Annotated in this window: 39 protein-coding genes; 18 read left to right on the forward strand and 21 right to left on the reverse strand. The window is 44.4% G+C overall.

The window, feature by feature from the left end; all coding sequences use genetic code 11:
- Both AC5JM2_RS06315 and AC5JM2_RS06320 read right to left on the reverse strand, forming a co-directional pair.
- Nucleotides 1-1,190 (reverse strand): caspase family protein (locus tag AC5JM2_RS06315; RefSeq protein ID WP_495834051.1); only part of this gene is annotated, 1,190 nt, incomplete at its 3' end.
- Between the two features lie 193 nt (nucleotides 1,191-1,383).
- Entirely contained in the window at nucleotides 1,384-2,169 is a 786-nt protein-coding gene (locus AC5JM2_RS06320; RefSeq protein WP_495834052.1) for an ABC transporter permease, read from the reverse strand.
- Nucleotides 2,170-2,921: 752 nt separating this feature from the next.
- On the opposite strand from AC5JM2_RS06320, the gene AC5JM2_RS06325 reads away from it, so the two are divergent.
- Entirely contained in the window at nucleotides 2,922-3,359 is a 438-nt protein-coding gene (locus AC5JM2_RS06325) for a peroxiredoxin (RefSeq protein ID WP_495834053.1), read from the forward strand.
- An 80-nt stretch (nucleotides 3,360-3,439) separates the two neighbouring features.
- Here the strand turns inward: AC5JM2_RS06325 and AC5JM2_RS06330 are convergent, their stop codons facing one another.
- The 6 genes from AC5JM2_RS06330 to hemC form a co-directional block, all read right to left on the reverse strand.
- Nucleotides 3,440-3,826, reverse strand: a complete 387-nt coding sequence (locus tag AC5JM2_RS06330) for a hypothetical protein (RefSeq protein WP_495834054.1) — start codon at nucleotides 3,824-3,826, stop codon at nucleotides 3,440-3,442.
- Between the two features lie 185 nt (nucleotides 3,827-4,011).
- The gene (locus tag AC5JM2_RS06335; RefSeq protein WP_495834055.1) at nucleotides 4,012-4,911 is read right to left on the reverse strand and encodes an ABC transporter permease; all 900 of its coding nucleotides are present in this window, start codon (nucleotides 4,909-4,911) and stop codon (nucleotides 4,012-4,014) included.
- A 72-nt stretch (nucleotides 4,912-4,983) separates the two neighbouring features.
- Nucleotides 4,984-6,003 carry an ABC transporter ATP-binding protein gene (locus AC5JM2_RS06340; protein ID WP_495834056.1) on the reverse strand — a complete coding sequence of 340 codons (1,020 nt, stop codon included), beginning with the start codon at nucleotides 6,001-6,003 and terminating at the stop codon, nucleotides 4,984-4,986.
- A gap of 873 nt (nucleotides 6,004-6,876) precedes the next feature.
- Nucleotides 6,877-7,146, reverse strand: coding sequence for a hypothetical protein (locus AC5JM2_RS06345; RefSeq protein ID WP_495834057.1), 270 nt, complete (start codon nucleotides 7,144-7,146; stop codon nucleotides 6,877-6,879).
- Between the two features lie 897 nt (nucleotides 7,147-8,043).
- Complete coding sequence (glgA, locus tag AC5JM2_RS06350; protein ID WP_495834058.1) at nucleotides 8,044-9,492, reverse strand: glycogen synthase GlgA; 1,449 nt, start codon at nucleotides 9,490-9,492, stop codon at nucleotides 8,044-8,046.
- A gap of 308 nt (nucleotides 9,493-9,800) precedes the next feature.
- Nucleotides 9,801-10,772: a hydroxymethylbilane synthase gene (gene hemC, locus AC5JM2_RS06355; protein WP_495834059.1), complete on the reverse strand. Its 972-nt coding sequence runs from the start codon at nucleotides 10,770-10,772 to the stop codon at nucleotides 9,801-9,803.
- A 388-nt stretch (nucleotides 10,773-11,160) separates the two neighbouring features.
- Between hemC and AC5JM2_RS06360 the strand changes: the two genes are divergently transcribed.
- The 4 genes from AC5JM2_RS06360 to AC5JM2_RS06375 all read left to right on the forward strand — a co-directional run bounded on the left by AC5JM2_RS06360 (nucleotide 11,161) and on the right by AC5JM2_RS06375 (nucleotide 16,593).
- A complete protein-coding gene (locus tag AC5JM2_RS06360; protein WP_495834060.1) occupies nucleotides 11,161-12,969 on the forward strand; it encodes a sensor histidine kinase in 1,809 nt (602 codons plus the stop codon).
- A gap of 13 nt (nucleotides 12,970-12,982) precedes the next feature.
- Nucleotides 12,983-13,648, forward strand: coding sequence for a response regulator (locus AC5JM2_RS06365; protein ID WP_495834061.1), 666 nt, complete (start codon nucleotides 12,983-12,985; stop codon nucleotides 13,646-13,648).
- Between the two features lie 811 nt (nucleotides 13,649-14,459).
- Entirely contained in the window at nucleotides 14,460-15,734 is a 1,275-nt protein-coding gene (locus tag AC5JM2_RS06370; RefSeq protein WP_495834062.1) for a PAS domain-containing sensor histidine kinase, read from the forward strand.
- Nucleotides 15,735-15,756: 22 nt separating this feature from the next.
- The gene (locus AC5JM2_RS06375; protein WP_495834063.1) at nucleotides 15,757-16,593 is read left to right on the forward strand and encodes a response regulator transcription factor; all 837 of its coding nucleotides are present in this window, start codon (nucleotides 15,757-15,759) and stop codon (nucleotides 16,591-16,593) included.
- Here AC5JM2_RS06375 and AC5JM2_RS06380 read toward each other — a convergent pair.
- From AC5JM2_RS06380 to AC5JM2_RS06400, 5 genes are all read right to left on the reverse strand, one after another.
- Nucleotides 16,577-17,830, reverse strand: coding sequence for a S8 family peptidase (locus AC5JM2_RS06380; protein WP_495834064.1), 1,254 nt, complete (start codon nucleotides 17,828-17,830; stop codon nucleotides 16,577-16,579). The two genes, AC5JM2_RS06375 and AC5JM2_RS06380, sit on opposite strands and share 17 nt — an antisense overlap.
- Before the next feature lie 291 nt (nucleotides 17,831-18,121).
- A complete protein-coding gene (locus AC5JM2_RS06385) occupies nucleotides 18,122-18,334 on the reverse strand; it encodes a hypothetical protein (RefSeq protein WP_495834065.1) in 213 nt (70 codons plus the stop codon).
- A 145-nt stretch (nucleotides 18,335-18,479) separates the two neighbouring features.
- Complete coding sequence (locus AC5JM2_RS06390) at nucleotides 18,480-18,683, reverse strand: hypothetical protein (protein ID WP_495834066.1); 204 nt, start codon at nucleotides 18,681-18,683, stop codon at nucleotides 18,480-18,482.
- 146 nt (nucleotides 18,684-18,829) lie between these two features.
- Nucleotides 18,830-19,033, reverse strand: coding sequence for a hypothetical protein (locus AC5JM2_RS06395; RefSeq protein WP_495834066.1), 204 nt, complete (start codon nucleotides 19,031-19,033; stop codon nucleotides 18,830-18,832).
- A gap of 146 nt (nucleotides 19,034-19,179) precedes the next feature.
- Nucleotides 19,180-19,383 (reverse strand): hypothetical protein, encoded by a 204-nt coding sequence (locus tag AC5JM2_RS06400; RefSeq protein WP_495834066.1) that lies wholly within the window; start codon nucleotides 19,381-19,383, stop codon nucleotides 19,180-19,182.
- Nucleotides 19,384-19,659: 276 nt separating this feature from the next.
- On the opposite strand from AC5JM2_RS06400, the gene AC5JM2_RS06405 reads away from it, so the two are divergent.
- The 4 genes from AC5JM2_RS06405 to AC5JM2_RS06420 all read left to right on the forward strand — a co-directional run bounded on the left by AC5JM2_RS06405 (nucleotide 19,660) and on the right by AC5JM2_RS06420 (nucleotide 26,734).
- A complete protein-coding gene (locus AC5JM2_RS06405; RefSeq protein WP_495834067.1) occupies nucleotides 19,660-22,944 on the forward strand; it encodes a type 2 lanthipeptide synthetase LanM family protein in 3,285 nt (1,094 codons plus the stop codon).
- A gap of 38 nt (nucleotides 22,945-22,982) precedes the next feature.
- On the forward strand, nucleotides 22,983-24,059 hold the full coding sequence (locus tag AC5JM2_RS06410) for a histidine kinase (protein ID WP_495834068.1): 1,077 nt from the start codon (nucleotides 22,983-22,985) through the stop codon (nucleotides 24,057-24,059).
- 737 nt (nucleotides 24,060-24,796) lie between these two features.
- Nucleotides 24,797-25,861 carry a c-type heme family protein gene (locus AC5JM2_RS06415; RefSeq protein WP_495834069.1) on the forward strand — a complete coding sequence of 355 codons (1,065 nt, stop codon included), beginning with the start codon at nucleotides 24,797-24,799 and terminating at the stop codon, nucleotides 25,859-25,861.
- Between the two features lie 57 nt (nucleotides 25,862-25,918).
- Nucleotides 25,919-26,734 carry a MinD/ParA family ATP-binding protein gene (locus tag AC5JM2_RS06420; RefSeq protein WP_495834070.1) on the forward strand — a complete coding sequence of 272 codons (816 nt, stop codon included), beginning with the start codon at nucleotides 25,919-25,921 and terminating at the stop codon, nucleotides 26,732-26,734.
- A 141-nt stretch (nucleotides 26,735-26,875) separates the two neighbouring features.
- Here the strand turns inward: AC5JM2_RS06420 and AC5JM2_RS06425 are convergent, their stop codons facing one another.
- From AC5JM2_RS06425 to AC5JM2_RS06450, 6 genes are all read right to left on the reverse strand, one after another.
- A complete protein-coding gene (locus tag AC5JM2_RS06425; protein ID WP_495834071.1) occupies nucleotides 26,876-28,405 on the reverse strand; it encodes a glycosyltransferase in 1,530 nt (509 codons plus the stop codon).
- 423 nt (nucleotides 28,406-28,828) lie between these two features.
- Nucleotides 28,829-30,328: a S10 family peptidase gene (locus tag AC5JM2_RS06430; RefSeq protein ID WP_495834072.1), complete on the reverse strand. Its 1,500-nt coding sequence runs from the start codon at nucleotides 30,326-30,328 to the stop codon at nucleotides 28,829-28,831.
- Between the two features lie 535 nt (nucleotides 30,329-30,863).
- On the reverse strand, nucleotides 30,864-33,857 hold the full coding sequence (locus tag AC5JM2_RS06435; protein ID WP_495834073.1) for an NHLP bacteriocin export ABC transporter permease/ATPase subunit: 2,994 nt from the start codon (nucleotides 33,855-33,857) through the stop codon (nucleotides 30,864-30,866).
- A 107-nt stretch (nucleotides 33,858-33,964) separates the two neighbouring features.
- The gene (locus AC5JM2_RS06440; RefSeq protein ID WP_495834074.1) at nucleotides 33,965-36,178 is read right to left on the reverse strand and encodes an NHLP family bacteriocin export ABC transporter peptidase/permease/ATPase subunit; all 2,214 of its coding nucleotides are present in this window, start codon (nucleotides 36,176-36,178) and stop codon (nucleotides 33,965-33,967) included.
- A gap of 168 nt (nucleotides 36,179-36,346) precedes the next feature.
- Nucleotides 36,347-37,786 carry an NHLP bacteriocin system secretion protein gene (locus AC5JM2_RS06445; protein WP_495834075.1) on the reverse strand — a complete coding sequence of 480 codons (1,440 nt, stop codon included), beginning with the start codon at nucleotides 37,784-37,786 and terminating at the stop codon, nucleotides 36,347-36,349.
- A gap of 58 nt (nucleotides 37,787-37,844) precedes the next feature.
- Nucleotides 37,845-38,942, reverse strand: a complete 1,098-nt coding sequence (locus AC5JM2_RS06450) for a cyclic nucleotide-binding domain-containing protein (protein WP_495834076.1) — start codon at nucleotides 38,940-38,942, stop codon at nucleotides 37,845-37,847.
- 600 nt (nucleotides 38,943-39,542) lie between these two features.
- Here AC5JM2_RS06450 and AC5JM2_RS06455 point away from each other — a divergent pair.
- The 9 genes from AC5JM2_RS06455 (at nucleotide 39,543) to AC5JM2_RS06495 (ending at nucleotide 50,100) form a co-directional block, all read left to right on the forward strand.
- Nucleotides 39,543-40,406 (forward strand): STAS domain-containing protein, encoded by an 864-nt coding sequence (locus AC5JM2_RS06455; RefSeq protein WP_495834077.1) that lies wholly within the window; start codon nucleotides 39,543-39,545, stop codon nucleotides 40,404-40,406.
- A gap of 19 nt (nucleotides 40,407-40,425) precedes the next feature.
- Nucleotides 40,426-40,821 carry an STAS domain-containing protein gene (locus tag AC5JM2_RS06460; RefSeq protein ID WP_495834078.1) on the forward strand — a complete coding sequence of 132 codons (396 nt, stop codon included), beginning with the start codon at nucleotides 40,426-40,428 and terminating at the stop codon, nucleotides 40,819-40,821.
- Between the two features lie 4 nt (nucleotides 40,822-40,825).
- Nucleotides 40,826-41,206, forward strand: a complete 381-nt coding sequence (locus AC5JM2_RS06465; protein WP_495834079.1) for an anti-sigma regulatory factor — start codon at nucleotides 40,826-40,828, stop codon at nucleotides 41,204-41,206.
- Nucleotides 41,207-41,210: 4 nt separating this feature from the next.
- Complete coding sequence (locus tag AC5JM2_RS06470) at nucleotides 41,211-42,227, forward strand: SpoIIE family protein phosphatase (protein ID WP_495834080.1); 1,017 nt, start codon at nucleotides 41,211-41,213, stop codon at nucleotides 42,225-42,227.
- Nucleotides 42,224-44,362 carry an ATP-binding protein gene (locus AC5JM2_RS06475; protein WP_495834081.1) on the forward strand — a complete coding sequence of 713 codons (2,139 nt, stop codon included), beginning with the start codon at nucleotides 42,224-42,226 and terminating at the stop codon, nucleotides 44,360-44,362. The genes AC5JM2_RS06470 and AC5JM2_RS06475 overlap by 4 nt, the downstream gene beginning before the upstream one ends.
- A 7-nt stretch (nucleotides 44,363-44,369) precedes the next feature.
- Complete coding sequence (locus tag AC5JM2_RS06480) at nucleotides 44,370-46,721, forward strand: hybrid sensor histidine kinase/response regulator (protein ID WP_495834082.1); 2,352 nt, start codon at nucleotides 44,370-44,372, stop codon at nucleotides 46,719-46,721.
- A 43-nt stretch (nucleotides 46,722-46,764) separates the two neighbouring features.
- Nucleotides 46,765-47,349, forward strand: coding sequence for a DUF411 domain-containing protein (locus AC5JM2_RS06485; protein ID WP_495834083.1), 585 nt, complete (start codon nucleotides 46,765-46,767; stop codon nucleotides 47,347-47,349).
- A gap of 174 nt (nucleotides 47,350-47,523) precedes the next feature.
- Nucleotides 47,524-48,495 (forward strand): YegS/Rv2252/BmrU family lipid kinase, encoded by a 972-nt coding sequence (locus tag AC5JM2_RS06490; protein WP_495834084.1) that lies wholly within the window; start codon nucleotides 47,524-47,526, stop codon nucleotides 48,493-48,495.
- Nucleotides 48,496-48,525: 30 nt separating this feature from the next.
- Nucleotides 48,526-50,100 carry a metallophosphoesterase family protein gene (locus tag AC5JM2_RS06495; protein ID WP_495834085.1) on the forward strand — a complete coding sequence of 525 codons (1,575 nt, stop codon included), beginning with the start codon at nucleotides 48,526-48,528 and terminating at the stop codon, nucleotides 50,098-50,100.
- Between the two features lie 139 nt (nucleotides 50,101-50,239).
- Here AC5JM2_RS06495 and AC5JM2_RS06500 read toward each other — a convergent pair whose 3' ends face one another.
- Together AC5JM2_RS06500 and AC5JM2_RS06505 are read right to left on the reverse strand one after the other, a co-directional pair.
- Entirely contained in the window at nucleotides 50,240-52,309 is a 2,070-nt protein-coding gene (locus AC5JM2_RS06500) for a DNA/RNA non-specific endonuclease (RefSeq protein WP_495834086.1), read from the reverse strand.
- 388 nt (nucleotides 52,310-52,697) lie between these two features.
- The coding region (locus AC5JM2_RS06505) for a hypothetical protein (protein ID WP_495834087.1) at nucleotides 52,698-52,934 on the reverse strand (237 nt) is incomplete at its 5' end.

The raw sequence follows: 52,934 nt of genomic DNA on the forward strand, positions 1-52,934 counted from the left end.
CCTGGTGTTGAAGGTTGTTGTTCTGCAATTATAGGAGCTTCAACTAGGGCTATATATTCATCTGTTAGTCCTAACGTTTGCTGAACAGGAGTTGGATTCCCTGGTGTTGAAGGTTGTTGTTCTGCAATTATAGGAGCTTCAACTAGGGCTATATGTTCATCTCTTAGTCCTAAGACTTGCTGAAGACGTGTCAAATCAGCACGAGTTCTCTGGCTGAGAGGAAACCCATGTTCAATTTCCGTACGTAACGCCTGCTCATATCGCTCCAATTTTTGCTTGTAGACTTTGATAGGTTCTAAAACTTGAGCCTCAATTGTGGCAGTCTTTTGAGATGATAGTCCCAACGTATTTCGTATCTCGTCCAATGTAGTGCGACCAGTAAAAGAAATCTCGCCGTCGCCGCCCTTCACCCAATATTCAACTTCTCGACGATATATGAGCCTCGGGTCACCAATGGGTGCTTTGGCAAGCTTGATTTTATAGCCTTCTTTGATGGCATATATCTCCGGGTTCATTGCAGGAGCAACTTCTTGGACTTTTTGTTTGGCATATTCATGCAATTCATCAACAGAAATCCAACCATCTTGATCCCGATCTGCTACACCAGTTCCCAGCCCCTCAACTATGTAGCGGGTATAAGTTGAAATATCAGCTCCTTGCTGTTCAAAAGAGTATTGAGTCGAAGTCGAAGATGTGAGAACAGCTCGCCCTTCTCCACCCAATTGGTTTTTTACATCTACAAAACCATCATCTTTAGCTGACAAGCCCTCGGCAAACGCACCACTAAAGCAACAATCAAGAATCACAACTTGGTGCTTAGAGCGACTCTTCCTCATGATTTCATGCACAAAGCTAGCTGGCACTGCTGTTGCTCTGACGAGTTCTCCTTTATCAGTTTTGCGGGTGTTGTGAGTGGCGAAGTAAAGCCTGCCGCTCTCGTCTTTTATTCCGTGACCTGAGAAAAATAACAGTACAAGGTCATCTTTTTGACGACTTGAAAACAAAGTTTCAATTGCTTCCTCCATCTTGTGTCGTTCCAGATTGAGGAGCGGTTTTACCTCATCAAAACCTCCTATTTCTGGGTTTTGCAAAACTTGCTGCATTGCTTCCACATCTTTTGCAGCTGCAGGTAAGGGGGTAAGACCTTGTTCGTACTCACTCACCCCAATCAGCAAGGCAAACTTAGCCATTTGCAAGCTCCTTGCCTGGTACAAATTGCTCTGCTATCTGAGCAATGGTAAGTCTAATGTTGGATTGTCCTGCCATCTTGAACCTCAAAGCGATGGTGTCATGCAGTTATTATAAAAATAACCGTATTTTCTCGCTTGATATCAGGACAAAATTATAATTTGATGCTAGTGATCGATTCGTACCCTGATGTCTCTAACTTGAAGCACTTGTATAAAACCGCAACGCAAACCGCCAAAACCTAGTAGAAACAAAAAACAGCGCCAACGCTAACACTCCCGCCCCTACGATCCAAGTGATTTGACTTCGACCTAACATTGCTTCTGCTGGTATCGTTGTTAAAAATGCGACTGGAACAACAAACGTGAAGAAGAAACGGTATGCTGTAGGATACGCAACCATCGGATATCGTCCAGCTTCCAACAGACCCCTCAGCACTTCGGTAACATTGGATATTTTGACAAACCAGATGCTAGTAGATCCTAGCATGAACCACAAACTGTAAAGAATGACAAAGCTAAAACATAAGGGAATTGTACTGATGAGGTAGTCGTCTATTCCTAAACCAAGTTTTGTACCTGCGTAGCCAATGATGATGCTACCAAAAATTATATCTGGAAGTCCCCAAGGTGATATCGTACGGGTAGAAAGCCAAAACTGGCTGCGGATGGGTTTGAGTAGGACAAAGTCCAATGTCCCTTCTTGTACTTGGCGGACAATGCTATTCAAATTTGGAGCAAGGAAAGTCGCGGAAAAGCCTTGCATCAGCGTGAAAATTCCTAGGACGACTAAAGCTGCTTCCCATCTCCACCCAGCAAAGGTGTAGCCGTTACCGTAAAACAAGAATAGTCCAAAAAGACTACCCGCAAGATTGCCCAAGCTGCTCAAGGTTGCTAAGAGGAAATTGATCCGATACTCCAACTCAGCTTCTATGGCAGCGCTCCAAAATAATGTTAGTACTTTTAGGTATCTGTTTCTCAAGGTGAAGAACTATAAGGGCAATACACCTCATTATCTCATTTGCATCAAGCTTTTTGCTCGCGTCCACCCATTCTCCAGAAGAAAGCAATAGTGCTACTGAAATATTTCCAACCTAATGCCAAAAGTGAAATACTGAGAACTTGCACCATTACGAGTCAAGAATCACAATAGTATTAAATGCTATTTAAATATCTCAAATAACAGTTCCAGGTTTAGTCCCTTTTAACTGAGATCTTGCACTTGTGCCAACAACCGCCTAGGGTTTAAACCCCAGTCTCATAGTAAAAGTCGTCTAAAGACGACTGTATAAGCTTTTGAGTCTACTAAAGTAGACTTTAACTGTGAGCCTGGGAATTGATTCCCAGGCGGACGAGGTTATGTTCTTGAGAATGGTGCAAGATCTCAGTTTTAATGGACTTTGCCTATTAGCCTGGGACTTACAGTCTTAGGCGGATGACAGCGGAGTGAAATCAAATGTAATTATTTTGACATTGAATCACTGGATTCAAGATATAAAAATACACATATTGTGTAGGGTGGGCATTGCAATGCCCACCCTACTTAATTCTCAAACCTAAGAAACCACAAATTCACAAAAATATATAAAGTTTGATACAATACCGCCATCAGGGAAAACAGTAACAGGTATTCGTAACTTTCACCAAACAAAGTCTCAAAACTTGAAAGGTCGAACCGGTTACTGACCACAAAGTGCCCTGAAGCAAACCCTGTATAGTGGAGATACTAAAACTATGCCCTTAGCAGTTGGTAGCGATGCACCTGCATTTACCGCCAAAGACACCAACGGCAATACTGTTTCGTTGTCTGATTTCAAAGGTAAGACAGTGGTTTTGTATTTCTACCCCAAAGACGACACCCCAGGCTGTACCAAACAAGCCTGTAGTTTTCGGGATGCTAGTGAGGACTACAAGAGCAAAGATGTAGTTGTGCTGGGAGTCAGCGCAGATGATGAAGCTTCCCACCAAGCATTCACTCAAAAATATAGTCTCAATTTTCCGCTACTGGCTGACACTGATAAAACCTTAATCAAGGCATACGATGTCGATGGTGGTGGATATGCTAAACGCGTTACCTACGTCATTGATGGTAACGGCAAAATCACCAACGTTGACTCTAATGTCAACACATCAAGTCACGCTGGCGATGTTTTAGCAGGATTGGGGTTGTAAAAAGCTATTAGCAATCATTTAAAAGAACTCAGAACACAGACCTTTTTTGGTACTGCGTTCTGTGTTCTTTTTTTGTTGCTTTACTGTCCGGATTTGGGTTGAATGATTCCAGGTGTATTTACCCGAAAGCCTGATTGATTTGGTTGCTGTTGATTTTGTTGATACAATTGTTGTTGCTTTTGCTTGAATGCAGCTGCTGCATCATTGAGTTGTTGGTTCTGTTCATTTGGATTCCAAGTTGCATTTCCTTGTTGAAGGCGATGCATTAAACCAAACATGCCCATATTATTCACCTCATCGCTGCGAGGAGATAATGGATCGTTATCCTGTTGTGAATTGAGGTCTTGCAGAATGTTTCTTGAGCTAGGTTCAGCTAAACTAGGTTTAGGCAATAGCAAGGAAGCAAAGCTGAGTCCTGCCACAGTAAGTACAAATAGTTGTTTAAACGGTAAAAATGGTTTTTTCATAAAAGCCTCCAAGAAATTTGTTAACCCACGCTTTCTGGGCGTGGGAGGACTGTTAAAGGATTTTGATTAAGAATCATACAGAACACACCAACTCACTAACTCAGAATAATTCTTTTTTGTGGTACGTAGGTAATTGGTGAGTTCTTTTCATGCCAAAATCACTAAAATCCAATAATGCTTCTATCTTAAGCAAGAGTCCGTCGCAGTTGAGGTTGAATGCTAAGTAATGCTACAACAGCAAAGCCAAGCAATACCACCAAAGCGCCACCAAACGTTACATCACCCCAAAAAGCATGCATGACTACGCTATTTAATCCCCAATCTTTGTGAAGATACAAATAGCGAATTGGTTCGATCGCATAGCTGAGGGGATTGAGGGTAGCGACAACCTGTAGCCATTGAGGCATGAAGGATAATGGAGCTAAAGCAGTACTAGCAAACAACAATGGCAAGTTGCTGACAAAAATGACTGCAATAAGTTCAATATGTCCCGGTAAGGTAAAAGCCAAACCAAGACTGATCGCAGTCACACCTAATGCAAGCAGGAAGACAATCAAAACTATTGCTCCTAAACCCGCTGCATTTGGTAACCCAGCCCCCAAAAATGCGGCTGCTGTCACAATCACCGCAGCTTGCAGTAAACTTTGGCTGATAATAAAGATAGCCGAAGCCAGAACTATCGAAAACCGTGAAACAAGAGGAGCCACGAGCAAACGGTTCAAAAAGCCGAATTCCCGATCAAACATCACTGGTAAACCAGCATTCAACGCCCCAGCAAATGCAGTGAAAACAATAACGCCAGCGCCCAGAAATTGTCCATAATTTGTGGTATTGCCAAAGATACCTTTTGGTGCATTTTGAAATAAAGCACCGAACAGCACCAACCACATCACAGGTTGAATAATTCCTGCAATTAATGTTGAGGGACGCCGCTGCAACTGAATAAACAAGCGACGCGTCAAAGCAAGTGTCTCTTGTACAAATTCACCGAAGACATTGGGAGTCGCATCTACCTCGTAAACTTGAGGTGATGCCGCTTGTTGCCAATTTAAATCGGATTTTGGAGGTAAAACGGTACCGCTCATAAAAATTCACACATTCAAAATTCAAAGTTCAAAATAGTAGGATCGGTGTTAATCATTACCAATTCACAAAACCTAACGCATACTCTGCTTGCGTTCAGCCTTTTGATCGCGATTTCCAGCGGCTGCGAGTTCCGCATCCATCAAAGTTCGTCCTGTGGCTGCAAGATAAACATCATCCAAACTCGGTCGAGATTGGGCAATACTAAAAATTGGTAATCCAGCCGAATTGAGCGTTTGTTGGATGCTAATCAAAGCATCGTTTTGCTGTGTCACGACTAAGTTCAGGGAGTTCCCTTGAGCGCTATTAATGATCACTTCTTGAACAAACGACAAAGATTTCAGCAAATCTTTGGCTTTGTGCACCTCTTCGTTGGGTGAAAATTCGCGGATTCGTAAGGTAATGCGATCGCCCCCAACTTTATCTTTCAACTCTGAAGGCGTTCCTGTGGCAATCACAACTCCACGGTCAATAATTGCCACTTTATCAGCCAAAGCGTCAACTTCTTCTAAGTAATGGCTGGTAATCAGTACCGTTGTTCCTGCTTCTCGCAACTTACGCAGGAAATCCCATACCACGAAACGACTTTCTATGTCAAGTCCTACTGTTGGTTCATCTAAAACCAAGACATCTGGTGCATGGAGTAATCCTGCTGCTAAGTCTAGGCGCTTGCGTAACCCACCAGAGTAAGTGCCAGTCTTTTTGTCTGCATATTCCTGCAAACCGAGTAACTGCAGCACGGTGTTAACTCGTTGCTTTGCCACTGCGCCAGGTAAGTGATACAGTGCAGCTTGCAGTTGTAGTAATTCGCGTCCAGTCAACACCTTATCTAAGGCAACTTCTTGAGCTACGTAGCCTAGCCTTCTCCTTGCTGCTCTTGGATTATCCACCACAGATATTCCAGATACTTCTATTTTACCTGCATCTGGTGTTGTGAGAGTACACAAAGTTCTCAATGTGGTCGTTTTGCCTGCTCCGTTAGGACCGAGTAAGCCAAAGATTTCCCCTGGTTCCACCTGAAAGGAAACATCCTTCACGGCTTCAACCATGCCGTAGCGTTTTTTGAAATTTTCAATGAAAACGGCGGGAGCCATGATAGTTTATCCTAAACTATACAAATCTCAACAAAGTCTATTCCTATTGTAGTTGAGTGATGTTCGGTGGGGTGATTAAGTGGGTACGGCTTCCTTTATCTTATGAGTTGGGTTGCAGTTTTGTCTCACCCAAAGGCGATCGCCCATTCAATCACTACACTTGCACTTCATTTAAGTCCGCTTAATCACAACTGGATCTTAGTCGCACACTTTTGCATAGTAATCTGTAGACAGAAAAATAATTTGTATGTACCAAGGTTACTGGGGTTTAGACTAACCAATACAAAACGATCCAGTACCTCTGAGTTAATAACAGACTTGCTGAAAGTATAAAAAATCTTTGATATTAAACCGCAATAGATGGTTCTTTACGGGGTGATGTTGCTCTTTTTTTAACGATTGGATAGCAAATTCTACGTATACGGTTCTTTCCGGGAGTCCACCCGGGAGATTTTCCGCGAGGTTTGGGTGCATCAGCAGGAGTAGCAATCACCCTTCGCGGAGAACCTCCGGTTCCGCTGCGCTTTAGACCTCTGGGCGTGCGCTTTGCGCATACGCAGTCGCTACAACGGGGGGAACCCCAACGCCAGATCCCTACGGAGGGAAACCCTCCTGCAGGACTGGCTCCGCAACGCGCTGCTCACCGCTAAAATTCCTCCCATCGCTTGGGCAACTCTTCCAGGGGTTAATTTATCGATTGACTTTTGCCAAGGTAAAGGATTGTCTGCAACCCAAGCTAGCCATAGTGGTTTTGTTATACGTGGCGAACCCTCTTCCTTGAGACGAAAAGTATGGTGCAAGATGTAGCGTGATGTACGCCTGAATCGACAGTCACGAAACACCTAGAATGTGATCATCCCCAACGCCGCGTTATTAAACGAATGTACCTAGCATCACCCCCAAAATTGCGATTATGGGCAAGGAATAGCGGAAGATGTACTCACCTTGAGTGGAGTCGTTATTCATATAATCAATTAGCCATCTGTACCACAGACAAAGCGTCAACCCCAAAATCAAGAAAATGAACAGAAGCTTGTACAAAGGTGAAGCAATGAGTAAAGCAGTACTATACCCAAAAAGCTGACTGGCATTGTACAAACCTGTTGTGACGCCAATCCTACGTAGAAATTGATTTAATGTCATATTTGTTGATATATCCGGAAGTAAGCCGGTCTTTTGGTTATCTTTGTTCTAAGCTTGTTTTTAGTTCGCTTGATTCATTATTGTCTGGAATATTTGCATATAAATACCAGGGGTAATTGATACCAAGTTGCGGGTCAGTGACCTCAGCTTTCTCGCTGAGCGCTGCTAGGTACACGCCGCACCCCTTTTGACGTACGCTTTGCGCTTACGCTCAAATTCACGCATCGGGTTGAGTCGATCATTCAAAAAAAGATTTTTATTGTTCATTTTGAACGAGCGAATTTTGATAGCATAGCCTGGCACGAAGTGCCATACTTTGAACTATTCAGAGGAGATGGAATGAGAGCATTTACTCACCACATCTACGTAATTCAAGAGAAACCCTCCTGCAGCACGCTTACTCACCGCATGGCGCTGGATTCAGGGCAAAGTCTGCCTCTTGAAGCTTCAAGAGGCGAGCTTTGGGCAAAAATACACCCAAATCTTAAGTCTTAGTACAGCTTTTGATAAATTAGGGTTGGAAATCTCAGATTTCATGTTGGGTTGCGCTTTGCTCCAACCCCAGTCGCCTGTTGAGGGAAAACGCCACATGCTAAGAAAGCGGGAAGCCCTCCGGGGATGACCTGAGCCCTATGGCTAACGCCACGGCTGCGCCTAACGGGCACGGCCCCGTGCCGAACGGTCATGCTGCGAAGAGCGGGGGTTCGCAATCGACGCTCACCGCCAAGACTGCGACCCCCTCACCTTCTGGTGGGCGTCTAAGCCTGTGAAACCCGGACGCCAGACGCCTAGTAGGTCGGGATACCCTCCTGCAGCGCGGGCTCTCCAACGCAGTGGCTCCCCTCCTGCAGCACTGGCTCCCCTTACACCCCCATACCCCTACACCCCTTTCTTGGGTCAAGACTTACTACTCGCTACTGGCTTATCAACTTGCGCCTCTTCCTGCTGTGGTGGTTGTTCTTCTTCCTCAGGTGGTAAGCCATAAATCGACCGATACAGGTTCACATACTCCTTGGCAGATTGATACCAACTAAAGTCTTGACTCATACCGCGTTGTTGTAGCTGTTCCCAATAATCCTTGTAACGGAAACCTTCCCATGCCCGTATCATACAGGTAAACAGATCCAATGGTTCATAACGGTCAAAGCAGTAACCAGTACCTGCATGGTTCGTTGGATCATGATGGAATACAGTATCAACTAATCCCCCAGTACGGCGGACAATTGGCACTGAACCGTAACGCAAAGCCATCATTTGGCTAATACCGCAAGGTTCAAAACGACTTGGCATTAAAAAGGCATCGGTACCCGCATAGATGCGACGAGCCAAGGCATCGTTATAAAGTAGGTAAGTTGCCATGCGTCCAGGGTAGCGCGATGCGAGTTGCCACATTTGGGTTTCGTAGTAGCGATCGCCCGTCCCCAACAAGACAAACTGTGCATCTGTGTACGCCAAAAAGCGATCCAAAATATTCAACGTCAAATCGATGCCTTTTTGTTCCACCAACCGTGTCACCATACCAATAAAAAAGGCATTGCTATTAACTTCTAACCCTACTTCTTCTTGCAAAGCGATTTTGTTTGCTTTGCGTTTCTCTAAACTGTCAGTACCAAAGGTTTGGGCTATGTACTTATCGGTAACTGGGTCGAAAACTTCTGTATCAATGCCATTGATAATACCGGACAACTTACCGCTGATGAAAGACAATAACCCTTCTAAAGTTTCACCATAAGCGGCTGTCTGGATTTGCTCGGCATAAGTTGGCGAGACAGTATTCACCTTATCTGCAAACTGTACTGCAGCTGCCATTGTGTTGTGTCCTTGCATATACCAAGGACACCAAGTAGTTTTCTCTAAAAACCAGCGCCACGGGCCTTGATATGCTAGGTTGTGTATCGTAAAAACAGTGCTGATATCAGGAGATTGATGCATCCACACAGGAATCATTCCTGTGTGCCAATCGTGACAGTGGACAATTTCCGGTTTCCAATAATTCCAACAAAACTCCGCTGCTCCGTTGGCGAAGAATGTGAACCGCCAATCTTCATCTTCTCCACCGTAAATTCGACGGGGCGAAAAAGCTGGATGTCCAAATAAGTACAAAGGAACATCAGTACCAGGCAGGACAGTTTCGTAAACTGCAAAGCTTTGGAACATGGCAGATCCCGACCAAATTGGCTCGCTAGGAATTTCCATTTTGTCTGGTAGCATACCGTAGTAAGGCAAGAAGATCCGCACATCATGCCCCATTTCCCTCAAGATTTTGGGGAGTGCTCCGACAACATCACCCATTCCACCAACTTTCGCGATGGGAGCTGCTTCTGCAGCCACAAATAAAATCCGCATGATAATGTGTGTTCCCTCGATTCTGCCTAGGTTCTAATTCCATGACTAGTAGGCTAATGCCGCACACACAGAGTGTTGGTACGCACTGCCCACCCTACAATATAACCACATATACTGGTCGTGGAAAAGTTCAACCAGTTATCAGTTATAGCAGGGAACAGGGAACAGGGAACAGGGAACAGGCAATAGGCAATAGGAAACTCTTAATAGGCTTGATAGTCTAGTGGTGTCCGTATTTTCTCATAGTTCATGTCCTAATCTAGCTGGTAGCTGCTATATCAGTTGTTCACTGTTCACTGTTCACTGTTTCAGGAACCCCGTTGAATCTCAGTGAAGATTTGATCCAAAATTTCTTGTGCTCCTTGTTGACGCAATAGCTGTGCGAGTTCTTGACCTAGCTGTTCAGCATTTTGAGCTTTTCCTGTGACTGTATCTTTGACGAATTTTTGACCATCTACGCTTGCAACTATACCCGTTAGAGTTAAATTATCTCCATTTATTTCAGTATTTACACCAATAGGAACTTGACAACCGCCCTCAAGTTCGCGTAAAAAAGCACGCTCAGCAAGACAGCGATCGCGTGTTTGTGGATGTTCAATAGCTTTGAGGATCGAGAGCAATTCGCTATCGTTTCCACGACATTCTATTCCCAAAGCACCTTGCCCAACGGCGTGGAGAGAAATTTCTTTTGGTAGACTTTGATGGATGCGATCGCCCATTCCCAATCGTTCCAAACCCGCAACTGCCAAAATCAGCGCGTCATACTCACCTGCGTCCAATTTTGACATACGTGTGTTCAAATTTCCTCGCACATCTTTAAATTGCAGGTGAGGGAAATGATGCCGCAACTGTGCTAAGCGTCGTAGGGAAGACGTACCGATAACAGCACCTTCTGGCAGTGTATCAATTTGCTTATCTTTGTGTTTTTCATGCACAACTAAAGCGTCTGCTGGGTTTTCTCGTTCTGTAATTGCTGCCAGAACTAACCCTTCTGGTAAGCGAGTCGGCAAATCTTTAAGAGAGTGAACAGCAAAATCAATCTCCTGGTTCACCATTCCTACTTCAAGTTCTTTGGTAAATAATCCTTTATCGCCAATCTTAGCTAAAGCAACATCCAGGATTTTGTCACCCTGAGTGGACATGGTGTGGACGTCAAAAGAGATATCAGGAAAGCTTTTCTTGAGTTGTTCTTGTACCCAGTAAGTCTGAATAAGAGCCAGTTGGCTTTTGCGAGAACCAATGCGGATTGTGCGGGCGGAAGTGGAAACAACAGATGTCATAAAGAAATATATCAAGCTGGGAGATAAATTCACTTTATCTAGACTACCGCAGTGGGTGACTTGTCAGCTTTGTGCCTGATTTGAGTTTACGATTATTCTCAGCCCTTTTTACATAACTTCATTAAGTTATATGAATTTATAAGAATTATTAGTCGTTCAAATTTAAATTTTAAATTTAACTTCTTACTTTCTAAAGTTGTATTACAATCATTACATAAAGCAGATATTTTTACGGAATATACAGTAATTAAACGGAAGTACAACTTGTACTTTATAAAAAGTTTGAGCTATTGTATTGTGTCAAGGATGTTCTGGGGAATGGCTAGATTTCGAGAGATTTTGTAAAAGAACTTTAGAAAAGATAAGCCCCTGAAATTAAAATTGACAGATGACTAGTTGCAGCGTCACAGAATTTCAGGTATCGCAGTTTCAATTGCGAGGGAACAAACGCATGGCTTGGGAAGAACTCTCATCAGTCTACGAGCAACTACACGAATGTGCAGTCCAAATTGAGGAAATCGCTAAAGCTAGAGAGCGTCAACGTATCGCTCGCGATCTCCATGATTCACTTGGACAAACCTTAACGGCGCTCAATATTCAGTTGCAAACTGCTCTCAAGCTTTGGAAGCTCGATCCGACTAAGGCGAAATTTTTTCTGACGCGGGCTCAAGGGCTTGGTGCCAATGCTATCAAGGAGGTACGACAGTCTGTCTGCTCGTTACGAGCAATAACGAATGCTGACAAGCCTCTAGAACAATTGATTGAATCTCTAGTAGAAGATTTTCAGCAAGTCACGGGCTTATCAGTCTCGACGTGCATAAACCTGTCTGCTGCTCTGCCTCAAGAAGTGAGTACCACAGTCTACCGAATTGTGCAAGAAGCCCTGACCAACATCTGCAAGCACGCAGCAGCGACAGTAGTAAAAATTCAGATTAAAACCATTCCAGGCAGAGTGCAGCTTGTCATCATAGACAATGGTAAGGGATTTAGACGGAATGTTTCGCCAAAGGGATTCGGACTGCAGGGGATGGCAGAACGGGTGGCAGCATTGAAGGGTCAACTATACATCGAATCAGAGCCAGCAAAGGGCTGTCGGATCGAGGTTGAACTGCCAATCGAGCAAGAAGCTATACCAGAGAAATCGCCAAACAACGTTAGTCATAATCACATTGCTAATGATAACGATTATACTGATTTCTGTATCTTGATTGCTGCACGACCAACAGCAAGCTCAGTTATTCGTCACAACCAACAATCCTCGCGGTTGAACTCACCCCCCAACCAACTGGAAATCACTGCAGAAGGTTTATCAAAGTCAAGCTATCAAGCTATTGATGAAAGTTTTCTTCGCCAATGTAAACAACAACTAACGGATTTGCTCGGACCGTTCGCTTCTGTTTTGATAAAGGAAACGCTTAAGTCTTCGCCTGGTATTTCCAAACGAGAACTAGTAGAAACCATAGCAGCAAAAATTTCTGATCCTCAAGTGGCTGCCGAATTTCGACAAGCATTGAGCACTCAGATCCATATTGAAACAGAGCAAGGTATGAATCGTCAGTTTAAGGTTGAATTGCCATTCCAGCAAGAGCAGTCACTAGACAATATTGCTGCTGATATTTTGGCTTTGACTTCCACTAGTTCCACACAATCAAAAGAAAGCTTGGAACTATATTATAACTCACGGTTGGAAAAGATTTTGGCAGACTATATTGGTTCGCTCGCCTCATCCCTGGTGCAACAAGCGACGCAACAGGTGTTCAACTGTAAAGAAGTCGTTGCCAGACTGTTGTGTGACATCCCTGCTGCTCCTCGAACCCAGATCGAGGAGCAGGTAACGCTTTTGTGGAACTCAACCCCCACCCAATCAGGAAACACTGAGGAAGATTTCTCGCTTTTGTTGAACTCAACCCTCAGCCAATCAGGAAGCACTGGGGAAGATTTCTCGGGTTCGAGCTACCAAATTATTGATGAGATTATTGATGAGAATTTTCTTTGCCAATGTCAGCAACAACTGATGGATTTGATCGGACCGTTCGCTCCATTGCTGATCAAGGAAACGCTTAAATCTTGGGCTGGAATTTCCCCACGAGAACTGGTAGACAAGATAGCAAAAAAAATTCCCGATGCTCAGGTGGCTGCTGAATTTCAAGAGCGGATGTATTCTTGGAGTCAGAATCAAAGTTTGTCCTCATCATAAGCAGGTGCACAAGATGATTCGTTTGTTACTGGTAGATGACCAAAGTCTTGTCCGCGAAGGCATCAAAGCCATGCTCAGCTTAGAGCCAGATTTGCAAGTCGTAGCTACGGCTGACAACGGAGCAGTCGCAATCCGGGAAGTAGAGGCTCTGCAACCAGATGTGGTATTGATGGATGTGCGGATGCCAATTATGGATGGCAAGGAAGCCACACGCATCATCACTCAGCGCTTTCCAATGGTCAAAGTCATTGTTCTGAGTACCTTCGATGATGATGAATACATTGCCCAGTCGATACAGGCTGGTGCTAGAGGGTATTTGCTCAAAGATATGCTGTCTGAAGAATTGGCAGAGTCAATTCGGTTTGTCCATCGCGGTTATACACAGCTAGCCCCCGGACTCATGGAAAAGTTGATCACTCAAGCTTCCAGTTCAACCTCCAAGCATCGCGGATCTACCCCAACTGTTCTGGCTGAGTTACCTGCTAGAGAGCGAGATGTGTTGCGCTTAATTGGCACAGGTGCTACCAATCGCGAGATAGCTCAGCAGCTTTTTATTTCGGAAGGAACAGTCAAGTCTTACGTGACCAATCTGTTTAACCGTTTGAATTTGAAGAACCGAGCACAGTTGGCGATTTATGCCACTTCTATCATCTGGGATGAGAGTCAGAATAAACCGTGACGAAAGTTTTAAGAACAATTACTTATTGACTCAACTTTAGTCGAGGGAAATCTATCTATTCGTTGCAGTGGGAGTCAGACGTTTTTCATAGATTTCTTCCTGATTAAAACTTTATAATGAGATACATGAACTGGTTGAAAACTTCTTTCTATAAAAACCAAGTTCTTCAATTTTATAAAAATGCTTTTGTAGAAAAATCGTTGATGCAGTATGTAATTTTATTGGTAATTTCTAAGAAGAATTACTATAAGTTTTCTTCAAACACTGGAAAACTATGGGAATCCTAAATCATTTATGAAAAATTTTGAGTAGTGTAGGGTGGGCACTCCCACTAAAACCCGAATATAGTGGGCAGGATCTGACTGGCAGTGCCCAACGCCAGATACCTAGTAGGTCGGGAAACCGTTCGGCAGATCTCATACCATTTCACGAAATCCTTGATACAAATGATTAGTCTCTAATTCTTTCTCCCCTGCTCCTCTGCTCCTCTGCTCCTCTGCTGCCTATTTGTATCAACCTTAAAGTGAAACGGTATCACGGCCGAAGCCCTCATCAAGTACTGGCTCCCCTACGTGTGTTTCAAAAATCAAATAGGATTCCTATATCAAAAACAGAACTTACACAAAGCCTCCCTCAAAAAGGGAGGTTGAGAGGATTTGCAATGTCTGAAATCCCTAAAATGCCATCAAGGCTGTGTAAGTCCAAAAGACAGCAGCATATTTATACTTTCAAACTCCACTTAGGAATCAGAAAAGTCAAAGCTTTTCAGTAAAAATTACCATTATCTATGTGAAATACAACAGTAGGAAGTATGTTTGTTCGCGATATCAACAACCACAAGCTGTCTTTATTAACCTCACCAAAGACTCATGAAGCTAAGAAGTGCAAAGTGCAAAAGCTTCTTGCTCAATTACATAACGCCTCAGAGCAACTATACCATGAGAAAGTTATGCGTTTGCAAAGGGAGGCAGAATTAGAAAAGTCTCTTTCTTTACTTCAGGCAACTCTAGAATCTACTACAGAAGGTGTTATTGCAATCAACTTCAACGGACATATTGTTAGCTTTAATCAGAAATTTGTCCAAATGTGGCAGATTCCGGAGTTCATCATTAAATCACGCAACCATAACCAATCCCTAACTTTTTATAAGAATCAACTTAAAGATCCAGAAACCTTTTGCAGGTGTATCGAGGAACTGGACAGCCAAGCGGATGTTGAAGGCTACGATACTCTGGAGTTGAAAGATGGTCGGGTTTTCGAGCAATACAGCCAACCTCTGCAGCTTGACGAGCAAATCATTGGCACAGTATGGAGTTTTCGGGACATTACCAAGCGTTTGCAAGTAGAAAAAGAAGTTCATCATAATTTAGCGCAAGAAGAAGGAATCTGTGAACAAAAAGAGCGATTTGTCTCCATGATTTGTCATGAATTCCGTTCTTCATTGAACATGATTTCATTCTCCACGAGCTTATTGAAACGTCATCGTCACAGTTGGAGTGAGGAGAAAAAACTACAATATCTCCAACGGGTTCAAACAACAGTTGAACAGCTCAATCAATTAATGGATGAAGTTTTCATCATTGATACAGCACAAGCAAGAAAGCTAAAGTTCGAGCCGAAACCACTGAATCTACTCCAATTCTGTCATGACATATTGGCTCAAATGAATTTGAGCGAAAGCAACCAGCATACAGTTACCTTTGTCAGTCAGGGTGATTGTCAAGCAGTTTGTTTGGATAAAAAATTACTGCAGCCCATTCTCACGAATTTACTCTCGAATGCACTCAAGTATTCTCCAAAGGACAGCACAGTTGATGTGGTGCTTTCTTACCAAGATGAAAAAGTTCTTTTCCAGATAAAAGATAGAGGAATTGGCATTCCCAAAACAGACCAACAACTCCTGTTTGAACCATTTCATCGCGGTGGGAATGTTGGTGATATCCCAGGTAACGGATTGGGGCTAGCAATTGTCAAAAAGCTTGTGGATATACATGGTGGTCAAATTTTTGTGGAGAGTGAAGTAGGCGTTGGTACCACTTTTACAATCACATTGCCATTCTGTCAATCAGTAACAATGACTAAATAATGACTAAATATTGAGGCAAACCATGACAAAAGTTTTAGTGATTGAAAATGAGGCAGAAAACCGAAATATCTTTCTAGAATGCCTGGAGGCGGAAGGGTTCGATGTTATCGGTGCAGAAAACGGTCTTCTCGGCGTCGAAAAAGCACAAGAACTGGTGCCTGACTTGATACTTTGTGATATTGTAATGCCGGAACTAGATGGTTACGGTGTTCTTACCTCGTTACGCCAAAACCGGGTAACAGCGATGATTCCCTTCATTTTTCTTACTGCCAAGAGTACCACAGCTGAAGTTCGTCAAGGTATGAAGCTGGGAGCTGATGACTATCTTACTAAACCTACGACGGCAGAGGAATTATTGGGAGCGATCGCCACCCGACTAGAAAAACAAGCAGCCATCAGGCAGTGGTACGCTGCTCAGTCACAACAAGTCACAGCACTTACTCCTGCTGATGAGTCACAACAAGTCATCACACCACCTGCTACTGACACTACTCTTCCAACAGACCCCCAGTCAATCTTTCCTGTTTGCCCTCAACTCAAGGAAGTTTTCGACTTTATCGAAGCCAATTATGACCAGTCAATTAACTTGAGTGACGTAGCCCAAGCAGTTGGTTACGCCCCAGCTTACTTAACAGATCTCGTACGACGTCAGACGGGAAAAACGGTGCATCAATGGATTGTGGAGCGGCGGATGGCAAAGGCATGTTCCTTGCTTATGGAAACTAACCAGTCAATGGAGCAGATTGCTGAGGCAGTGGGATATCATTATGCAGGCTGTTTGTTTCGTCAGTTTCGCATCAGCTTTGGAACGACTCCTCAAGTCTGGCGAAACCAACACCGTTCTAGTCCTGAGTCATGAGTCCTGAATGAACTAAAGTGAGGGCTTTGGACTTTTGCTGAGTCTGTTTCAGGAGTAAACCAGCAATCAGAACGCTAACACATAGCAAAGCTGGGGCAGCAGAAGGTTCGGGGATAGTTGTCGGTTTGGGTTGCACACCCAGCGCGAGGATAGCTTGATCTCCCCTAATCAAACCAAAGCCACGTCTGGAGTCGAAGCCCGGCGAAGGGTTATAAGCTGTATTTCTCAGAGCATTGTAGATTTCTGTGGGCGTTGCGTTCGGGTTTGCCTGTTGTAGCAGCGCTGCTACTGCGGCTGTAAACGGAGCCGATGCCGAGGTGCCGAAGAAGCGGAAGAAGCGGGGGTCGGCATCAGGAGGAGAGTTCCCAGTCAAATTAAAGGAAATCGGTAGCCCGTCCGGAGCCACAACATCAGGCTTGAGAGAACCTGGGTTGCCTTCTGAAGAAAAAGGTTCCAGTTGCCCCTGTTTTACAACAACACCATCCGCTCGCCTTGAGTAGGATTCCGCGTTCCCGTAGTACACTGCTCCAACGGTTAGCGCATTTGGGTTATTTGAGTGTCCGTATATTGGGATATTGCCGGAAAAAGCATTACCAGCAGCAGTGAAATAAGAAATCCCCTGATTAAATACTCTGTTAATCGCCTGGTTGATAGGTCCGTTCGGAGGTTCCAAATCTAGCAGATCTAAAGGTGCATCAGAAGGAGCATTTGGGGGGTATTGATAAGCGGCATCATCCACGATAATGTTTGCCCCAGCAGCCGAAAGAGCCTGAATGCCTTGACCGACAAGATCTGCACCGCTCGCACTTGTGTAGAACGCCAACTTGGCCCCCGGAGCCACAGCATGAATGACTTGCAGTAAGGCACGACCTTCATCAATGGGATCGGTATCCGGATCAATGACCGTGGGATCTGGGTCTGGATAGTCCCTTAAGACCTGAATACCCGAAGGCAGGTACCCGTCCGCAACGTTCGTGGCATAGTTATCCACCTTTCCCGATCTGTCAAAGCTGATTGGAGAGGTATCGAAGCTGTCAGAGATCACGCCGATGGTGATTCCGGTGCCGTCTAGACCGTAGCGGTCTCGCAAAACATCTACCCCTGTAGCTTTGGCTGCTGCTTCTATTGGTAGGGTGAAGGTAGCTGCCTGAACCTTGGCAACGACGCTTCCAATTGCGATATTTGTAGCAATCACCCCTGACGTAACGATTCTCTGGAGAAGTTTTAAATTTTTCATGGCGTTTAAGAACCTTCCCAAGACTCTTTGGATTAGAGCAGGTTGGATTTACTGCTGATTAGTGGCGGACTTAGCTTAAGCTTACACTAAGTCCAATTTGAATTCTTTAGGAACAGATAAAAAATTAAGAGTAATCAACTGAAAAATCTAAACATTAATCTGAATGTTTTAGAAGAATCAATATTGAGACTAAAACCCAGTGAGTTTAGAACAACTCTCTATAAAGGCTCACTGGCTTAAGAACATATTGGATCTGCTGAAGGTTGCCAACCTGCTAAATTAACGCTTACACTAAATCTCGGCTTTGAGATAAATCCGGGTCTGCAATTTGATACAAGAAGGTATATCGACAGTCCGCCAGGGGAAACAAACCATACCACCAGCGACTGTCTCTAGAGCTTCATCAGATAATTCTCCTTCAGCAAACTGCGCTATTGGCTCTTGCTCGAACTCGGACTTGGTATTCATAGCCTTAGAGATGACTTTTTTGAGTTCGTCTTGCATTTTATTTTCTCCTATTTTCTATTTTTTTCTGTCAATCAATGTGTTGGGAAGTAAACCCAGTGAACAAAGAAGAACGTTCTATAAAAGCTCACTGGGTTAGAACCGTTTGGAACTTTCAGTAGTTACTGGTGTGTTCAGCTTACGCTTATACTTGATTGTTGGCGTTCCAAGACCGACTTTTCTTGCAACCGCAGAAAATCAAAGTTAGACCGACAAAAACACCGCCTGCTACTGACTCTAAAGCTTCATCAGATAATTCGCCTTGAGGAATCTGCTCAGTTGGCTCTTGCTTCAATTCTGAGTTGGTATCCATAGCTTCAGAAATGACTTTTTTGAGTTCGTCTTGCATTTTTCTGTCTCCTATTTTCTAGTTTGTTTGTGTCAATCAGTGTGTTGGGAAGTAAACCCAGTGAACAAAGAAGAACGTTCTATAAAAGCTCACTGGGTTAGAACCGTTTGGAACTTTCAGTAGTTACTGGTGTGTTCAGCTTACGCTTATACTTGATTGTTGGCGTTCCAAGACCGACTTTTCTTGCAACCGCAGAAAATCAAAGTTAGACCGACAAAAACACCGCCTGCTACTGACTCTAAAGCTTCATCAGATAATTCGCCTTGAGGAATCTGCTCAGTTGGCTCTTGCTTCAATTCTGAGTTGGTATCCATAGCTTCAGAAATGACTTTTTTGAGTTCGTCTTGCATTTTTCTGTCTCCTATTTTCTAGTTTGTTTGTGTCAATCAGTGTGTTGGGAAGTAAACCCAGTGAACAAAGAAGAACGTTCTATAAAAGCTCACTGGGTTAGAACCGTTTGGAACTTTCAGTAGTTACTGGTGTGTTCAGCTTACGCTTATACTTGATTGTTGGCGTTCCAAGACCGACTTTTCTTGCAACCGCAGAAAATCAAAGTTAGACCGACAAAAACACCGCCTGCTACTGACTCTAAAGCTTCATCAGATAATTCGCCTTGAGGAATCTGCTCAGTTGGCTCTTGCTTCAATTCTGAGTTGGTATCCATAGCTTCAGAAATGACTTTTTTGAGTTCGTCTTGCATTTTTCTGTCTCCTATTTTCTAGTTTGTTAGTGTTAATTTAACCTTGATACTAACCAGAATATCGGCACAAAAACTAAATTGTCAATTTGTTTTTTTTAGGAAGAGAATCTAAAAAAATAGAAGTCATAATACAAGACAAGTTAAAGCAGCTTAAATAATTCTCAGCTTTAGCGAAAGAAATTGAATTGTGATTCAGAATTTTCATCATCTAAACTAAAAATCTAAATATCAGTAGAAAAAACATTCTGAACTCAACTAAAAGTAGGATGCAAATAAATGGAAGTTTCACAGCAAGATTTACTCAAAATAGTTGAGCAAGCCAGTACACTTGGTGAAAGATTGGGCAATTACTTTGTTCCAGATGAAGTTGGAGACAACGACAAGCTGACTATGTCTCGCTTGAAAACTTGGTGTCAGGTTGTCACACAAGGGAATCCAGAAAAGTTAGCCAAACGGCTTGTCTGGGACAATCTGGACGTTGGCACTATGGTTAGGGTCCTCGGTACTGTCCGCCTTGCTGATGGACAACAACTCCCCGTTTGGGTAGAAACTTTGCGCGAAGCTTTGCTAACTGACTGGGACACAGCCTATGCAAGTACTTATCACTGTTTGGAAACCGAAAAGCCAATTCCCTTTGAAGAACTTTATCTGCCCTTTGTTCACATAGCGCTGCAGAAAGTTATTGCACAGGTCGGTGCTAGTTGGCAACTCCTTTCCGAAGCAGTCCACATATATCTGGAACGTCAACTGCTGTTGAAGTTAGCGTCTCTTTGCGCTCAATCTCTGGAGTTTGAGTTTTCACAATTTAAAGCAGTAAGGGAATCAGCGTCCATTTCATTACCGGAACAACAAGGTAAGCATTCCAATGTGCAATACCAAACCTTTGTCAAAGATTTGACAACAGGAGGGCTGTTGTCTTTTTTCCAGAAGTACAGCGTCTTAGCACGGCTAGTGGCTACAGCAATAGACTTCTGGGTGGAGGAAAAAGCGGAATTTCTTCAGAGATTAGCATTAGACTTGCTAACTATCCAGCAAATATTTCAAGAACAGACAAGTCAGGTTGTTGAAATCCAAGGAAATTTCTCCGACTCTCACAATCAAGGACGCTCCGTCATGGCTTTGACCTTTGCCTCTGGATTGAAGCTAGTATACAAACCTAGAGGCTTAGCTTTGGAAACCGCCTATTTTCAGTTACTCGCCTGGTGTAATCTGCATTTTCTCAAGACATTGCGTACAACGTCTCTACACCCATTTAAGATACTCAAAGTTATCGACTGCACCACCCACGGCTGGATGGAGTATGTAGAGCATTTGCCGATTGAAGATGAAGCAGCCGCACAACGATACTACCAGCGTGCAGGCATGGTTCTATGTCTACTCTACGTGCTGCAAGGGAATGACTGCCATGAGGAAAATCTGATCGCCAGTGAAGAACACCCCGTGCTGATAGACCTGGAAACCCTTGTCCATCCTTGTGCTCGCGAGGTTAACCCTACAGAGGAAGTAGGGGCACAATCTTTAGCGAATCAGCAATTTTTTCAAGATTCCGTGCTGCGGACTGGATTATTGCCGAGATGGGAATTTGGCGCAGATGGAGGAACAGCACACGACATTAGTGGTTTGGGGGGAGCTGGCGGAGAAGTCCCTTTTCGTATGCAAGAGTGGCACAACATTAACACTGACAACATGGCATTGGAGTATGAGCCTGGCATTATGCCACCTTCAGCCAATATACCTTTCCTTAATGGCATCGCCCTATCACCCCATGATTATGTTAATCAAATCGTGGATGGTTTTCGCCAGATGTATCAGTTTTTGGCACAAAGGCGAGAAGAGCTTCTGGCAACTGATAGTCCAATAGCAGCCCTAGCTCATCAGAAAGTCCGGTTTTTATTTCGCAATACACAACTATACTCTCATGTTCTGGGTAAAACTCTCCACCCGAAGTTTCTACAGCATGGTGTAGACCGTAGTATTGAACTGGATGTGCTAAGTCGGGCATTTTTGGCAGCGGATGAGAAACCTCCCATTTGGTCAATACTTGGGGTGGAACTACAAGCAATGGAACAAATGGATATTCCTTATTTCATTGCTGACTCCAGTAGTGATGCTCTGGCACTCAATTCAGACCTAATCGTTAAGGGATATTTCAAAGAACCTAGCTATGACCGGATGATTTCTTGTCTACGGCAGCTTAATGATGGAAATTTAGCTCAACAGATTGCAATTATTCGGGGTTCTTTTTACTCGCGGGTCGCTCAAGGAATGACTACTGCCCTACCTACTGAGCGTGCTAGTGCTGATCGAAATCTGGATGCAATGTCTCCTTTGACACAAGGACAACTGGTGCAGGAAGCACTAGAGATTGCAAAGGAACTGCAACAACGAGCAATTTACGCCGCTGATGGTAGCGCTACCTGGATTGGTATGGCGTACCTTCCTAAGGCAGAGCGGATGCAACTTCAGCCCTTAGGCGATGGTTTGTACGACGGTGTTTGTGGAGTCTCCTTATTTTTAGCGGCGTTAGCAAAGATTACTGGTGACGCGGGATTTCGAGATTTAGCGCTGAGCGCTTTGCAAGACCTGAGAAAAACCTTGCAGCACACAGACCCGAACTCTCAGCGTAAAATCACAAAGCAAATCGGTATCGGTGGAGGCACTGGATTAGGGTCTATTGTTTATACATTGGTAGGAGTCAGTCAGTTTCTGGATGAACCGGAGCTTCTCGATATTGCGAGTCTTGCAGCTTCATTGATAACTCAAGAAAGCATTGCGAGCGATCGCCAATTTGACACAATAGCTGGGGCAGCAGGAACAATACTAGGATTACTAACTTTGTACCAAGCAAAGCCAAATCCAGCCATTCTCGATCAAGCCCAATCCCTAGGTTATCACCTGCTAAATAACCGTACCAAGAGCGAGACTGGATTTCGAGCTTGGGCAACTTTGGAAGACAAGTTAGCAACGGGAATTTCTCATGGTGCAGCGGGCATTGCCTACGCCTTAGTGCGACTGTACAAAACCACACAAGACCCAGTTTTTCTGGAAGCAGCAAAGGAAGCGATCGCCTATGAACGCAGCGTCTTCTGCCCCAATGATGGTAACTGGCCAGATGTACGAAATTTTTCCCTTAACAAAAGTAAACCATCTTTTATGACGAGTTGGTGTCATGGTGCTCCTGGCATTGGTTTAGCCCGTTTGGGAGCTCTTTCGATACTTGATACAGCAGAAATTCGCCAAGAAATTGCGGTCGCCATAAACACGACTGAGCAATTTGGTTTACAAAACATCGACCATCTGTGTTGCGGTAACTTTGGCAGAATGGAGGTATTATTAGTAGGAGCTTGCAAGCTGTCGCGTCCGGATCTGTTGAATACTGTCCAAAAACAGGCAGCACGAGTTGTAGCAAGGGCAAAACAAGTTGGTACTTTTGATCTGTTTTCTGAACTTTCCGGAGATATTTACAACCCAGGTTTCTTTCAAGGCACTGCTGGAATCGGTTATGAATTACTGAGGTTAGCATATCCAGAATCGCTTCCTTCAGTGTTGTTGTGGGAGTAAACAGCGATAGTTTCGCGCCTTATATGTAGAGACGTAGCATGCTACGTCTCTACACAGATCATCTTATTAGCAACCGAATTGGCTTTTATGTACAAAGTCCACCCGAAACAATTGCGAGTCTGACCGAAACATTGTGTATTGTTGTCGCTGGTTACTTCTGTTATCCTGCTATGAATCACTGGCTGAAAACTCAATCCCATCCTGTCCGCTTTTTGCTTTACTTGGAATGGGGGTTGCTGTTCATGGCGATCGCCTTCTCCTTCACAGACGCTACCGCTCCCACGGCGCAAAGCGCAATCGCGGCTATCTCCCTAGAGCCGAGGTTATTGCCGCAACTATGGCTCCCCAAGGCACTCGAACTGCTCATGCTGGCTGTGTTTGCATTGACCGGTGGCATATTACCCAGTCGTAGATTTGCTACCAAAATGCTGTACATTGGCATACAGTTCAGTTTAGTTTTGGCATGGCTGGCTTTAAGTGGACAGTTGTGGCTGTTACCAGTTCTGTTGCTAATCGTCGTGATTCGCAGTTGGTTTTTGTTAGCATTACCCGGACGTTGGACATTGGCAGGATTTGTTTTGGCAATTATGTTACTCACAAGAGTGCAACAGCTTGGTAGCAATGACACAGCTGCGTTGTTCAATCAGTCACCGCAAGATTGGTTAAGCCAGTGGAGTGATGTTTTTTGGTTTGCAATTGTACTGTTACTACTGATGCAGTTGATGCAGTACGTGCTGGTAGCGCAACAGATGCAACAACAACTAGCGCATGAGCAACAACGATGGCGACAGTACACTCAACAACAGGAGGAACTCACTGCACTCAAAGCACGCCACCGCATCGCCTACGAAAGCTATGATGCACTGGGACATACGTTGATTGCCATCAACATTCAGTTACAAAGCGCGTTAAAACTCTGGTCTATTGACCCTAGTCAAGCACAAAAGTTTTTGGCACAAGCCCAACACCTTGGAGTCACGACCATGCAAGAGATTCGCAATTGTGTTCGTGTACTACGCATGCATAGTATACCACCACGAGCAGAACTGTCCTGTGAAACCAAAGACCAAGACACCTCTCAAGAAACACAGGGGTGTAAGGGTGTAGGGGTGTAGGGGTGTAGGGGAGCCAGTACTTGATGAGGGTCTCCCTCCGTAGGTATCTGGCGTGAAAAAGGTGTTTGTTTCATTCCCGCTCTTGCGCAGTCGTGCCGCAGGCATAGGGCTTCCCTTCGGGTAGGTAGTGCCGTGCCGCGAGCAAGGTACGGGGCGCTATCGCAAACGCTAACGCGGCGCTCTCCGCTTGATACAAATCTTTTTTCAAAGGTGGGCGCCCTCCCCACCTTTGATAGCGCAGCGTGCCGCAAGGCGTCCGGATTTTCCTTTCCCCCACACCCTTACAACGCCCTTCGGGGAAGACCTTCGGTCTCGCTGCGCTAACGCCAGTCGCCTAGGTCGGGAAACCCTCCTGCAGCGCTGGTCTCACCAGATGCCTCAAGTCGGGGAACCCGCCCACGGCACTGGCTCCCCTTACACCCTTACCTCCCTAGTTTTTGTAATAGCTGCGACCTCTTTTGACCTTAGTCGTAGTTATTTTTACTTATTGGCTTAACTTTAGTCAAAAGGAATGTATCTATTTGGTTGTAGGATTCTAGACGTTTTTCAGATGTTTGTTCCTGGTTGAATCTCTACGATGAATATAGTTCTTAAAAGAATGAAAAAGTTGTATCAAACCTATACATGACTGGCAATATAACTGAATCAAAAATAAGATTGAACTTTTATCTAATAGGAGCGATCACTTACCTTTACATCGGTAGGACATTCTCCTATAGATAAAAAGAAGAAAAGCTATGATAGGTCATTCTAAGCTGGCTACTAAATTTACCTTGCTCCTTTCACTAGTTTTTATAGGCGCTATCTTAATGAGTAGTTTTGCTTTATCAAAAGCACTTGAGCATAGAGCTGAAGATGAAATAAACTATCGGGGTCAGCTTCTCATACAAATGATAAATTCAGTAAGAGATTATACTGCTAACCACGTAACAACTCTCGTTGCACCTAACCTGGAAACTCAACAAAATTTCATTCCCGAAAGTATACCAAGTTTTGCAGCCAGAGAGGTGTTTGAGAATCTACGCAAAAACAAAGAATATAGAGATTACTTTTACAAAGATGCCACACTCAACCCGACAAATATAAGGGATAAAGCTGATGAATTTGAAACCCAACTTATAGAGCGCTTTCGTAACGAACCAGGGTTGAAAATCTTATCAGGTTTTCGGAATATGTATGGAGACGAATTATTTTATAGCGCTCGTCCTTTTACTCTTAAAGATTCAAGCTGTCTTCGCTGCCATGGCACTCCAGAAACAGCCCCTAAGAGTTATCTAGAAACCTATGGAACAGAAAACGGTTTTGGGTGGAAGCTCAATGAAGTTATTGCTACTCAAATTGTTTATTTTCCTGTTAGTGAAGTTTTTGACAGAGTTTATAAGGCTTTTTTCTTATTTATCGCAATTTTCATTAGTGTTTTTACCCTGGTCATTTTTACATTTAATCATTTGCTGAAGCGAAACGTTCTCCAGCCCATCAAACCAATGGCTCAACTGGCTCAAAAAATTAGCACTGATACATTTGTTTTTGATCGAAATGAGAAAGTTGAACTTAGAAATTTGGTTGCGATCGCTAAGCGCAATGACGAGTTAGGACAGTTGGGACAGGTTTTCCTAAGAATGGTTCATCAAGTCTACACTCGTGAGCAACGCTTGAAAAAACAGATGCAAGAACTCAGCATCCAGATTGACGAAACCAAGAAAGCTCGTCAAGTGGCTGAAATTGTTGATGCAGAATACTTTCAAAATTTAAGTGTACAGGCAAAAGAAATTAGAAAAAAATGGGCAGAACCCGACTCGTGAATAAGAGTAGAAAGCTCTTATATTTTTATTTCATTTGACTGCTATTGGGAATACATTATGTCTAAAGTTGTATCCGTTCATTCATTCCGTGGTGGAACTGGCAAATCAAACGTAACTGCTAACCTAGCAACTATCATCGCTCGTTCTGGTCAACGAGTTGGCATTGTCGATACCGACATTCAATCACCTGGAATCCACGTCCTTTTTGGTCTGAATGAGGAAAAGATAGGCTATACTCTGAATGATTATCTGTGGGGACGCTGTGCCATTGAAGATGCTGCCTACGATGTCACTCCACTTCTCAAGATGAGCCACAAAAACGCTGGCATCAGAGGTAGTATTTACCTGATTCCCTCCAGTATTAAAACTGGCGAAATATCTAGGATATTGCGTGAAGGATATGACGCACGGCTACTCAACGAGGGCTTCCGCAATCTCATCCGCCGTTTTAAACTGGATTACTTATTGATTGATACTCACCCTGGTATTAATGAAGAAACCTTGCTTTCTGTGATTCTTTCTAATGTATTAGTTATTATCCTGCGTCCAGACCACCAGGACTACCAAGGTACGGCAGTCACCGTAGATGTTGCTCGCAAATTAGAGGTGCCTAAAATGCTGCTGGTTGTTAACAAGGCACTACCAACAATCAACTTTCAAGCTTTAGGGCAACAGATGCAAAGAACTTACAACACAACTGTGGCTAGCATTCTACCTGTTTGTGAAGAGATGTTTCAATTGGGTAGCAGTGATGTTTTCAGTCTGTGCTATCCGAATCATCCTTGGACACAGGGTGTGAGTGCGATTGCAAAACACATCGTTCCAAACAAAATAACAAGTTTCTTGGGCGAGAAGAGTTATCTCAGATTTTGACTTGCTTTGTTGTGAATTTACAGCACTTTTCATTTGCATGAACTACAAACTATATGCTGAGGGCACAGTTAGCTCGTGCCCTACAACCTACACCACAACTACTCTACTGTTTGGAAACTCCTTGCCAGAAAACTCCTTTGCTCAGGTGGCAGGTGCAGTCGTCAAATTTTGGTTAGACTCAAAGTAGAGACTGCTCAATTCTTCCAAGGAAACATCCGTCTGCTGTTGTGGATCAAGAAAGTAGGGATGGATTGGCAGCAGTTCAGCTTGATCGCGTGCCTGTGGTGAAGACACAATCTGCTCGAGCTGGTTCAGGTAGTTTTGAGCAGTAGTTTCCCAAGTGTACGTCTTGAGTACCCGTTGCTGGCCTGCAACAGCAAAATGCTCCCACTCATTAGAATCGCATAGCAATCGCTCTAAGCCCCGTGCAATATCAGCAGGGTCTTCTGGGTCAACAAGTACGCCATATTCTGTATCTCCCTCTCGCAGGCTCTCGCTAGGACCACCATTCTGAGTTGCGACTAATGGTAATCCCGCAGCTGCCGCTTCTAAGGGAGCCAAGCCAAAGGGTTCATAAAGCGCAGTCAATGCAAACACCGAGCGCCGTTTAGCCATAAACCGATAAGTTGCAGCCAGTGCTTCTTGTCCTTCTGACAACCCAAATGCACTAATCTTGCCCGACAAGTCGTTTTCTTCGACCACTTTCCGGATGGGCGCTAAGACCTCTTCGGTTACTTCATCGCTAGTCAACTCTCGCAGCGGATCATCCAGCCCTCCTGTCAACAGCACTAAGTTTGCTCGTTCCTGAAGTGCTTGACTCATTGCAAAGGCTTGCACCAGCCCTAATAAGTTTTTTTTAGGTTCTAATCGACTGGATGCCAGAATGGCGGGCAAATCCCGACGTGATTCTGCAATATCCCGTGCCAATCGCTCCTGAACCAGTTGGTAAATACCTTCCTCATTTTCATAACGCTCTTGAGCACCAAAGATGGAGAAATCTGCTCCCGGTGGAATCACTGCAAAGCGATTGTCGTTGTTGAAGTCCACTGCATCACGATAGACTCGGTGAGAGTACTGTTCAAAGCGTTCCTGTCGTGTACTAGTGATATTGATAGCCGAGCGATTCATGCTCAGGCGTTCCGCTATGATCCGGTATCTGAACTGGAATTGCTCGTCTATTTGCGCCAAATTCTCTGGAGTGACTTCCAGTTTGTCTATCTTTTGGGCACCGAGAGAATGACCTGTAAAGGTGAAAGGTATATTAGTTTTCTCCTCAATCAGAACGCCGCACAGTCCTCCATCAGCGTAATGGGCAGTCATAGCATCGGGTAAGCCACCTTCCTCTTGATAAAATTTCAGAATATTGGGTACCCAATCACTTACCAGATGAGGCCATAAAAACTCTTTGGGCACAAATTCTTCCGATCCTGCTGGTAACCGGATGACACGGACGTTATCGACGCCTGGATAAGTGTCAAAAGGTTCAGCAAACTCTGGCCACTGGGGGTCAACGATTTGACGCGTGAGAATATCGACTTTGTGACCCTTTTGAGCTAATGCTATAGCGACTTGCTTGACGTAGATCAACTGACCGCCAAAATCTGCATGTTCCGATATATGACTACTGCTTGAATCAAAGTTACCCTGAGGGTTAAGAAATCCAATGTGCATCGCCTACTTCCTAATACAAATTGATTTCTGCCTATCGACTTCAGCCTGAAGACAATAGCACAACAGTGTTGGCGAGCCATTTGAGATCTCCCAAGACCGAAGAGCGCAGGCAGGGAGGCTATATATAAGCGCAATCTAAAAGTCGGTCAAAGAGCTTTCATGAATTCTCTTTGGCGTAGACCTTGTTGATTCGCAAATTTTCCTAATATTTCAACTTATCACGACTCGGACTCATTTACCAAAACAAATGGGTTTAAAGCCCCGCCCTAGAAGGGCGGCTTTTATTTGTCTAGGAGTCTTTTAAGAAAGACCGCAATGTTTCTTAAAAGATGTATGATTAGAAATCGTATGAAGTATTGTAAATTTGAAGAAAACAGAGGATTAACTTTTTCAAGGAAATTCCTAATTTCTTTCAAACTCAAGTCACACTGTCGCATTCTGGTAGAAAGCTTTCATTTGAGCCAACCATGAACAGCGCGATTCATCCCAAGTGTAGAACATATGCCCACCTTGAAAATATTTCACACTCAGATTGGGGCGAATTTCTGGATTTAATTTCATCAGATCCGCCAGATGCTTTGAGGCAAAATAAGAAGTGACCAGATCGAACAATCCATGAGCGATGTACACTTGCATATAAGGGTTTAAAGCCATCCCCGCGCGCAGATCGTCCACCGACCCCAGAAAGCCCTGCTTAAACTCACCTTTAAGATCGAATTTCCAAGCTTTGAATATTTCCAAGTTTAGCAGACGGTAAGATAAGTCGGTTTCAACGCCTAATGTGTCCCGTAAGTAACTGTTGATCGCCCCCGTAAACAGGCGATCCAATCCATCAAGGGTGGGATCGCTGCCCTCATAAGTTATGCGATCAGGAAAAGGATCGATAGCCGTGATCGAAGCGTCGTACAGTCCCACAATCCGCTCTTCATCTCGCAGCAGTTCCCTCGCAAAGACTTCAATGCCAATCCTTCCTGCTTGTTTCTCAACAAGTGTCACAGGCAAGCCGATTAACCCTGCCAGCTGCTGATAGGCAATCTGGCGCTCATCGGATGTCACGGTATCTCCCATTGCCAGAAGTGGGATCAGTGTTGCGCGGGCAAATCGTTCAGCAGCGGCTATGTGAGCTTGTAAATTCCCAGGTTCCCCTGCCCATTGGACACGATTGTGATGAGCAGCAGCCGCCGCAAAGGAAGGAATCAGGGTTGCCCAAGCTGTGAGGTTGTAATCACTACCCTCCAGCAAACTGAACTCCAAAGCAGGAGAGATTAGAATCGCACCGCAAAGACCTACGCCAAATTCCTGTTGCAGTTTGCGGGCTAACCTGGCAACTCGAAAGCCGCCGTAACTCTCTCCCGCAATAAAGATAGGGGACAGCCACCGCTTATGACCAGAGAGAAATCGTTGGATGAATTCTCCCAGTGCTTTCAAGTCTCGCTCGACTTCCCAGAATTCTATCTCTTTGGGTTTATCTGCCTCCGGAGTTTTGGTTTTCTCGCTGTGTTTATCCGGCTCATCTTTGTCTTGAGGTAAACTACGGCTAAAACCTGTGCCAATTGGATCGATGAACACCAGATCCGTAAAGCTAAGCCAACTTTCGACATTGTCCACCACCCGAACTGGAGGTTTGGGCAGACTACCATTAGCTCCGAAATAAACGCGCTTCGGACCCAATGCTCCCATGTGCAGATAAGCGGAAGCTGCTCCAGGTCCACCATTGAAGACGAAAGTTAGCGGTCGTTGCGATGCTTCTTTAACATCGGCTAGATAAGCCACATGAAACATTTCGGCAACAGGTTTTTCATCCTCAAACAGGGTTTGCCATTCGGCGATCGCAGTGTAGCTGATCTGCTGCTCGCCAAGTGATAGCGTATGCTGAGTGATACTGGACTTGCGGGTTACGGGTGAGTCAGGAGTTTCAGGCATATTTTAGTCGTTCGGTAACGGGCAGTGCAAACTGGCAGTAGTGCAAAACCTTTTCTGGTAATGGTATTTTTGGCTTAAAGGTCAATACAGTTCAGTTAAGGAAATTAATCTGTTGAGGCAGGCAGGGGGGCAGAGGAGCAGAGGAGCAGAGGAGCAGAGGAGCAGAGGCGAAAGAACTAATGGTAATGGACGTTAACTCTTCATCTCCCCTGCTCCCCATCTCCCCATCTCCCCTACTGTCTCAACGAATAAATGTCTTAACTGAACCGTATTGGCTTAAAGGTAATAAAGCTTAACTCATTTTATTGTGTAACGTGAACGAGTGAGCATTTGTTGAGCCATGGGCTGAGCAAACAACCTTTGTTGATTTGCTAGCAGATCGCAAAACATATAGTTTGAAACGGCGTTGCTGAATCAAGATATGAATTTTAGGCGTTGCTGAATCAAGATATGAATTGGTTGCTGGAACCATTGATATTCCGTTCTCAATCGAGCAAAATCATCCCATAATTCAGCAACGTCCAAATTTCCGATCTCAAAGCATTTGTCGAGCCATGAGCTGAGCAAACAGCCCCTGTTGATTTGCTAATTGCTCAAAGCTGCCCTGCTGAACTACTCTACCGTCTTGGAGTACATAAATACGGTTAGCATGACGGATCGTGCTGAGTCGGTGAGCGATCGCAATTCGCGTCACCTGTAACCGCTCCAAACTTTGACTGACAATAGCCTGCGTTTTGTTATCTAGAGCACTCGTGGCTTCATCAAACAGCAAAATCCGGGGTTTCAACACCAATGCCCGAGCAATCAACAGCCGTTGTCTTTGTCCCCCAGAGAGATTGGTACCTCCTTCACTAACAACAGTGTGCATACCCATTGGCATAGCTTGAATGTCATGCGCCAACCCTGAGGCGAAGGCTGCTTCCCAAGCTTCATCCATAGTAATTAGGGCACCGCTGGCAATGTTCTCGAAAAAGGAACCTGACATCATCCGGCTATTTTGCATGACGACACCTAACTGTCGGCGTACCGCATTCACATCCAGCCCAGCTAAATCTTGTCCATCGTAGTAAATCGTGCCAGATTCTGGGAAGTCAAATCCTAATAATAACCGGAACAGAGTAGATTTGCCGCTTCCAGAAGGTCCAACAATGGCAATAAACTCTCCCGGCTCAGCTCGGATAGTCACATCATCCAGCGTCAGTGGTCCATTATCCCGGTAGCGGAAAATCACATGGTCTATAATCACTCTACCCGATAACCTGCCAGGGTCGGTCTTGCTGGAATTTAACTCTGGTGTCGCTAAAAGAATTGGCTCAGCCCGATTCCATAAAGGCAAAACTTCCAAAACTTCCACAACCGTGTTACTCAAGCTAGTTGCTCCGCCAATGAATATGCCAAAAGCAGCATTGAATGCCAAGAAAGTGCCAGTAGACAAGCCTTTCCCTGGAACTTGAGTATGAGTCAGTAAGCTAGTAGCAAACCAAAACAGAACCGCATTCGTTAAAGGTGGCATAACTTTATTGATGACAGTGACGATGTCTTCAATGCCCTGTGTACTCAGCATAAGTTTGAGTTGATGACTATACTGCCTACCCCAGTAGGCAAAAGCTCGTGCCTCACATCCAGCGACTTGGAGTTTGGCGACTCCATTGATCAGCTGCACCATAACACCAGACAGCTGTCCTTCTATCTCTAGCAAGGGGCGAACCTTTTGCAGAGTGAGAATCCCAGAGACAATGGTAACAGCAATATTTACAATAGCCACAACACAGGCGATCAAAGCCAATGAAGTATTATAGTAAAACAGCAGTCCCAAATTTAACAAAGAAAAAACGCTGGAAAAGATAGTTTTCAAAACAGCGCCACTCAGTTTCTCGCGGATTTGAGTGATGGAATTAACCCGAGAGTTGAGATCACCGATTGAGTACTGGCGAAAAAAGGATGCCCTCAGATTCAACAGCCGATCCCATACTGCCGCTTGGATAGAGGAATCTGCAAAGGTTTCCAGCCTGATTAGAGCAAACGCCTGAGTAAGTTCAAAGATACTTTCCCCAAAAGCAGCAGCCAACAAACCAAAACCGATTTGCAGCAATAATTCCCGCTTCGCATCCGGGATTGCGTTATCGATAAGAATGGCGGTTGCTGTTGGAGTGAGCATCCCCAGCAAGGTGGTACCAATTCCAGTCAACAAGATAATAATAAGTTCTCTGAGGTGACCCTGCAGCGCAAACCTAAGCATATCTAGGGTTTTGAGTTTTTTATCAGGTAAAGGGCGATAAAATACGCAGGCAGAGGGATTCAGCTTGGGGGCACTGCGGGTATTTACGGGGATATGGGTTCCCTCTACTGGATCGAAAATCTCGTAGCGGGTATCAGACACAGGTAACAAGGCGACTGGACGGTTGTCTTCCACAGTGTAGGTTAACATTGGACCAGTGTCTTTTTTCCACCACCCATCGGTTAATGTGATTTGACGTAACCGTATTCGTGAGGCACGGGCGATCGCCTCCAAAGGATCTTGAACTCGTCTAATATCTTCTGACTTAGCTGGAGGACAAATCTTAACTCCCAAAGCTCGACCCACTGCACCAACAGCAATAAGAAGGGCTTGGTCTGGGTGATCGGTTGGTGTTACCGTTGGGTAATAGACTGTTTTCCGTGGTTGCAATACAGATGAGAGTTCTTGTAATGTCTCCTCCATCGCCTGATAATTGAGACGTTCTCTTTCCTGAAATCTACGTAATTCTGCTGTTTTTTCCTGCTGTTTTAATAACTCAATGCAGTCGAGGAAATACGTTTGTAGGAGGTTCAAACTGTCTATTAAAATATCTGCATTTTTGATTGCAGAGGTGTTCACACATGATAGTTCAACTGTGTCCGCAGCCTGTAGCCACATCTGAGTATCTAAGGGCAACATACCGGATGAAGGAAACAACAGCAGTTCCTCAAACCCCATCCATTTGGCAGTTCCTTGCTGAATTTGTATCCAAGATATGCTGTTTTGCAGAGATTGGAAGATATCACCACAGCCTAAAGCAAAGTAGTTGATGCCTTCAGGCTGGACTGGGAGCTTGGGAGCGGTAATATTGGAAAGAACTGAACTGAGTTGATGAATCCAGTTCTCTATAAAAGTTATTGGTTTGCGATCACCCGCAAGGGTTTGGCTCCCTGCTGGAGCATCGCCCCAAGAAGACGGGTGCTGTGTGCTATCGTCGTTAACAATGCACTTGCTAAAGTCTTCTGTTGATACTCTGAGGAGTTCTGTCTCCTCCATCGATACTGCCAGAATTTGGTGTTTCTCATCCTGAGAACTTGGTGCTGTTGAGAACATAGCTTCTCCAGCTCCAACGCTAAATAAATAACGGCGAGAACCTTCTGTTATACCATGTTTGACATTAATAGCAAATAGCGCCAAAAAACCAGATTTTACGATCCAAACCGTCTGCGGATCATCTAGCAGTATTGGTTCATTACCTTTAAAAAGATACTGTTGTTCTTGTGGAATTTCTAACTTAATTTGTTTTAGCATCAGTTGCTTCTGTACAATTAAAAATAAAAAAAAAGTTTTTTAAATGAGATCCTTCGCTTCCTCTACGCCTTTGGCTCAGGACGCTTTGCAATTTTGAATTTTGAATTTTAAAGTGCTTCACCCTCACTACGAATCAATTGCAAGTACGCACCTTCAACTTGCTTTAATTCTTCATGGGTTCCTCGTTGAACCACCTTTCCGCGTTCGAGGACAATAATTTCATCACAATCTCGGATAGTACTTAACCGATGCGCCACGATAATGCAAGTACAACCTCGCTGACGGAGTTTACGATCAATGATTTTTTCCGTCTCTGTATCAAGAGCGCTAGTAGCTTCATCCATTACTAGAATGGCAGGATTATTTACCAAAGCGCGGGCAATTTCTAAGCGCTGTCGCTGACCTCCACTCAGATTAGTAGCACCTTCTAAAAGCTCAGTTTCATAACCTCCTGGCATTGAAAGAACAACATCGTGAATCGCTGCATCTTGACATGCCCGTACTAAATGACTATCAGGTATGGTAGTGTCCCATAGGGTCAAATTGTCTCTAATGCTGCCAGCAAACAGAAAAATATCTTGCTCCACAAAAGCAATAGAATTGACGAGCACCTGTCGTGGAATTTGTTCTTTTGGTGTACCATCGAACAAAATCTCTCCCTGCCAAAGTTCGTACAGCCCACATACCAGTTTGGTAATAGTGGACTTACCAGAACCACTTCCTCCCACCAAAGCAACTCGCTGTCCTGGTTTGAGTGAGAGATTAAAGTTTTCAATTAACGGAGGGGCAGTGCGGTTGTAGCCAAATGTAACATTCTTTAACTCAAGATGTCCCTGCAATTTGGCTAGAGGAGAATTGAAACGCACCTGCTCCTCTGGTTCTCTGCTCCTTTCCTCCAATTGCGAATTTGTTGAGTTGCGTAAGACATCATCTAAACGATTCAAATCGCCCTCTACTTCTTGAAGATCGCTTCCAAGAGTGACGAGATTATTGACAGGCTGTAAAAACTCGTGCATCAGGCTCTGCAATGCAACCAGCATTCCAATGCTTAGATACCCATCTATTACCCGCAGACCACCTAAAACCAAAAGTAGCATAGAGGAAATCGTGGAAAGAAAAGACGGCAACACCCCCAAAGTCTGATTAGCTACATCCATTTCCTGCTTAGCATTAATTGCTTTAGCGTAGTAGCCCGCCCATCGAGAGAAGAAATCTGACTCCAGACCAGATGCCTTAAGTGTTTCTATACTCTGGAGACCAGAAATGGATACTCCGGCAACTTTTCCTTCATCTTGTTGTAATTTCATATTGGCATCTACACGATGTCTTCTTACCAATTGCAAGGCAAGGAGATTTACGACGACAAAAGCTATTCCAATTGAGGTCAGTACCGCGTCATATTGCAGCATGACCACTGCATAAAAAATCACCGTTACTGCTGCAATCACCGTAGTTGCTAACTTACCCGAAAGGATATTAGCTAATTTGTCGTTGAGGTGAACGCGGTTGCTGATTTCTCCAGCAAACCGTTGATCGTAAAAACTGACGGGTAGACGCAGAATATGCCACAGGAACTGACTAGACATCCCCACAGACAGTTTTATTTTCATTTGACGCAGAGATTGCAACTGTAGCAATGTCAAAAGTCCCATTAGTCCTGCTGTCAGGAGTATTCCCAAAATTAATGGGCGCAGCCATTCCTCTCTACCTTGAATCAAAATATCATCTATAAACACCTGAGAGAATGCTGGCATCGCCAACCCAGGAATCACCAGTACGAATCCTGCCAGCACGGAGTAAGCAAGTAACCCAGCAGACCTTTGCAGACGTTGCCATAAAGCCAGGAGTGTGCTGGGTTTATGTCCCCCTTTTTTGAATTCTGAACCTGGTTCTAGAACCAGCACAACACCTGTGTACGCCTCATCGAATTCCTGTAGAGAGACAGTACGTGGTCCGCTAGCAGGATCATTGAGATAAACACGCTCTTTGCCAAATCCCTCCACCACTAGGAAATGGTTGAAGTTCCAAAATACTATGTAAGGGCATTGCAATTGAAGTAGACTTTCTAAGTCTAACTTAAAGCCTTTTGCCTTCAATCCGTAGCTTCTAGCAGCATTGAGGATATTAGAGGCTTTACTGCCGTCCCGCGAAACCCCGCAATCTTGTCGGAGTTTCGCCAGAGGTACAATTCGACCGTAATAACTTAAAATAATACCTAAAGCAGCAGCACCACATTCTACCGCCTCCATTTGTATAAGAGTGGGAGTACGACGGCGTCGTGTGCTTTTACGGATCAACAATTTTTGTATATTTAATGGCATAAGTTATTTTGCTTGTTTAAAGAATTAAAAATTAGGACTTACGCAAAAACAAAGTAGTTGTGTTATTGCGACCTAAGGAAGCAATCTCACAGTGTTGTTCTTGCGTAACTCGTGCGTAAGTTCTAAAAATCAAAAATTGCTTTTTTTGAATTTTCTATTTTGAATTGTTCAATAAATACCACTCCAAGATCTGAGAATGGGAAAGACAAACGTAATCGGGGCTTGTTCCTCTACGGTGACTCGCACAGAGGTAGTCGTTCCAGGAGACATTTTCATCTGTGGACCTTTGGAAGAAGACCACTCGTAGCCGCTGAAGGTGGAGGTGTCCGGTTGAAGTTCGGCGAGAATTTGGACGTGAGGACCTTGAGATATGAGACTTTCCACGATTTCAGGATTGCCTACCAGATTAGAAGCACCTTCTTTAGTAATCGGAAAGGGTGAGACTTTGGTAACTGTTCCCACAATGCCGCCAAAGCGTTCCCGCTTAACTGTAGAGGGTGTAATTTGCAGCTTCATATCCTTTTTAATTTTCTTGCCTTCGCTGACTGGCAAAAATGCGATACTAACTAGCTTTGCAGATGGCTGTTGTGCTTCTATAGTTCCAATGCGGGTTCCCGGACTCAAAACTTGTCCAGGAGTTGCAATGATTTCTAAAATGCGTCCGCTATACTCGCTTGTTATCTGGCTGTTATTTTTTAATTGCAGTTGGAGCTGAGCAATATTGCGCTTTACTTCCTGAATCTCATTTTTTCGGGTGATTGAAGATTGGAAATTTTGCTCAGCTACAGTTTTTTCTTTACTGTCTAATTCTTTTAACTGGGTTTTAAGATCAGCAATTTGGCTAAGATTTTCGCGGTAGGACTTTTCTGCTTGAACCTGATTGATATCTAGTTGCTTCAACTGGTCTTCAAAATCAGCGATTTTTTTGATACCATCCAAGTAAGTTTGTTGTGCTTCAAGCAATGTGTCTTCTGAAATCGCTCCTTGAATTTTAAGCTGTTTACGTCTTGCAAGTCTGTCTTTAAGAGTAGGAGTCAGAGCTTTAGCTTCTTGTATGCGTTGTTGTAGGTTTTGTCGTTGCTGCTTAATAGCGCCGATGTCTTTTTCTCTGATAATTGGACTCAAAGATTGAGCTTGCAAAAGGCGTTGCTGTAAGCTGAGGCGTTGTTGTGCGATCGCCCTCATTTCCAGTTCACTACGTTGATCTTGAAGCAAGCCAGCATTCTGATTTTGTGTTTCTAGTTCCACTAGCTTGGCATGTTGCTGCAAAAGTTGCTTTTGTAGTTCCCCTTGACCAATTGTTGCCAGCACTTGTCCTTTCTTAACGAAGTCCCCAACACGTAAATTTATTGTTTGCAATTGACCTGAGGTTGGTGACTGAAACGCTATAACCTTGCTAGGAAAAACAAGCACCCCCTGACCGGTAACCGTAATTGGGATACGACCTACAATACTCCATGCAAGCCCCGCTACTACTAATGAGCCTAGAGCAGCCAAAGGTAGCCACTTCATAGGGCTAACAACTTGCATGAGCTGATCGAGCCGTTCCGGAGAAGACGAATGCTCTAAAGCTTTTTTGCGAAATAGATTGTTCTGTGGACTAACCATATTGATACTGTCTTATAATTATTAGTTGGCTTTTATTATTAGCCATTACCCTCAGCATTCAACTACCACGAATTCTTTTCAACATCCAGTCAAATCTGGCTCCAGCCAATGCCACCTGAGCCAAAAAATCTGAACTTAGTTCATTTTCATATTTGCAGCTTTTATCTAAGGGTTGACCAGTGCTATAAATGAGCCTACCGTAACCAAGCCGAGTGACTATTGCCTGTTGTTTGTCTGCTAGCAAAACCGTAAGCACCTTATAAAAACGCGCAGCAAAATTCGTATCATGCAGTAGTTTTGCGGCAAGTCGCCATCGAGGAATTGACAACACAAGCGAGTCTTCCAGCGCTTTTACCGTAACAGAGGGTGGGCGAGCGTCTACAAAAGGCGTTTCTCCTACCATATCGCCCCGAGACAATCTAGCGAACTCACGTTCTGGAGTGTCGCTACCTTCCAAGCTTGAAAAGGCGCGAGCTAAGGGATTACGCTCATCATCAAAGGCAGAAAGTGTAATTTTTCCATCCAGTAGGATATGTAGCGCTTCCACAGGTCTTCCTGCATGGATGAGGATATCGCCAGCAGGAATTCTGTTTACATAACCTGCATTCATCAGCCAATCAATATCACTATCATGCAACTGTGCAAAAATAAATAGAATTTCTCTTAACTGAGGCTGGGCAAAGACGAGTGTGCTATGACCAAGCTGACTCACTATCCTCTCTAGTCTATCTGCAAGCAGAATCGCGCTCGCTCGATAAAGATGAGCAGCAAAACTGACATCTTGTTGTAATTTTTCCGCCAATTGCTGTTGCCCAATTGACAATATAAGCGACTTTCTAAGCGCTCTCACAGTTGTGGAAGGTAAGTAAGCGTCTAGAAAAGGAATTTCTCCTACCATCTCACCACTCGATAATCGAGTGATTTCTCGCTCTGACATTTCGCCACCTTCAAGAGCAGCAAAAGCGCGACCCAATGGATTGTTTTCAGCCTGCGAAATGGAAACTGTCAATGCTCCATCCAATAAGATATGTAATGCATTGACGGGTTGACCTTGACGTATAAGAACTGCACCAGCAGTCATTTCCTCCCTAATACCTGTCGCAAGCATCCAGTCAATATCGCTGTTACTTAGTTCTTTTAGTAAAACTTCTGTCATTGTTTAACATCCTTTTGCTCTGCAAACGGGATAGGGATTTGCACGCGTCATCATATATGCTATGAATTTGGAATAATTTTTTGTTCACAACTCAAGAAACTAAATGAAATGCACTCCTCAACAACTGTGTTTTTACTGTTTTTAGCTGTAACAATTATTTAAATAACAAAGAGAAAATTGCGATTTGCGCCGAGTGCACTATCCTTATGGGCGATGCTCCCTTTGGAACTGTATTTATCGTAGGAATTTCACAAAAGATAAACATCTGAAAAACGTCTCGAATCCCACTGACTTTTGTTGATGTCGCAAGTACATATACTTAGGAAAAAAGTTAGGAAGTCCGAAAACTGATAAAAACTGGTGCCCTTGAGCGAATAGCATTCTTGCTTGCACAAAAATTAACTACTACTCAAGAATTTTGTGCTTACCGCCAAACTTTATAATGAAATGGAAGATATTTGCCTTTAGGAACTACCTCTTTCAGCAATTACGCGGAATTTCAGCGAGCTAGTCTACCTGTAAGCCGAAATGATTGACACTTAATACATAATACATATTAATTATTGGCTAAATGCCATTCGGGTAGAAGGGGTCATTGGTATGGGCTTGAGCAATGGAAGTAAAATTCCACAAGTTATTGAGAAATACGAAGCGGATTTGTTGGCTGATTGGATGCAAGCCCTCATGGCTAACAATACCCGCAGAGGTTTGCTCAAAGAGACAGAACTACAACAGGAGTGTAAAGAATTCCTCCGTTTGTTGACAAAGGCGGTACAGCAGGGTAACTTGACTAACGTGCAATCGTCACAATGGCGGGATGTGCGAGAAATATTAACCAGTATTTGTCGAAGCCGTTCCCAAAAAGGTTTTACACCGTCGGAAACAGCTACCTTTATTTTTTCATTTAAACAACCTCTATTTACTCATTTGCGTCAGGAACACGTAGAAGACGCAAACGCCCTGGTTGAAGACACTTGGCTTGCCACCACTGTTATAGATCAGCTGGGACTGTTAACTATAGAAGGTTACCAAAAGACGCGTGAAGAAGTTATCAGTCGCCAGCAGGAAGAATTGCTGGAACTTTCAACACCCGTTGTCAAACTTTGGGATGGTATTTTAGCTTTGCCGATTATTGGAACTTTAGACAGTACGCGCACTCAGGTGATGATGGAGTCTTTGTTACAAATGATTGCGCAGACGGGTTCAGAAATTGCCATTATCGATATTACAGGAGTGCCAACAGTAGATACGCTCACAGCTCAGCATTTACTGAAGACAGTCACAGCAGCTCGGTTAATGGGTGCAGAGTGTATTATCAGTGGGATTCGCCCCCAGATTGCTCAAACGATTGTTTACCTTGGTGTAGATTTGGCAGACGTGGTGACAAAATCGACTTTAGCGGACGCTTTGCTATTGGCTCTAAAACGCCTTGGGGTGACAATCAACCGCCCACAAGCTTGCTAAGGAGTTAGGAGATTTGATTATGGAACGCATTCCCATACTCCACATGGGCGAATTCCTGATAGTGACGATTCAAGTTGATATGCACGATCACCTAGTGATGACTTTGCAAGATGAGTTGACAAACCGCATTAGTGAAACTAATGCTCGTGGGGTGCTCATCGATCTTTCGTCTTTAGAAATTGTAGATTCCTTTATTGGTAGAATCCTAGGAAACATTGCCAAAATGTCAAGGGTACTTGATGCTCAAACCGTTGTCGTTGGAATACAGCCAGCCGTCGCCATCACCCTAGTAGAACTGGGGGTTTCCTTAACAGGCATTCGTACCGCCTTAAACGTTGAAAAGGGCATGGCACTTCTGCGGAAAGCGCTGAAGGCGAGTGCAGGAGGAAGCACAGATGGATATGCACGGGTGTGAAACTATGAGTATCCAATCCTCACAAGATGTGATTTTCGTTCGCCAGAAGGTGCGACAGTTTGCTGTCAAACTGGGGTTTAGCTTGGTCGATCAGACGAAAATTGTCACAGCAGCTAGTGAGCTAGCCCGTAATACATTGGACTACGGAGGCGGTGGAACTGTTAGACTAGAAGCACTTCAATATGGGATGCGTAAAGGTCTACAGCTTGTTTTTGAGGACACAGGACCTGGAATACGAGATATTGACTTGGCACTCAAAGATGGTTACACCACTGGTAGTGGACTGGGTATGGGGCTGAGCGGTACAAAGCGACTGGTGAACGAATTTGATATTGTCTCCCGTGTTGGTGAGGGTACCCGCGTCACAATTAGAAAGTGGAAATAACTAGATGATCACACAAACCCTCGCCCTACGAGTTCTTGAGCCAAGTCAAGCAGGTGAAGCGCGACGGAGTGCGATCGCCCTAGCAATGAGTCTTGGTTTTAACGAAACTGAGCGAGGAAAAGTTGGTATTGTGGTGACGGAAATTGCAAATAACCTTGTGCAACATGCCAAGGACGGGTTACTGTTGCTACAAGTCATTGCCAAACACAACATTCAGGGTCTGGAAATCCTGGGATTGGACACTGGACCCGGGATAAGCAATATCAGCGAGTATATACGTGACGGGTTTTCGACAAGGGGAACTCCGGGAAATGGATTAGGAGCTATCAGCCGTCTTTCTAGTTTTTTTGATATTTATTCGATTCCGAATATGGGGACAGCCATCCTTTGTCACCTCTGGGCTAGTCCCATACCCAAAAGTTTATGCTCAAATCATCTGGAGTTAGGAGTAGTGTGCCTGCCAAAAGCGGGAGAAGAAGTTTCGGGCGATGCTTGGGCGTGCGAAATCAGTCAAGAGCGCAGTTTAGTACTCGTTGCTGATGGATTAGGTCATGGACCATTAGCTGCCGAAGCATCAACAAAAGCTGTGAGAGTGTTTGCGGAAAATATCCATCGCAGTCCTCAAGAAATTATAGCAGCAGCGCATCAAGCTTTACGAAGTACACGGGGAGCAGCAGTGGCGATCGCAGAAATCAACTTTGCAGATCAATCTCTTCGCTTCGCAGGGGTGGGTAACATAGCTGGCTCCATTTTTTGGTCTGGAGGTAAATACAATCTGGTTTCCTACAATGGAACAGTCGGGTGTGAAGTTCGCAAGATTAATGAGTTTAGGCACCAATGGTATCCTGGTGGACTTTTGATTATGCATTCCGATGGTTTAGGAACCCAATGGCGATTAGAACGCTATCCAAATCTCATCCATAAACATCCCAGTTTAATTGCTGGCGTTTTATACCGAGATTTTTACCGACTTCGCGATGATGTCACCGTGCTGGTTATCCGTGAGAATACATTGCCATGAGTACAATTCTCCTCACCTTGGAAATTCGCTACGAGCGAGATGTCGTCTTAACTCGGAAAATGGCACGCGAGGTTGCTCAAGCTTTGGGATTTGATACCCAAGATCAGGCACGTCTTGCCACTGCTGTGTCAGAAATTGCTCGAAATGCGTTTGTATATGCTAACGGGGGAAGCGTTGAATTTTCAGTAGATGACGAATCTCCTCAGAATTTCTGGATTAGCATATCAGACAAAGGTCCTGGCATTGCCAACTTGAAAGCGATTTTAGATGGGCAATTCACATCTACAACTGGGATGGGATTAGGAATTATCGGTGCTCGACGGCTGATGGATACGTTTAATATAGAGTCGATATCGAACCAGGGCACTCAAGTTTTGATGGGGAAGAGTTTGCCCAAGCGGCTTGCGAAACTGACACCCCAACGCTTACAACAGATTCAAGATGAGTTAGCAAATCGATCGCCGCAAAATCCGTTTGAGGAAATTCAGCGCCAAAACCAAGAACTCCTCGGCGCAATGGAAGAACTACGCAACCGTGAGGAGCAGTTAATTCATCTTAACAGCGAGCTAGAAGATACAAATCGCGGTGTCGTAGCTTTGTATGCCGAACTTGATGAAAAAGCTGATTTTCTACAACGAGCAAATGAACTCAAGACTCGATTTCTTTCAAATATGAGTCATGAGTTTCGCACCCCCCTGAACTCGATTATCTCTTTGTCTCGGATTTTGCTAGAGCGGATGGATGGTGATTTAACAAGCGAGCAAGACAAACAAGTCAGGTTCATTCAAAAAGGTGCACAGAGTCTGTTGGATTTAGTCAACGACCTTTTGGACTTAGCAAAAGTAGAAGCTGGAAAAACAGTTGTCCATTCCAGCCAGTTTGAAGTTAGCGATTTGTTCGCTACTTTGAGAGGAATGCTCCGTCCCCTGCTTGCTCATAACTCCTCCGTGGCGCTGGTTTTAGAGGAACCTGTTGGCATTCCAACCCTTTACACTGATGAAGGTAAAGTTGCCCAAATTATCAGAAATTTCATCTCTAATGGGCTAAAGTATACCGAGCAAGGTGAAGTCCGAGTTGCAGCAATCATGACAGGTCACACCGTGACTTTCTCAGTAGCTGATACAGGTATCGGAATTGCACCACAGGATCAAAAGCGGATTTTTGAGGAATTTATTCAAATAGAGTCTAAACTCGCAAAAAAAGTCAAAGGAACAGGTTTGGGACTACCACTCTCGCGCAAGCTAGCAGAATTGTTAGGAGGAAGCGTCTGGGTTAATAGTGAATTCGGCAAAGGCTCAACGTTTTTTGCTTCTATCCCTCTGCTTTTTCCTGATTCTACCGAGGCTTCCTCAATGTCACAACCAACTTGGCAAATTGACCCGAGTCGCCAGCCGATCCTAGTTGTGGAAGACAATCCTCAAACCATTTTTACCTACGAAAAGTATTTTTACTCTTCTAATTATCAGATGATTTCGGCACGAACACTATTCCTTGCAAACCAGGCACTAAAAGTGCATAAGCCAGTGGCCATCATCCTGGATATTTTACTAGAAGGAGAAAACTCTTGGGCATTTTTAGCTGAAACAAAGAGCAATGCAGCAACTCGAAACATACCAATTATTGTCAGCACTGTTGTTGATAATCAGAAACAGGCGATCGCTCAAGGAGCTGATGCCTTCTTAATTAAACCTGTAGATAGATTATTACTGCTGGATAAACTCAATACACTGGTCAAACAAGGCAAGCAACAAAAACTCTTACTCATTGACGACGACTCAACATCTCGGTACGTGTTAAAGCAACTTTTAGCTACAACTTATCTGGAGATTATTGAAGCAGCGGATGGACATGAGGGCATTCGTTTAGCTCAAGTGGAAAATCCTTCTTGTATTCTCTTAGACCTAACTATGCCAGATTTTAATGGCATGGAAGTTCTAGAACAGTTAAAAAGTCATCCTGCAACTTGCACTATTCCCGTAATTGTCAATAGTTCAAAACAGCTGGAAGCCGAAGAAGAAAAATATTTGGCTGAACGTACTGTGGTCGTTCTTTCTAAGCAGACTCCTTCTGCGGAAGTCGCGATCACCCAACTACGAGAAGCCTTCACAAAAGCTGGGTTAATTTTAAATACCTAAAAAAACTATGTCCGAGCCGTTAGTTACTGTCTTACATATTGACGACAACGAAACCAATCGTTATGTTGTCGCTCGCGTGTTGCGAAACGCTGGCTTTGCAGTTGTAGAGGCAAACACGGGTGAGGTGGGGCTAAAGGCGATCGCTGAAGCTAAACCCGACTTAGTCATTTTGGATGTCCAGCTTCCTGATATTAGCGGCTTTGAAGTTTGTCATCAGATTAAATCTGACCCAGCTACCGCCACCCTTCCTGTGCTTCATCTATCTGCCCATTTTGTTGAAAGCCGCGACAAAGCTCAAGGATTAAATAGTGGTGCAGATGCTTACTTAGCACAACCCGTTGAGCCGATTGAGTTAATTGCTACGGTGAGAGCGTTACTGAGGATTCGGCGAGCTGAGGACTTAGCTTTATCTCGAGCGCAGGAGTGGCAAACAACTTTCGACTCGATTCGTGATGGCGTTGGGTTACTAGATAGCACTGGTCGATTCGTGCGCTGTAATAAAGCCATGAAGAAATTTTTGAGCAAACCGTTCAGCGACATCATCGGCACTCAGCATCAGGAACTGATGCTTTCGGCACTATCTGGCTGTCAGATCAATCCCTTCCTTCGTGTTCAAGAAACTCTACATCGTGAAAGCTTGGTTATTCACACTGGGGGACAGTGGTTTACAGTTACAGTAGATCCTGTGCAAGATAAGCATAGATCATTTCTTGGTGCTGTATACATTTTAGCTGATATCACAGCCCGCAAGCAAGCAGAAATAGCTTTGCGAGCAAGCGAAGAACGCTCCCGTCTGCTGTTGGAAAACGTCAAGGATTACGCAATTTTGTTCTTTGATACACAGTGGCGGATTACTGGGTGGAGTTTCGGAGCACAGAGTATTTTAGGCTATCAAGAATCAGAAATATTGGGACAATCCGCGTCATGCATTTTTACACCAGAAGACTTGCAGAAGGGGATAGACAAACAAGAACTGGCAAAAGCAGTGAGTGAAGGACGGGCTGAGGATGAACGTTGGCATATAAGGAAGGACGGCAGCCGTTTTTGGGCAAGTGGCATCGTCACACCCTTACGAGATGAGACTGGAAAGCTACGGGGTTACTGCAAGATTTTACGTGATTTTACGGAAAGAAAACGGCTTGAAGACGAACAAACTCGACTACTTGAGCGTGAGCAAGAGGCGCGAAGTGCAGCCGAAGCCGCCAATCGTATGAAGGATGAATTCTTGGCAACTGTTTCCCACGAACTACGCTCTCCCCTAAATGCGATGCTGGGATGGATAAAGTTACTTAATACTCGCAGCTTTGACGCAGCCACAACCACACGCGCAATGGAGACAATCGAGCGCAGTGCTAAGTCACAAGCCCAGCTGGTAGAAGATTTGCTGGATGTTTCTCGTATTATTCAGGGTAAGCTGCGGTTGAATGTTCGTCCCATTGAACTGGTTGGGGTGATCGAGGCAGCGCTGGAAACAGTTCGTCCAGCTGCTGACGCCAAAGAAATTCAGCTGCAATGGGTCTTTGATCCAGCTGCTGGTTTAGTAGCGGGTGACTCTGACCGTTTGCAGCAAGTTGTTTGGAATTTATTATCTAATGCAATAAAGTTTACTTCTAAAGGAGGACTGGTTCAAGTTCGGTTAGAATGTGTGAACTCTTATGTTGAAATTACGGTGACGGATACAGGGCGGGGTATCAGTCCTGATTTTGTGCCTTATGTGTTCGAGCGCTTTCGACAGGCGGATAGTTCCACAACCCGCATCTACAGCGGATTAGGACTGGGATTAGCTATTGTGCGTCACCTGGTAGAGTTGCATGGTGGAACTGTTCATGCAGAAAGTCTTGGTGAAGGACAAGGAGCAACCTTTACAGTTCAGTTGCCACTTGTTAAACAAAGCAAGATAGTAGGGGAGTTGTGGAGCAGCGAAGAAAATAATTCTGCCTCTTTAATAATGTGTAGTTCCACACCTGTGCCCATACTTGATGGAGTACGAATACTAGTAGTTGACGATGAACCTGATACGCGAGATTTTCTCGTCGCTGCGATAGAAATGTGTGGGGCGCAAGCAATTGCAGCTTCATCAGCAATTGAAGCAATTCGAGTGATCTTGCAACAAAAATTGGATATTTTGGTAAGCGACATTGGTATGCCAGGAGAAGACGGCTACACCTTAATACGTAAAGTTCGTATGCTGCCTAAAGATCAAGGTGGGGAGATTCCAGCAGTCGCATTAACAGCTTATGCCAGAGCAGAAGACAGGACGCGATCGCTCTCGGAAGGATTTCAAATGCATTTGTCTAAGCCTGTAGATCCAGATGAGTTAACAACTGTTATTGCGAGCCTAGTGAAAAAAAATATTTGACTAAAATTATATATATTACTGGATTTAGGAACTCTCAAATCAAATGCCCTACAAACTATTTCTTAAAAAATTTATTTATTCGTGGCAAAAATCGTTACGTCCCACTATGGGACGTATTGTTGCTAGAGTCGTGGTAACGATTTGTCTAACTGTTGGGATGTTGGGCATCTTGGGAAGCAATGCTTCTATGAGTTATGCTCAAGCTGCTTTTGCAACTTCTGTAGTTAATACTCAAAGTACTACCAGCCACATCCAGAATCAATATGTAACTGTATATCGCAGTCCCGACTGTACCTGTTGTGGTGGGTGGATTGACCACTTAAAAGGAAATGGTTTTAAAATTAAAGACATTCGCACACCTGACATTGAGGCTGTTAAACAAAAGTACAATGTGCCGGATAACTTGACATCTTGCCACACAGCAATTGTTAATGGATATGTTATAGAAGGACATGTACCAGCACAAGATATTAAACGACTGTTGCAAGAAAAGCCAAACGTGCTCGGCTTATCTGTGCCCCAAATGCCCGTAGGCACTCCTGGGATGGAGATGGGGAATCAAAAAGATCCATTTAATGTGCTTGCCTTTGATAACAAAAGCAGAGTTGCAGTATTTAATGAGTATTGAAGTTCACTGAAAATACTAGAGAAATCGAATCACAAAATATCTAGTAAGTGCCTGAAGTGTCTTCCAAAGGGAAGAAAGAAGCGACAAACCTGCCACAAGATGGAAGCTGAGAAGCTCTATGGTCAATTAAGATGATAAATTAATATTTTATTCATTAACCATAAGCTACACCCTATGAATCGTTCCGCGTGCCTTATCTTTAATCCAGTTGCTGGTCAAGGAGACTCAGATCAAGATTTGGCAAGTATTCGGGCAATATTAGAGCCAGAAATTGAGCTGGATATTCAACTGACAACTAAAGAAATCGGCGCAGAACAACTAGCCCGTGCAGCGGTTAAGCGGGGTGTAGATACGATTATTGCCTCGGGAGGAGATGGAACTCTCTCTGCAGCCGCAGGCGCTGTCGTGGGTAGCAATATTCCGTTTGGCATTATTTCACGGGGAACAGCAAACGCCTTTGCCACAGCATTGGGAATTCCTGACACGATCGATGGTGCGTGTAAAGTCATTTTGGGGGGAGTCACTCGGACTGTTGATGCAGCCGATTGTAACGGTAGTCCGATGCTATTGCTGACAGGTATTGGCTTTGAAGCAGAAACCGTAGAAAAAGCAGACCGACAAGCAAAAAATCGGCTTGGTGTTCTAGCATATATTCTTGCAGGACTTCAAGAACTGCGGAATTTTGAGAACTTTGATGTGGAAATTGAGACAGAAGAAAAAGTAATCAAAACTTCTGCAGGTTCAGTTACAGTCGCAAATGTAGCTCCTCCCTCTTCAATCTTGGCTCAGGGACCAGCAGGAATCATCGCAGATGATGGTTTGCTAGATCTAACAATAGTGGCTCCGGTGAATAAGGCGGGGGCGATCGCTGCAGCCTTTCATCTGTTTCAATCTGCTTCTGTGGGCAATGCAGCCGAGCGAAGTGACATTGGTTACTTGCGAGCCAAACAATTCAAAATCACAACTGATCCTGTGCAAAAAATTGTTGTCGATGGAGAGCTTTTAGGAACAACTCCCGTAGAAATTCGCTGCATCCCGGCAGGTTTGAAAGTCTTTGTACCGTCAATCGAAGAAGAAGAACCTACAGAGAAACTGGAGGGACTACCAAATTTGATAATTGAGGAGAAACAACCTGCTTCTGATTAAAATCAGAAATGTATTTAGGAGAAACTTGCGTTGAAACTCGTATCCGATCCGGCAATTGCCGACAAAATTCGCAAGATGAAGCAGCGAGTGCGGTGGCAAGACCCTGCAATTATGGAAAGGGGAATTGACCAAACTCAGCTCGTATTAGACGATAAAAGATCTGACGAAGCAGAATTCTCGTTTTTGGTTGTGGGTGATAGCGGTTCCGGGGCACACCCAGGACATAATCCTCAGCGACAAGTAGCCAAACTGATGCAACCCCATCAGCAAGAATGCAGTTTTATGTTGCATACAGGTGATGTTGTCTATCTGGTGGGGTCAAGCGAGTATTACCAGAAAAACTTTATCAAACCTTACCGAGAGTTTCTTCTGGGGGGAGAGGACTACCGGCGCATTGCTTATGACCAGATGATTTTCAAACAACCAATCCTACCCGTACCAGGAAATCACGATTACTATGACTTGCCACTTATCTTTGGCTTGGCATCCTTGGCAACAATGCCAGTACGTCACTTATTTCCATCAAAGCTAAACTTTGATGTTGGTGGTCATGGTTCATGGAAAGGTGACGCTTATGCAAAGGCGTTTCTGGATTACCTCAAAGCATTTATGCTTCCAGGAGATTTAGCTCGTCACCTAGACGAACATTACACCGCAAAAACAGATACAGGGCGCTGTCTGCGCTATGAGCCAGGGCGCTTTACCCGCCTTCCCAATCGTTACTATAGTTTCCGCTACGGTGGAATTGACTTCTTTGCATTAGATTCCAATACGTTTAATGCTCCGCTTCCCATACCCACAACCCAAGAAGGAGACGCTTCTCGCCAGCAATTGGAGAAGCGCCGTGATGAACTGGAACGGCAGAAGATGCAATTTATGGAGGAATCAGCAAAACTGAATCCGGATAACCACAGCGAAGCTGAGCAACTAGATGATATGCAGCATCAGGTATCACAAATTGAGGAAATGATTGTTGATATTGATAAGCAATTAACCTCGGACGAAAAAACGGTCACCGATATCGACCAGCTCGAATGGCTCAAGCACAGACTGATTAAATCTTGGAATACCGCAGATGTGCGAGGACGAATCATTTATTTCCATCATCCTCCCTACGTAAGTGAAGCAACAAAATGGGAGCAGTCACAGACCTTGGCAGTGCGCGATCGCCTGCGTGATGTCCTAAGCGCAGTTGCTAAAGTTGTAGGTTCCAACAGAGGCGTAGGCGCTTCGCCTTCCCGCAGGGATCGTCCGCTAGTCGATTTAGTCTTGAACGGTCATGCTCACTGCTTGGAACATCTTGAAACCGTGGACATGGGAAGTGCTGATTCTGGTATTCATTGGATTGTCTGCGGTGGGAGTGGCCATAGCCTGCGACGACAGCGGAGTGAGGGACCAGATTTGATGGAAAACCAAAAGTTAGTGGCGCATTCTCGCCTGTTTGTTGGTCGAAACGGGCATGGCTCTCAAAAGCGAAGACCTTACTCATGTCTGCGTATTGATGTTAAGGAAGGTTCCACACCCAAGTTTATTGTCCGCCCCTTAGTTGCTGAATGGTATCAGCGAGAGTGGCACAATTACGAAATGCAGTCATTTCAGATTTGACTTGGGTGCAAGACCTATCTCAACGATACTGCATTGCCTCCTGAGAATTACTTAGAAATGAACCGCACCAGAGCGAATTTGCGGTGTGGATTTTCCCCCCGCAAAGTTCGCGGTGGACGCAGAGGAAATACAGGAGCTTTTAGCGGCGAGGGTGCTCAATGTCACCAAAGCCTCGCAATCTCCTTCCTTGAGAGTCACCAGTAAAGACATCAGCTTTACGGACTTCATTGGAGAACTTCAAGCCAATTCTGCTCTCCAGGTTCGCGACCGACACCTGGAAGTTATTGAATTGACCAACAGGTAGAAGCTCAAAGGGAATATTCTGAACGAATTTCTCCTGACTGACAACGTAGGCGCTAGAAGAAAGCTTGCGCTGTTTGTCTACTACTACAACAACCTTCCAGAAAAATTGTGGAACTTGAACTTTGCGATGAACTGGATCAGTTTGTTGGAAGATGGGACCTGTGAAAACAGTTGCTAGGAGATCATCTTGATCGGTGTTTGTGAGGATGAAGTTTTCTAGCCCCTGCCACAGCTGCTGTGATTGGTTGAACTGAAAGTATTGGGGAGAGCAATTTGTGAAGTGGAACGTGTCGCTGTTGGCTATCTTTGCCTCGCTTTGTTGTCCCCAAATTGGATCTTGTCTGCGGACGAGATGACCTCGATCAAAAAAGTTGCCTCCAGGTTCATTGCTGTAAAAGTCGTTTCCTACTTGCATCTCCAAGGAGATACGGGGGTCAAAAAACCATTCGTCATCGCTGCGGTCCAATCCAACCCACTGTCTGCCATCAATATTAACAGCAGTGTGGAAGGCTAAGCGACGAGTTTCACACATGACAATTGAGAAGTGCGTGTAGCGGAGGATGTTGTCCTGTGTGCCTTCTACCTGTGCAACTGGACCAAAGGCTAAAGCTGCTGGTGTCAATTCTGGTAGTGGAATAGTGACCCCAAGAAAATCAGGATTATAACCTTTGCGACCTTCATAGTGACTCAGTGGGCGAACACTTCCGCCAGAACTTCTAGTACCGGATCTAAGAGAATTTATGCTCTGGGGTTGGATGAGAGTCTCTCCAACTGGGGCAGGAGTACTGATTGTTGAAGTGACCACGCTTTCGCGGGGAGTCGTATTCGGAAATATGCGGATACCCTTAGCGTCTTCAAGGAAAGCTTGAACCAACTGGGAGGCGGAATTCTCCTGTTGAGTTTGGATTTTGTTTACTTGATCCAGAATTTTGCTTGTCCGAACACCCTCATTCGCAATCCATTTTATTTGATTTTCATTTAGATTTTCTGCCTCTTCCTTGGCTACCCACTCGCCGTTAGTCAGTTGAATTTCTTCAACCCCTTCATGGGTGCGAGTTTCTACTACACTTCTATGGTGAATGGCAACCACCTGCCAGTTATCGTTGAGAGCCGGGGAACCGGAAGATCCAGGAGCCGTGTCGCTGGCATACCAGAGAAAATTGTCTTTAAGGGCATCCTGGTTATCACCAATCTTAAGGACTTTGTTTTCCCGAATAGCAATTTGCTTAAGTTGACCATCCGGGTGTTGGATGACGGTGACGAATTCTAATGGTTCTACCTTGTGAAGCGTAGGATCGAGACGCAAAAACCCGTAATCTGCCAGTTGAGCTTCTCCATCATCCGAGGTTTCAGCAACGGCGACTAGGGTAAAATCAAGCTCAGGATCGGTGATGAATCCTTCACCAGGAGTCAGATCAAAAGCTTTCCCTTGATAAATTTTACCGCTAATGTCCATCTCGTAGCCAAACTGGGCTGATGCTAGCATTGCTGCATCAACAGATTTAATCACATGATGATTTGTAATCAGCAGGCGAGGAGATACCAGAAAGCCAGTCCCCCAGCTTCCATTTGAGCCAAACGAATTTCCAACCCAAATCCGGCAAACTGCACGGGCCGCTAGCGTCCCCTTTTGGAGGAAGTTAACGGGCAGCAGGTCATTACGCCCAAGAATACGCTCTAGGTCAAAGGAGGATACTCCAGAACCACTCGCCGCGATGTTCCCGATTCGCCTGGATAAAATTGTTACAGGATCGGCTCTGCGATAATCCGGAGGCTTGACGCTACGCGTATCGCGCTGCTCTATGTTGGACAACAAAGTTTCCTGGCTTGTGGAAACTTCCTGGTTCCGCAAATACTTTAGCTTGTCGAGAAAGTCGAGAGCGTAGGTTACTGTCTTAACAGACATAAATTTTTAAGACTCCATAAAGCTGACTTGTTTATAACCTCTGAATAAAAATTTGAAATCAATTTCAGATTGATTTTTTCTACAATTTTAGATATAGGATTTACGCACGAGTCACGAAAGAACAAGACTGTAAGATTGCTTCGTTACGTCGCAATTAGGTTGATTTTTATTTGCCTATATAAAGTTTACGTGTTACTACTGAATAATAGTCATCCTTTTAGGGCTTAGGCAAAAATCGCCAAAAAGCTTAATTTATCGTATCTCCTGCACAGACGCTGCGCGTTAGCCCTCTGGGCGTGCGCCCTTGGCGCATACCGGCTTACTGAGATCTTGCACCTCGACCTGAGTACGCCTTGAACTTCAGTTCAAGGCTTATAGCCAAAGTCCGTTAAAACTGATATCTTGCACCATTCTCAATTATCCATACTGCCAGCCATTGACAGCAAGGTCTAAACCATTTTTGCGAGCCAATTGTCGAAGTCGTTTCATCTGGAGTAACAATTTCACAAGTACTAAATGTGGAAACAAATTTTCCAATGCGATACGCCCTTGGCGTCTGCGCTCCGCGCAATCGCTGCCAATTCACCCCAATCAGGTAGACCAGTATAATCTGACCATAAGTATG

This window comes from Brasilonema angustatum, assembly GCF_059505445.1.

Excerpts from the sequence above, each read along its gene's own strand:
- AC5JM2_RS06325 (WP_495834053.1), top strand. The coding sequence starts at position 2,922 with ATGCCCTTAGCAGTTGGTAGCGATGCACCTGCATTTACCGCCAAAGAC.
- AC5JM2_RS06330 (WP_495834054.1), bottom strand. The coding sequence starts at position 3,826 with ATGAAAAAACCATTTTTACCGTTTAAACAACTATTTGTACTTACTGTG.
- AC5JM2_RS06335 (WP_495834055.1), bottom strand. The coding sequence starts at position 4,911 with ATGAGCGGTACCGTTTTACCTCCAAAATCCGATTTAAATTGGCAACAA.
- AC5JM2_RS06340 (WP_495834056.1), bottom strand. The coding sequence starts at position 6,003 with ATGGCTCCCGCCGTTTTCATTGAAAATTTCAAAAAACGCTACGGCATG.
- AC5JM2_RS06345 (WP_495834057.1), bottom strand. The coding sequence starts at position 7,146 with ATGACATTAAATCAATTTCTACGTAGGATTGGCGTCACAACAGGTTTG.
- glgA (WP_495834058.1), bottom strand. The coding sequence starts at position 9,492 with ATGCGGATTTTATTTGTGGCTGCAGAAGCAGCTCCCATCGCGAAAGTT.
- hemC (WP_495834059.1), bottom strand. The coding sequence starts at position 10,772 with ATGACATCTGTTGTTTCCACTTCCGCCCGCACAATCCGCATTGGTTCT.
- AC5JM2_RS06360 (WP_495834060.1), top strand. The coding sequence starts at position 11,161 with ATGACTAGTTGCAGCGTCACAGAATTTCAGGTATCGCAGTTTCAATTG.
- AC5JM2_RS06365 (WP_495834061.1), top strand. The coding sequence starts at position 12,983 with ATGATTCGTTTGTTACTGGTAGATGACCAAAGTCTTGTCCGCGAAGGC.
- AC5JM2_RS06370 (WP_495834062.1), top strand. The coding sequence starts at position 14,460 with ATGTTTGTTCGCGATATCAACAACCACAAGCTGTCTTTATTAACCTCA.
- AC5JM2_RS06375 (WP_495834063.1), top strand. The coding sequence starts at position 15,757 with ATGACAAAAGTTTTAGTGATTGAAAATGAGGCAGAAAACCGAAATATC.
- AC5JM2_RS06380 (WP_495834064.1), bottom strand. The coding sequence starts at position 17,830 with ATGAAAAATTTAAAACTTCTCCAGAGAATCGTTACGTCAGGGGTGATT.
- AC5JM2_RS06385 (WP_495834065.1), bottom strand. The coding sequence starts at position 18,334 with ATGCAAGACGAACTCAAAAAAGTCATCTCTAAGGCTATGAATACCAAG.
- AC5JM2_RS06390 (WP_495834066.1), bottom strand. The coding sequence starts at position 18,683 with ATGCAAGACGAACTCAAAAAAGTCATTTCTGAAGCTATGGATACCAAC.
- AC5JM2_RS06395 (WP_495834066.1), bottom strand. The coding sequence starts at position 19,033 with ATGCAAGACGAACTCAAAAAAGTCATTTCTGAAGCTATGGATACCAAC.
- AC5JM2_RS06400 (WP_495834066.1), bottom strand. The coding sequence starts at position 19,383 with ATGCAAGACGAACTCAAAAAAGTCATTTCTGAAGCTATGGATACCAAC.
- AC5JM2_RS06405 (WP_495834067.1), top strand. The coding sequence starts at position 19,660 with ATGGAAGTTTCACAGCAAGATTTACTCAAAATAGTTGAGCAAGCCAGT.
- AC5JM2_RS06410 (WP_495834068.1), top strand. The coding sequence starts at position 22,983 with ATGCTACGTCTCTACACAGATCATCTTATTAGCAACCGAATTGGCTTT.
- AC5JM2_RS06415 (WP_495834069.1), top strand. The coding sequence starts at position 24,797 with ATGATAGGTCATTCTAAGCTGGCTACTAAATTTACCTTGCTCCTTTCA.
- AC5JM2_RS06420 (WP_495834070.1), top strand. The coding sequence starts at position 25,919 with ATGTCTAAAGTTGTATCCGTTCATTCATTCCGTGGTGGAACTGGCAAA.
- AC5JM2_RS06425 (WP_495834071.1), bottom strand. The coding sequence starts at position 28,405 with ATGCACATTGGATTTCTTAACCCTCAGGGTAACTTTGATTCAAGCAGT.
- AC5JM2_RS06430 (WP_495834072.1), bottom strand. The coding sequence starts at position 30,328 with ATGCCTGAAACTCCTGACTCACCCGTAACCCGCAAGTCCAGTATCACT.
- AC5JM2_RS06435 (WP_495834073.1), bottom strand. The coding sequence starts at position 33,857 with ATGCTAAAACAAATTAAGTTAGAAATTCCACAAGAACAACAGTATCTT.
- AC5JM2_RS06440 (WP_495834074.1), bottom strand. The coding sequence starts at position 36,178 with ATGCCATTAAATATACAAAAATTGTTGATCCGTAAAAGCACACGACGC.
- AC5JM2_RS06445 (WP_495834075.1), bottom strand. The coding sequence starts at position 37,786 with ATGGTTAGTCCACAGAACAATCTATTTCGCAAAAAAGCTTTAGAGCAT.
- AC5JM2_RS06450 (WP_495834076.1), bottom strand. The coding sequence starts at position 38,942 with ATGACAGAAGTTTTACTAAAAGAACTAAGTAACAGCGATATTGACTGG.
- AC5JM2_RS06455 (WP_495834077.1), top strand. The coding sequence starts at position 39,543 with ATGGGCTTGAGCAATGGAAGTAAAATTCCACAAGTTATTGAGAAATAC.
- AC5JM2_RS06460 (WP_495834078.1), top strand. The coding sequence starts at position 40,426 with ATGGAACGCATTCCCATACTCCACATGGGCGAATTCCTGATAGTGACG.
- AC5JM2_RS06465 (WP_495834079.1), top strand. The coding sequence starts at position 40,826 with ATGAGTATCCAATCCTCACAAGATGTGATTTTCGTTCGCCAGAAGGTG.
- AC5JM2_RS06470 (WP_495834080.1), top strand. The coding sequence starts at position 41,211 with ATGATCACACAAACCCTCGCCCTACGAGTTCTTGAGCCAAGTCAAGCA.
- AC5JM2_RS06475 (WP_495834081.1), top strand. The coding sequence starts at position 42,224 with ATGAGTACAATTCTCCTCACCTTGGAAATTCGCTACGAGCGAGATGTC.
- AC5JM2_RS06480 (WP_495834082.1), top strand. The coding sequence starts at position 44,370 with ATGTCCGAGCCGTTAGTTACTGTCTTACATATTGACGACAACGAAACC.
- AC5JM2_RS06485 (WP_495834083.1), top strand. The coding sequence starts at position 46,765 with ATGCCCTACAAACTATTTCTTAAAAAATTTATTTATTCGTGGCAAAAA.
- AC5JM2_RS06490 (WP_495834084.1), top strand. The coding sequence starts at position 47,524 with ATGAATCGTTCCGCGTGCCTTATCTTTAATCCAGTTGCTGGTCAAGGA.
- AC5JM2_RS06500 (WP_495834086.1), bottom strand. The coding sequence starts at position 52,309 with ATGTCTGTTAAGACAGTAACCTACGCTCTCGACTTTCTCGACAAGCTA.